Origin of the sequence: Georgenia sp. Z1491 (assembly GCF_049856175.1) — a bacterium.
Classification (GTDB): Bacteria; Actinomycetota; Actinomycetes; order Actinomycetales; family Actinomycetaceae; genus JB111.
This window is the reverse complement of the sequence record NZ_JBNDNA010000007.1, coordinates 57,672-114,490: the sequence shown is the minus strand read 5'-3', so window position 1 is coordinate 114,490 and position 56,819 is coordinate 57,672. Positions and strand designations below refer to the sequence as shown.

At 74.4% G+C, this 56,819-nt stretch carries 50 protein-coding genes (2 of these 50 cut by a window edge); 24 read left to right on the top strand and 26 right to left on the bottom strand.

Features of this window, described 5'->3' with window-relative positions:
* Both ACPYO4_RS08985 and trpD read left to right on the top strand, forming a co-directional pair.
* Positions 1-43: the 3' portion of a hypothetical protein gene (locus tag ACPYO4_RS08985; protein WP_425708887.1), read on the top strand. It extends 398 nt beyond the left edge of the window; the window shows 43 of its 441 coding nt (coding positions 399-441); the start codon falls outside the window, past its left edge; its stop codon occupies positions 41-43.
* The gene (trpD, locus tag ACPYO4_RS08980; RefSeq protein WP_425708886.1) at positions 40-1,107 is read left to right on the top strand and encodes an anthranilate phosphoribosyltransferase; all 1,068 of its coding nucleotides are present in this window, start codon (positions 40-42) and stop codon (positions 1,105-1,107) included. Before ACPYO4_RS08985 ends, trpD begins: the two co-directional genes overlap by 4 nt.
* 81 nt (positions 1,108-1,188) lie before the next feature.
* Here the strand turns inward: trpD and ACPYO4_RS08975 are convergent, their stop codons facing one another.
* The 4 genes from ACPYO4_RS08975 to ACPYO4_RS08960 form a co-directional block, all read right to left on the bottom strand.
* Complete coding sequence (locus tag ACPYO4_RS08975; RefSeq protein ID WP_425708885.1) at positions 1,189-1,467, bottom strand: Lrp/AsnC family transcriptional regulator; 279 nt, start codon at positions 1,465-1,467, stop codon at positions 1,189-1,191.
* A 52-nt stretch (positions 1,468-1,519) separates the two neighbouring features.
* Positions 1,520-3,382, bottom strand: coding sequence for a DEDD exonuclease domain-containing protein (locus ACPYO4_RS08970; protein WP_425708884.1), 1,863 nt, complete (start codon positions 3,380-3,382; stop codon positions 1,520-1,522).
* 104 nt (positions 3,383-3,486) lie between these two features.
* Positions 3,487-5,343: an AMP-dependent synthetase/ligase gene (locus ACPYO4_RS08965; protein WP_425708883.1), complete on the bottom strand. Its 1,857-nt coding sequence runs from the start codon at positions 5,341-5,343 to the stop codon at positions 3,487-3,489.
* A 91-nt stretch (positions 5,344-5,434) separates the two neighbouring features.
* On the bottom strand, positions 5,435-5,998 hold the full coding sequence (locus ACPYO4_RS08960) for a hypothetical protein (RefSeq protein ID WP_425708882.1): 564 nt from the start codon (positions 5,996-5,998) through the stop codon (positions 5,435-5,437).
* 104 nt (positions 5,999-6,102) lie between these two features.
* On the opposite strand from ACPYO4_RS08960, the gene ACPYO4_RS08955 reads away from it, so the two are divergent.
* Both ACPYO4_RS08955 and ACPYO4_RS08950 read left to right on the top strand, forming a co-directional pair.
* Positions 6,103-7,329, top strand: a complete 1,227-nt coding sequence (locus tag ACPYO4_RS08955) for a pyrophosphate--fructose-6-phosphate 1-phosphotransferase (RefSeq protein WP_425708881.1) — start codon at positions 6,103-6,105, stop codon at positions 7,327-7,329.
* A gap of 91 nt (positions 7,330-7,420) precedes the next feature.
* Positions 7,421-8,770 carry a class II 3-deoxy-7-phosphoheptulonate synthase gene (locus tag ACPYO4_RS08950; RefSeq protein ID WP_425708880.1) on the top strand — a complete coding sequence of 450 codons (1,350 nt, stop codon included), beginning with the start codon at positions 7,421-7,423 and terminating at the stop codon, positions 8,768-8,770.
* A 70-nt stretch (positions 8,771-8,840) separates the two neighbouring features.
* Here ACPYO4_RS08950 and ACPYO4_RS08945 read toward each other — a convergent pair whose 3' ends face one another.
* Together ACPYO4_RS08945 and ACPYO4_RS08940 are read right to left on the bottom strand one after the other, a co-directional pair.
* Positions 8,841-11,081, bottom strand: coding sequence for a PASTA domain-containing protein (locus tag ACPYO4_RS08945; protein ID WP_425708879.1), 2,241 nt, complete (start codon positions 11,079-11,081; stop codon positions 8,841-8,843).
* A 110-nt stretch (positions 11,082-11,191) separates the two neighbouring features.
* Entirely contained in the window at positions 11,192-12,508 is a 1,317-nt protein-coding gene (locus tag ACPYO4_RS08940) for a LysM peptidoglycan-binding domain-containing protein (RefSeq protein WP_425708878.1), read from the bottom strand.
* 244 nt (positions 12,509-12,752) lie between these two features.
* Here ACPYO4_RS08940 and ACPYO4_RS08935 point away from each other — a divergent pair, with 244 nt between their 5' ends.
* Entirely contained in the window at positions 12,753-13,100 is a 348-nt protein-coding gene (locus tag ACPYO4_RS08935) for an Rv2175c family DNA-binding protein (protein ID WP_425708877.1), read from the top strand.
* 43 nt (positions 13,101-13,143) lie between these two features.
* Here ACPYO4_RS08935 and ACPYO4_RS08930 read toward each other — a convergent pair whose 3' ends face one another.
* On the bottom strand, positions 13,144-14,250 hold the full coding sequence (locus tag ACPYO4_RS08930) for a polyprenyl synthetase family protein (protein WP_425708876.1): 1,107 nt from the start codon (positions 14,248-14,250) through the stop codon (positions 13,144-13,146).
* A 120-nt stretch (positions 14,251-14,370) separates the two neighbouring features.
* Here ACPYO4_RS08930 and ACPYO4_RS08925 point away from each other — a divergent pair, with 120 nt between their 5' ends.
* The 6 genes from ACPYO4_RS08925 to ACPYO4_RS08900 all read left to right on the top strand — a co-directional run bounded on the left by ACPYO4_RS08925 (position 14,371) and on the right by ACPYO4_RS08900 (position 22,374).
* Positions 14,371-15,633 carry a DUF4192 family protein gene (locus ACPYO4_RS08925; RefSeq protein ID WP_425708875.1) on the top strand — a complete coding sequence of 421 codons (1,263 nt, stop codon included), beginning with the start codon at positions 14,371-14,373 and terminating at the stop codon, positions 15,631-15,633.
* 131 nt (positions 15,634-15,764) lie between these two features.
* Positions 15,765-16,151, top strand: coding sequence for a universal stress protein (locus tag ACPYO4_RS08920; protein WP_425708874.1), 387 nt, complete (start codon positions 15,765-15,767; stop codon positions 16,149-16,151).
* A 91-nt stretch (positions 16,152-16,242) separates the two neighbouring features.
* On the top strand, positions 16,243-17,349 hold the full coding sequence (gcvT, locus tag ACPYO4_RS08915) for a glycine cleavage system aminomethyltransferase GcvT (protein ID WP_425708873.1): 1,107 nt from the start codon (positions 16,243-16,245) through the stop codon (positions 17,347-17,349).
* Positions 17,350-17,420: 71 nt separating this feature from the next.
* Positions 17,421-17,807 carry a glycine cleavage system protein GcvH gene (gene gcvH, locus ACPYO4_RS08910; protein WP_425708872.1) on the top strand — a complete coding sequence of 129 codons (387 nt, stop codon included), beginning with the start codon at positions 17,421-17,423 and terminating at the stop codon, positions 17,805-17,807.
* On the top strand, positions 17,804-20,734 hold the full coding sequence (gene gcvP / locus ACPYO4_RS08905) for an aminomethyl-transferring glycine dehydrogenase (RefSeq protein WP_425708871.1): 2,931 nt from the start codon (positions 17,804-17,806) through the stop codon (positions 20,732-20,734). Before gcvH ends, gcvP begins: the two co-directional genes overlap by 4 nt.
* 167 nt (positions 20,735-20,901) lie before the next feature.
* Positions 20,902-22,374: an RNA polymerase sigma factor gene (locus ACPYO4_RS08900; protein ID WP_425708870.1), complete on the top strand. Its 1,473-nt coding sequence runs from the start codon at positions 20,902-20,904 to the stop codon at positions 22,372-22,374.
* 58 nt (positions 22,375-22,432) lie between these two features.
* Here ACPYO4_RS08900 and ACPYO4_RS08895 read toward each other — a convergent pair whose 3' ends face one another.
* From ACPYO4_RS08895 to ACPYO4_RS08880, 4 genes are all read right to left on the bottom strand, one after another.
* Positions 22,433-22,909, bottom strand: a complete 477-nt coding sequence (locus tag ACPYO4_RS08895; protein ID WP_425708869.1) for a DUF2510 domain-containing protein — start codon at positions 22,907-22,909, stop codon at positions 22,433-22,435.
* 150 nt (positions 22,910-23,059) lie between these two features.
* Complete coding sequence (locus ACPYO4_RS08890) at positions 23,060-24,310, bottom strand: DUF3152 domain-containing protein (RefSeq protein ID WP_425708868.1); 1,251 nt, start codon at positions 24,308-24,310, stop codon at positions 23,060-23,062.
* A gap of 79 nt (positions 24,311-24,389) precedes the next feature.
* A complete protein-coding gene (locus tag ACPYO4_RS08885) occupies positions 24,390-25,220 on the bottom strand; it encodes a DUF1206 domain-containing protein (RefSeq protein WP_425708867.1) in 831 nt (276 codons plus the stop codon).
* An 88-nt stretch (positions 25,221-25,308) separates the two neighbouring features.
* On the bottom strand, positions 25,309-25,512 hold the full coding sequence (locus ACPYO4_RS08880; protein ID WP_425708866.1) for a DUF7455 domain-containing protein: 204 nt from the start codon (positions 25,510-25,512) through the stop codon (positions 25,309-25,311).
* Positions 25,513-25,649: 137 nt separating this feature from the next.
* Between ACPYO4_RS08880 and ACPYO4_RS08875 the strand changes: the two genes are divergently transcribed.
* The 3 genes from ACPYO4_RS08875 to ACPYO4_RS08865 are packed head-to-tail and all read left to right on the top strand — an operon-like array spanning position 25,650 to position 29,504.
* Positions 25,650-27,767: a DNA gyrase/topoisomerase IV subunit B gene (locus ACPYO4_RS08875; RefSeq protein ID WP_425708865.1), complete on the top strand. Its 2,118-nt coding sequence runs from the start codon at positions 25,650-25,652 to the stop codon at positions 27,765-27,767.
* Positions 27,768-27,816: 49 nt separating this feature from the next.
* Positions 27,817-28,368 (top strand): hypothetical protein, encoded by a 552-nt coding sequence (locus tag ACPYO4_RS08870; protein ID WP_425708864.1) that lies wholly within the window; start codon positions 27,817-27,819, stop codon positions 28,366-28,368.
* Positions 28,365-29,504: a GNAT family N-acetyltransferase gene (locus ACPYO4_RS08865; RefSeq protein WP_425708863.1), complete on the top strand. Its 1,140-nt coding sequence runs from the start codon at positions 28,365-28,367 to the stop codon at positions 29,502-29,504. The genes ACPYO4_RS08870 and ACPYO4_RS08865 overlap by 4 nt, the downstream gene beginning before the upstream one ends.
* On the opposite strand, the gene ACPYO4_RS08860 is transcribed toward ACPYO4_RS08865, so the two are convergent.
* From ACPYO4_RS08860 to ACPYO4_RS08810, 11 genes are all read right to left on the bottom strand, one after another.
* Positions 29,501-30,394, bottom strand: a complete 894-nt coding sequence (locus tag ACPYO4_RS08860; RefSeq protein ID WP_425708862.1) for a sugar phosphate isomerase/epimerase family protein — start codon at positions 30,392-30,394, stop codon at positions 29,501-29,503. The two genes, ACPYO4_RS08865 and ACPYO4_RS08860, sit on opposite strands and share 4 nt — an antisense overlap.
* Complete coding sequence (locus ACPYO4_RS08855; RefSeq protein ID WP_425708861.1) at positions 30,391-31,605, bottom strand: dihydrodipicolinate synthase family protein; 1,215 nt, start codon at positions 31,603-31,605, stop codon at positions 30,391-30,393. The genes ACPYO4_RS08860 and ACPYO4_RS08855 overlap by 4 nt, the downstream gene beginning before the upstream one ends.
* A complete protein-coding gene (locus tag ACPYO4_RS08850) occupies positions 31,602-32,792 on the bottom strand; it encodes a Gfo/Idh/MocA family protein (protein WP_425708860.1) in 1,191 nt (396 codons plus the stop codon). The genes ACPYO4_RS08855 and ACPYO4_RS08850 overlap by 4 nt, the downstream gene beginning before the upstream one ends.
* Positions 32,793-32,972: 180 nt before the next feature.
* A complete protein-coding gene (locus tag ACPYO4_RS08845; RefSeq protein ID WP_425708859.1) occupies positions 32,973-34,037 on the bottom strand; it encodes a LacI family DNA-binding transcriptional regulator in 1,065 nt (354 codons plus the stop codon).
* A gap of 156 nt (positions 34,038-34,193) precedes the next feature.
* Positions 34,194-34,931, bottom strand: a complete 738-nt coding sequence (locus ACPYO4_RS08840; RefSeq protein WP_425708858.1) for an ABC transporter ATP-binding protein — start codon at positions 34,929-34,931, stop codon at positions 34,194-34,196.
* Positions 34,924-35,694: an ABC transporter ATP-binding protein gene (locus ACPYO4_RS08835; protein WP_425708857.1), complete on the bottom strand. Its 771-nt coding sequence runs from the start codon at positions 35,692-35,694 to the stop codon at positions 34,924-34,926. Before ACPYO4_RS08835 ends, ACPYO4_RS08840 begins: the two co-directional genes overlap by 8 nt.
* The gene (locus ACPYO4_RS08830) at positions 35,691-36,869 is read right to left on the bottom strand and encodes a branched-chain amino acid ABC transporter permease (RefSeq protein ID WP_425708856.1); all 1,179 of its coding nucleotides are present in this window, start codon (positions 36,867-36,869) and stop codon (positions 35,691-35,693) included. The genes ACPYO4_RS08835 and ACPYO4_RS08830 overlap by 4 nt, the downstream gene beginning before the upstream one ends.
* Positions 36,853-37,740 (bottom strand): branched-chain amino acid ABC transporter permease, encoded by an 888-nt coding sequence (locus ACPYO4_RS08825; protein ID WP_425708855.1) that lies wholly within the window; start codon positions 37,738-37,740, stop codon positions 36,853-36,855. The genes ACPYO4_RS08830 and ACPYO4_RS08825 overlap by 17 nt, the downstream gene beginning before the upstream one ends.
* A 4-nt stretch (positions 37,741-37,744) precedes the next feature.
* Positions 37,745-38,965 (bottom strand): amino acid ABC transporter substrate-binding protein, encoded by a 1,221-nt coding sequence (locus ACPYO4_RS08820; protein ID WP_425708854.1) that lies wholly within the window; start codon positions 38,963-38,965, stop codon positions 37,745-37,747.
* A 368-nt stretch (positions 38,966-39,333) separates the two neighbouring features.
* On the bottom strand, positions 39,334-40,107 hold the full coding sequence (locus ACPYO4_RS08815) for an SDR family oxidoreductase (protein ID WP_425708853.1): 774 nt from the start codon (positions 40,105-40,107) through the stop codon (positions 39,334-39,336).
* 171 nt (positions 40,108-40,278) lie between these two features.
* Positions 40,279-42,753 carry a DNA gyrase/topoisomerase IV subunit A gene (locus tag ACPYO4_RS08810; RefSeq protein WP_425708852.1) on the bottom strand — a complete coding sequence of 825 codons (2,475 nt, stop codon included), beginning with the start codon at positions 42,751-42,753 and terminating at the stop codon, positions 40,279-40,281.
* 113 nt (positions 42,754-42,866) lie between these two features.
* On the opposite strand from ACPYO4_RS08810, the gene ACPYO4_RS08805 reads away from it, so the two are divergent.
* The 4 genes from ACPYO4_RS08805 to ACPYO4_RS08790 all read left to right on the top strand — a co-directional run bounded on the left by ACPYO4_RS08805 (position 42,867) and on the right by ACPYO4_RS08790 (position 48,113).
* Positions 42,867-45,650: a GNAT family N-acetyltransferase gene (locus ACPYO4_RS08805; RefSeq protein ID WP_425708851.1), complete on the top strand. Its 2,784-nt coding sequence runs from the start codon at positions 42,867-42,869 to the stop codon at positions 45,648-45,650.
* 71 nt (positions 45,651-45,721) lie between these two features.
* Positions 45,722-46,276: a DUF5998 family protein gene (locus tag ACPYO4_RS08800; protein WP_425708850.1), complete on the top strand. Its 555-nt coding sequence runs from the start codon at positions 45,722-45,724 to the stop codon at positions 46,274-46,276.
* Positions 46,277-46,287: 11 nt separating this feature from the next.
* A complete protein-coding gene (locus ACPYO4_RS08795) occupies positions 46,288-47,451 on the top strand; it encodes an alkaline phosphatase family protein (RefSeq protein WP_425708849.1) in 1,164 nt (387 codons plus the stop codon).
* Complete coding sequence (locus ACPYO4_RS08790; protein ID WP_425708848.1) at positions 47,451-48,113, top strand: thymidine kinase; 663 nt, start codon at positions 47,451-47,453, stop codon at positions 48,111-48,113. Before ACPYO4_RS08795 ends, ACPYO4_RS08790 begins: the two co-directional genes overlap by 1 nt.
* A 75-nt stretch (positions 48,114-48,188) precedes the next feature.
* Here ACPYO4_RS08790 and sepH read toward each other — a convergent pair whose 3' ends face one another.
* Entirely contained in the window at positions 48,189-49,613 is a 1,425-nt protein-coding gene (gene sepH, locus ACPYO4_RS08785; protein WP_425708847.1) for a septation protein SepH, read from the bottom strand.
* 365 nt (positions 49,614-49,978) lie between these two features.
* Between sepH and ACPYO4_RS08780 the strand changes: the two genes are divergently transcribed.
* The gene (locus ACPYO4_RS08780; RefSeq protein WP_425708846.1) at positions 49,979-50,278 is read left to right on the top strand and encodes a DUF4193 domain-containing protein; all 300 of its coding nucleotides are present in this window, start codon (positions 49,979-49,981) and stop codon (positions 50,276-50,278) included.
* Here the strand turns inward: ACPYO4_RS08780 and ACPYO4_RS08775 are convergent.
* On the bottom strand, positions 50,248-50,763 hold the full coding sequence (locus tag ACPYO4_RS08775) for a DUF3093 domain-containing protein (protein ID WP_425708845.1): 516 nt from the start codon (positions 50,761-50,763) through the stop codon (positions 50,248-50,250). The genes ACPYO4_RS08780 and ACPYO4_RS08775 overlap by 31 nt on opposite strands.
* A 153-nt stretch (positions 50,764-50,916) precedes the next feature.
* Here ACPYO4_RS08775 and ACPYO4_RS08770 point away from each other — a divergent pair, with 153 nt between their 5' ends.
* The 3 genes from ACPYO4_RS08770 to ACPYO4_RS08760 are packed head-to-tail and all read left to right on the top strand — an operon-like array spanning position 50,917 to position 52,771.
* Positions 50,917-51,645, top strand: coding sequence for a DUF3710 domain-containing protein (locus tag ACPYO4_RS08770; protein ID WP_425708844.1), 729 nt, complete (start codon positions 50,917-50,919; stop codon positions 51,643-51,645).
* Entirely contained in the window at positions 51,642-52,031 is a 390-nt protein-coding gene (locus ACPYO4_RS08765) for an OB-fold nucleic acid binding domain-containing protein (RefSeq protein WP_425708843.1), read from the top strand. Before ACPYO4_RS08770 ends, ACPYO4_RS08765 begins: the two co-directional genes overlap by 4 nt.
* Positions 52,028-52,771 (top strand): DUF3159 domain-containing protein, encoded by a 744-nt coding sequence (locus tag ACPYO4_RS08760; RefSeq protein WP_425708842.1) that lies wholly within the window; start codon positions 52,028-52,030, stop codon positions 52,769-52,771. The genes ACPYO4_RS08765 and ACPYO4_RS08760 overlap by 4 nt, the downstream gene beginning before the upstream one ends.
* Here ACPYO4_RS08760 and ACPYO4_RS08755 read toward each other — a convergent pair.
* A complete protein-coding gene (locus ACPYO4_RS08755) occupies positions 52,762-53,439 on the bottom strand; it encodes a potassium channel family protein (RefSeq protein WP_425708841.1) in 678 nt (225 codons plus the stop codon). The genes ACPYO4_RS08760 and ACPYO4_RS08755 overlap by 10 nt on opposite strands.
* A complete protein-coding gene (locus tag ACPYO4_RS08750; protein WP_425708840.1) occupies positions 53,436-54,101 on the bottom strand; it encodes a potassium channel family protein in 666 nt (221 codons plus the stop codon). The genes ACPYO4_RS08755 and ACPYO4_RS08750 overlap by 4 nt, the downstream gene beginning before the upstream one ends.
* 33 nt (positions 54,102-54,134) lie before the next feature.
* On the opposite strand from ACPYO4_RS08750, the gene ACPYO4_RS08745 reads away from it, so the two are divergent.
* Entirely contained in the window at positions 54,135-56,117 is a 1,983-nt protein-coding gene (locus ACPYO4_RS08745; protein ID WP_425708839.1) for an APC family permease, read from the top strand.
* Between the two features lie 184 nt (positions 56,118-56,301).
* A protein-coding gene (locus ACPYO4_RS08740) for a class I SAM-dependent RNA methyltransferase (protein ID WP_425708838.1) crosses the window boundary here: on the top strand, positions 56,302-56,819 show its start. 898 nt of this gene lie beyond the right edge of the window; the window shows 518 of its 1,416 coding nt (coding positions 1-518); its start codon is at positions 56,302-56,304; its stop codon lies off the right edge, out of view.

Sequence of the window (56,819 nt, the reverse complement as noted above, 5' to 3'; positions counted from 1 at the left end):
CCAGGAGGCGCTCTCGGGCCTGCTGCGCGAGCGGCTCTCGTGAGGTCGGGCCGCGCGGTCCGCTGGCCCGACCTGCTCGCACGGGTCGTCGCGGGCGAGGACCTGTCCGCGCCGGAGACCGCGTGGGCGATGAACGAGGTGATGACGGGGGCGACGGACCCGGTGGTCCTCGGCGGCTTCCTCGCGGCGCTGAGCACGAAGGGCGAGTCCGTCGACGAGCTGCGCGGCCTCGCGGACGAGATGCTCGCGCACGCGCTGCCGGTCGACGTCCCCTCCGACGTCGTCGACATCGTCGGCACCGGGGGTGACCGCCTGCGCACGGTCAACATCTCGACGATGGCCTCGCTCGTCATCGCCGGCGCGGGGGTGCGCGTGGTCAAGCACGGGAACCGGGCCTCCTCGTCCGCGTCCGGCTCGGCCGACGTGCTCGAGAGCCTGGGTGTCGACCTCGACCTCGACGTGCCCACCGTGGAGCGGGTCTTCCACGAGAACGGGCTGACCTTCTGCTTCGCGAACATGTTCCACCCCTCGATGCGGCACGCCGCGCCCACCCGGCGCGCGCTCGGCATCGGCACGGCATTCAACCTCCTCGGGCCCCTGACGAACCCGGCGCGGCCCCGCGCGGGGGCGATCGGTGTCTCACCGGTGCGCAGCGCCCCGCTGGTGGCCGGCGTGCTGGCTGCACGCGGGACGTCCGCGCTCGTGTTCCGCGGGCGCGACAACGGACTGGACGAGCTGTCCACCACGACCGTCAACCAGGTGTGGGAGGTCGCGGACGGTGAGGTGGTCGCCCACGAGATCGACGCGGTGACCGAGCTCGGGCTCGCGCCGAGCACGGTCGAGGACCTGCGTGGGCAGGACGCCGCCTACAACGCCGCCGTGGCCACGCGTCTCCTCGCGGGCGAGGCGGGGTCGGTGCGGGAGGCGGTGCTGCTCAACGCGGCGGCCGCGCTCGTCGCGGACGGCACGCTGCCCGGTCTGGACCGTGCGGAGCACCCGGGCCTCGTCGACCGCCTGAGCATCGCGCTGGACCACGCCCGGGAGTCCGTCGACTCCGGCGCGGCGCGCACCCGCCTCGACCGCTGGATCGAGCTGACGGCCGGCTGACGCGCGACGACGCCACCCGGTCATCAAGGAGTGAGCCTGGATACTATCGTATCCAGGCTCACTCCTTGATCTCTGGCGGGCTCAGTCGAGCCCGATGTGGAACGCCTGCTCGAGATCGTTGCGCGAGTACGCCTGGAAGGCGAGGTACGTGGTCGTGCCCGTGACGCCCTCGATCTTGCCGAGACGGTCGGACACGACGTCCGCGAGGTCCTCGTGCTGCTCCACCCGGGCGATGGCGATGAGGTCGAAGTCACCGGTGACGGAGTAGACCTCGGAGATGCCGTCGAGGTCGGCGACGCGCTGGGCGACCTCGGGGATGCGGGCGACGTCGGCCTCGATCATGACGATGGCGGTGAGCATGTCTCCTCCTGGCTGTCGGGCGGCCGATGGGCGGGCCGGGGCTGGGACGGCGTCAGCGGCGCCGACCCCCATCATCCCCGATGAGCGAGTCGGGTCCCGGCGGCAGGGGCAGCGAGCCGGCGCCGCCGACCGGGGAGCCGAGCGGGACGTCCCCCGTGCGGTCGACGATCCGCGTGCCGCCGCGCCACAGCCACTCGGCGAGGATCTCGGTCTCCTCCGCGGACGCGGCTCCCCACGTCGACGTCGGCACGGGGACGTGCTCGGCGGTCGCGACCAGGTCCGCCACGGTGGCCATCGGGTCGACGCCCGGCGCAGAGATCGCGGTGCCGGCGAGCCGGCCGTGCCGCACCACGACGATCTCCCAGCCGCCGGCCGGCCTCGCCCGCGCGGCCACGATCTCGGCGGTGGCGACGAGCGGCCGCAGCAGCTCGGTGCGCCTGGCTGCCACGAGCAGCGCCCGCAGCCGGTCGCGCTCGGTGGCCGCCTCCTCGTAGCGCTGCCGGGCCGCCAGGTCACCGATCCTGCTCAGCAGGGCCGTCCGCACGGCCGTGAGGTCACCGGCGAGCGCGCGGCGCAGGCCGGCGACGGCCTGGTCGTGGTCCACGGGCTCCTCGGTCCCGGTCGCCAGGGTGCGGGGCCGGATCTGCAGCAGCGCGGGCCCTGCCGCGCACGGCGCCGAGCACTGGCCCAGCTCGGCGAGCGCGCACGCACGGGCGTCCGCCCGGGGCACGGCGGGCAGGCGGGCGGTGCAGCGGCGCACCGGCACCACCGACTGCAGCGCCTCGACCGCGAGCCGCGCCGCCCGCTGCGAGCCGAACGGGCCCAGCGCCGTGCCCAGCCTGGCGGCGTCGAGGGAACGCACGATCGTCAGGCGCGGGTGGGGCTCGTCGGTCAGCCGGACCCACGGCAACCTGCTCGGTCGCTTCGAGCGTCGGTTGTAGGGCGGGTCGAGCTCGGCGATGAGGCGCAGCTCGCGCACCCGCGCCTCGAGCACGGTGGCGCACGGGATCTCCTCGACGCTCGCCGCGAGGTCGACCATCTCGCCGATGCGGGCCCGGCGCTCGGCGCTCGTGAAGTACGAGCGCACGCGCTGGCGCAGGTTGGTCGCCCGCCCCACGTACAGGACCTGCCCGCCGGGCCCCACGAACCGGTAGACGCCCGGGCCGCGGGAGAGCCCGTCCGCGATGCTCGCCTTGCGGCGGCGGTGCGCGGGGACCTTCTCGGCGAGAGTGGGCAGGTCCTCGCGATGGGTGATGCCGAGCGGGGTGAGACGCCCGATGAGGGCGTGCAGGACGTCGACGGTGGCCCGGGCGTCGGACAGCGCCCGGTGGTCGGGCGTGGTGGTCGCCCCGAAGTATGCGGCGAGCGTTCCGAGCCTGCGGTTGGGGACCTCGTCGTTGGTCACGACGCGCCGGGCCAGCTGCACGGTGTCGACGACCATCGGCGCGGGCCACTCGCGGCCGTGCCGGCGCATCGCCTCCTTGAGGAACCCGACGTCGAACCGGGCGTTGTGCGCCACGAGCACGGAGCCGCGGTCGAACCCCGCCATCTCCAGGAAGGTCGGGAGCACCTCCTCGATCGGCGGGGCGGGCGCGACCATCGCCGTGGTGATGCCGGTCAGGACGGTGATCTGCGGGGGGACCGGGATGCCGGGGTTGACCAGCGTGCCGAGCTCGGCGAGCACCTCGCCCCCGCGCACCTTGACCGCGCCGATCTCGGTGATCCGGTCCGACCTGGCGGCCCCGCCGGTGGTCTCCAGGTCGACGACGACGAACGTCACCTCGCTCAGTGGCGTGCCGAGCTCGTCGAGCCCCACCTGGTACGGGCGGCCGTGGCCCTGCGCGTCGCTGCCGCCTCGAGCGTCGCCGTCGTCGACCAGCCGGCGGCCGGGAGGCGGGGCGAGCAACGAGGACACGCGGACAGGCTACGGACGGACGCCGACACCGTGGTCGGCGACCACGGTGTCGGCGCGGCGCACCGGGGACGAGGTGCCGTGGACGCCGGGCCGCCCGGGGCCGGTCAGGCGTCCGCGCCGGTGGCCGCCGCCCGGCGGGCCCGGGCGTCGGAGTACAGCGAGTCGACGAGCTCGGCGTGGTCGGCGAGGACGGCCGCGCGCTTCACCTTGAGCGACGGCGTGAGGTACCCGTTCTCCACCGTGAGGTCCTCGGGCAGGATGACGAACTCCTTGATCTGCTCGGCGCGCGAGAACTTGGTATTGATCCGGTCGATCGCCTGCTGGAGCCGCTCGCGCACGAACGGGTCGGTGCGGGCCTGGTCGGCGGTCATCGGCTCGCGACCGTGGTTGTCGAGCCAGCCCGGCAGCATCTCCTCGTCGAGCGTGATCAGCGCCGCGATGAACGGCTGCTGGTCCCCGACCGCGAGGCACTGGGAGATGAGCGGGTGACCGCGCAGCGGGTCCTCGAGCAGGGCGGGGGCGACGTTCTTGCCGGCCGCCGTCACGATGATCTCCTTCTTGCGCCCGGTGATGCGCAGGTGCCCGTCGTCGAGCGAGCCGAGGTCCCCGGTGCGGAAGAACCCGTCCTCGGTCATGGCGTCCGCGCCCACCCCGCCGCGGTAGCCGCGGAAGACGGGCAGGCCGCGCACCTCGATCTCGGAGTCCTCGGCGATGCGTATCTCGGTGCCCGGCATCGGCAGCCCCACCGTGCCGATCCGCAGGGAGTCCGGGCGTCCCACGGCGATCGGCGCCGTCGTCTCGGTGAGCCCGTAGCCCTCGAGCACGACCAGGCCCACGCCCCGGTAGAAGTGGCCTAGCCGTTCGCCCAGCGGCGCGCCGCCCGAGACGGCGTACCGCAGGCGTCCGCCCATGACCGCGCGGAGCTTGGCGAGCACGAGGCGGTCGAGGACGCGGTAGCGGGCCTTGAGGAGCGCCGACGGGCCGCTCGAGGTGTCGAGGGCGCGGGAGTAGTCCTCGGCGGCCTTCGCCGCCGCCCGGAAGAGGCGGAGCTTGATGCCGCTGCCCGCCTTCTGCTCGGCGGAGTTGAACACCTTCTCCCAGATGCGCGGCACCGACAGCAGGAGGGTGGGCCGGAAGACGGCGAGGTCGGCCACGGCCTCCTTCGGTTCGGGGGAGTGCCCGAGCGGGACGCCGGCGGCGAGGATGAGCACCTCGACGAAGCGGGCGAACACGTGCGCCAGGGGGATGAACAGCAGCGTGCACGAGCCCGGCTGGGAGACGACCTCGCGCAGGGTGTGGACGGCCTCGACGGCGAGGACGGCAAAGTTCTCGTGCGTGAGCTCGGCGCCCTTGGGCCGGCCGGTCGTGCCCGACGTGTAGATGATGGTCGCGAGGTCGTCGAGGTGGACGGCCCGCTGGCGCTCACGCACCTCGTCGTCGGAGACCTCGGCGCCGCGCTCCGCGAGCGTCTCCAGCGCGCCGGAGTCGATGACGAGGACCTCGCGCAGGGTCGGGGTGCCACCCTCGAGACCGCCCGCCTCGCGCAGGACCTCGGCGTTGGCCTCGGTCTCCGCGAAGGCCACCGTGACCTCGGCGTCGCTGACGATCCACTGGGCCTGGTCGGCGGCGGACGACTCGTAGATCGGTACGGGCACGGCCCCGACGTACCAGGCGGCGAGGTCGAGCAGGGTCCACTCCAGGCGCGTGCGGCACATGATGGCCACCGAGTCGCCCGCGGCGACCCCGGAAGCCATGAGGCCCTTGGCGAGCGCCTCGACGCGCGCGAGGCTCCAGGCCGCGTCGCGGTCGACCCACTCGCCGGCGACCTTCTCCCGGAAGAGCACCCGGCCGGGCGCCTCACGGGCGTGGTCGACGAGGAGGGTGGTGATCGAGGAGTCGGCGGGCACCTCGACCGCGCGGGGGAACGAGGCGGTCGGGCGGGGGGTGGTCTCGCTGGACATGGGGGCCTCCGTCGGCGCTGGTCCTGGCGGGCGACCATGACCGCGGCCGCCCTGCCGTACTGGTGGGACAAGAGTAGGCGCCGGGGTGGCCTCAGACGACCGCACCGTCCGAGCCGTGTCCCCGCTCCCCGGGCAGCCGGCGCACGAGCAGCACGATGCCTGCGACCGTCACGGCCAGACCGAGCAGCATGAGGGCGACCGACGGGGGACGGCCGAGCACCCCCAGGACGATGCCGAGGACGATCGGCGCGATCGCGCACGTCCAGCCCAGGATCGCGCCCGGGTCGGACAGGTCGGGCCCCGGCGGGTCCGGCTCGACGAAGCCGTCGATGCCCCACTCGGGGTCCTCGGGGTGCTCCTCGACCACGTGGTCGCGCGGTCCCAGCCCGCGGCCCACGGCCGGCCGGGCGCCGAGACGGTCGGTGCCGACGGGTGCGTCGCCGTCGGCCCCGGGGTCGGTGGGGCCGGTGGTGCGCCCGGCACCTGCCGGACCGGCGTCGTCGGGTCCGGCGTCGCCCGGGCCGACGCCGAGCTGGTCGAGGATCGAGGCGAAGCGCCGGTCGACCTCGGCGTCGTCGAGCGGCCGGCGCGACCGACCCGGGTCGTGCGACGGCGTCGGGTCGTCGTCACCGGGGTCCGGAGGGCGGATGGTCACGCCTCCACGGTAGACCCGGACCCGCCCACCGGGGCCACGGGGCCACCGGCGGCGCTCCTAGGATGGGGGAGTTACGTGTGGTCCGCGCCGTCGAAAGGTCACTCATGTCAGTCCGCCGCGTCGCCCTGCTCACCGCGGGCGGCTTCGCCCCGTGCCTGTCCTCCGCCGTCGGCGGTCTCATCGAGCGGTACACGGAGATCGCCCCCGAGGTCGAGATCATCGCCTACCAGCACGGGTACCACGGGCTGCTCACCGGCACGTCGGTGACGATCACGCCCGAGGCCCGGTCGCAGGCTCCGATCCTGCACCGCTTCGGCGGCAGCCCGATCGGCAACTCCCGCGTCAAGCTGACGAACGTGGCGAACCTCGTCGAGCGCGGGCTCGCGCCCGAGGGGGCGGACCCGCTCAAGGTCGCCGCCGACCAGCTGGTCGCGGACGGCGTCGACGTGCTCCACACGATCGGCGGCGACGACACGAACACGACCGCTGCCGACCTCGCCGCCTACCTCGAGGCGAACGGCCACCACATGACGGTGGTCGGCCTGCCGAAGACGATCGACAACGACATCGTGCCCGTGCGGCAGTCCCTCGGGGCCTGGACTGCGGCGGGCGAGGCGGCGCGGTTCGCATCGAACATCATCGGTGAGCACCGCTCGAACCCGCGGATGCTCATCGTCCACGAGGTCATGGGCCGGCACTGCGGCTACCTCACGGCGGCGGCGGCGCGCCGCTACCGGACGTGGCTCGACACGCAGGAGTGGGCGCCCGCGCTCGGGCTCACCCGCGAGCGGTGGGACGTCCACGCCGTCTTCCTGCCCGAGGTGCACCTCGACATCGACGCCGAGGCCGACCGCCTGCGAGCGATCATGGACGATCAGGGCAACGTCAACATCTTCCTCTCCGAGGGCGCCGGCGTGCCGGAGATCGTGGCGGAGCTCGAGGCCCGTGGCGAGGAGGTCGAGCGCGACCCGTTCGGCCACGTCAAGCTCGACACGATCAACCCGGGCGACTGGTTCGCGAAGCAGTTCGCCGAGAAGCTCGGCGCCGAGAAGGTCATGGTCCAGAAGTCGGGCTACTTCTCGCGGTCCGCCGCGGCCGACCCCGACGACCTGCGCCTCATCAAGTCGATGACCGACCTCGCCGTCCAGGTGGCGCTCGAGGGCGGCTCCGGACTCATCGGCCACGACGAGGAGCGCGACGGGCTCCTGCGCGCGATCGAGCACGACCGGGTCGGCGGCGGCAAGGCGTTCGACATCGCCCAGGAGTGGTTCACCGACCTCATGGCCGGCATCGGTCAGCCGGTCCGTCCCGCCGCCCCCGCGGAGCACTGACACCGGCCCGGCCGCCGTGGCGCGGCACACGTCACGTCCGTGTGCCGGCCACGGCGTCCTGGGCCGGCGGCCCGCCGCCTACGATGGCGCGGTGAACGTCGAGCCCACCGCGGAGACCCTGGCCGGACTGCAGCAGTGGCGGAGCGTGCCCGCCGCCCAGCAGCCGAGCTATCCCGACCCCGCCGCGCTCGAGACCGTCGTGGCCGAGCTGGAGGCCAGCCCGCCGCTCATCTTCGCGGGCGAGGCCGACCGGCTGACCGGTCTCATGGCGGCGGCCGGCCGCGGCGAGGCGTTCCTCCTGCAGGGCGGCGACTGCGCCGAGACGTTCGCGGAGTCCACGGCGGACCGGATTCGCAACAAGATCCGCACGGTCCTGCAGATGGCCGTCGTCCTCACCTACGGCGCCAGCCTGCCCATCGTCAAGATGGGCCGCATGGCCGGCCAGTACGCCAAGCCGCGCTCGAGCGACCTCGAGACCCGCGACGGCGTGACCCTGCCGTCCTACCGGGGCGACGCCGTCAACGCGCACGGCTTCACCGAGGCCGACCGCGTGCCGGACCCGCAGCGGCTGCTGGGGATGTACCACCGCTCCGCGACGACCCTCAACCTCATCCGAGCCTTCACCGGAGGCGGCTTCGCGGACCTCAGGCTCGTCCACGAGTGGAACCGCGGGTTCATCGAGAACCCCGCCCACGGCCGCTACGAGTCGCTCGCCGGCGAGATCGGGCGGGCGCTGCGGTTCATGGCGGCCGCCGGCGTGGACTTCGACGCCCTGCGAACAGTCGACATGTACTCCTCGCACGAGGCGCTGCTGCTCGACTACGAGGCCGCCCTCACCCGCATCGACCACCGCACCGGGCAGCCGTACGACACCTCCGCGCACTTCCTCTGGATCGGGGAGCGGACCCGGCAGCCGGACGGCGCGCACGTCGACCTGCTCTCCCGGGTGCGGAACCCGATCGGCGTCAAGCTGGGCCCGTCGGTCACCGCCGACGAGGTCCGGGCGCTCATCGACCGGCTCAACCCCGACGGTCTCGCCGGGCGGCTGACCTTCATCTCCAGGATGGGTGCGGGCAACGTCAGGGACGCCCTGCCGGGCATCGTGGAGACGGTCGTGGCCGACGGCCGCCCCGTGACCTGGGTGTGCGACCCGATGCACGGCAACACGATCACCTCGCCGTCGGGCTACAAGACGCGCGAGATGCACACGATCCTCGACGAGGTGCGTGGCTTCTTCGAGGTGCACCAGCAGCTGGGCACGGTGCCGGGCGGTCTCCACGTCGAGCTCACGGGCGACGACGTCACGGAGATCATGGGCGGTGCCGACCCCATCGACGACGCCGGGCTCGCCCGGCGCTACGAGACCCTCGTGGACCCGCGGCTCAACCATCAGCAGTCCCTGCAGATGGCGTTCGAGGTCGCGGAGATGCTCCGGAGCTGACGCACCGGGGCGCGCGGGCGCCCGGGTCGACCCGTAGGTCCATGCGCCGGGTGACGGCGGTGGCGGCCGGTCAGACCACGCGCAGCGTGACGGTCGTGCCGCGCTCGACCATCGAGCCGGCCTCGGGAGTCTGGTCGCGCACGGTCCCGTAGAAGGCGCCGAGCACGTCCTCCCGCTCCGCGACGAGGTCGAGCGCCTCGAGCTCGTCGACGGCGTCCTCCACCTGCATGTTGAGCAGGTCGGGGACCTCGACGAGCTCGGGTCCCAGCGAGACGACGAGCTCGACGTCGTCGCCGACGAACGCGTCGCCCTCGGCGGGGTCCTGCGAGATGACCGAGCCCTCGTCGACGGTGTCGGAGTACTCCTCGAGCACGTCGGCGCCGAGCCCCGCCTCCTCGAGCTCGTCGACCGCCGACGCCCGGCCCAGGCCCGTGACGTCGGGGACGGTGGTCGGCTCGCGGCCGTCGGAGACGACGAGCGCCACCGGTTCGTCGTGGGGGACGACCTCGCCCGCCTCGGGGTCGGTGGCGATCACCTCGCCGGCGGGGACCGAGTCGTCGTACTCGCGGGTGACCTCGCCGACCGTCAGCCGCGCGGTGGACAGGACCGACTCCGCCTCCTCCTGCGTCTGGCCGACGACGTCGGGGACGGCGAGGGTCTCCACGCCGATCGAGACCACGACCGTGACGGCGTCGTCCCGCGTCCTCTCCCCGCCGTCGGGCGACGTGGAGACGACGTTGCCCTCGGCGACGTCGTCGGAGTAGGCCTCCTCGAGCACCGGGTCCAGGCCGGCCTCCTCGAGCGCGGCGACGGCCGCCGTGCTCGGCCTGCCGGTGACGTCGGGGACCGGGGTGCCGGCGAGCGGCCCCGCGGTGAGGAGCCACCACGCGCCGGCCAGGGTCGCCGCCAGGACCACGAGCAGGAGTGCGACGAGGCCGGTGCGCCGTCGTCGACCCCGCTGTGCGCGTGACTGGGCGGAGCCTGGCCGTGACCGGCCGTCGTCCCCGTCGCGGCGCACGGGGATGGGCCGGGTGTCGCTGGTGTCGGCCGTGGTGGCCCGCTCCGGGCGGGTGACCGGATGGACGGGGGTGTCGTCCCGGACGGGGACGCCCCCCGCGGCCTGCGACGGCGGAGCTGCAGGCTCCGCCGGTGCGGCGGCGGACGCGGACGCCGCGGACAGGGGGGCCGCGGAGCTCGCCGACCGGGGCGCTGCGGGCCGGGAACCGGCCGCCGGCGCCTTGCTGCGGCGTGGCGCGGGACGGCCGTCGGGTCGGATCGCCCCGATCGGGATGGCCACGGACCGACCGGCGGGATCGGCCTCGTCGCGCGTGGCCGGCGGGGTGGGCGCGGACGGTGGTGCGGGCGGTGCCGAGCTAGAGCCGGGGCCGGTGGTGTCGTGGTCGCCCTGGTCGTCGAAGGTGGCCGGCGGGCGCGGCTCGACGTCGGAACGCCGGTCGAGGACCTCGGCCGGCAGCACGGTGCGGGTGCGGCGCAGCAGGGCGAGCGCCTCGCCGGCGTCGGCGGGCCGGTCGTCCGGGTCCTGCGCGGTGAGGGCGGCGACGAGGTCGTCGACCTCGCGCGGGATCCAGGTCAGCTCGGCGCCCGGGCCGGGGACCGTGCTGTTGACGTGCTGGAACGCGACCTGGGCCGGGGTGGAGCCGGAGAAGGGCTGGGCACCGGTGAGGAGCTCGTAGGCGACGACGCCGACGCCGTAGACGTCCGCCGGCGGGTCGGCGACCCCGTCGAGCACCGTCTCGGGCGCGATGTAGGCCACCGTCCCGAGCACGGTCCCGGACGTGGCGGCGGTCGTCTCGCTGATCGCCCGGGCGAGCCCGAAGTCGGCGACCTTCACGCGGCCGTCCGCGGTGACGAGGATGTTCTCGGGCTTGATGTCCCGGTGGACGAGGCCGGCGCGGTGGGCCGCGGCGAGGGCGTCGAGCACCTGGTCGAGCACGTCGAGCGTCTGCCCGAGCGTGAGCGATCCGCGGGCCCGGAGCTCGTCGCGCAGGTTGGGGCCGTCGACGAGCTCCATCGCGAGGTAGGAGGACTCGCCGGCGACGCCCTGGTCGTGGACGGCGACGACGCCGGGGTGGGACAGCCGAGCGGCCGCCCGGGCCTCCCGCCGGAAGCGACGGACGAAGTCGGGGGACTCCGCGAGGTGCGGGTGCATGATCTTCACGGCGACGACCCGCTCGAGCCGCAGGTCCTGCGCACGGTAGACGCTGGCCATGCCACCCCGGGCGATGCGCTCGATGATCCGGTAGCGCTCGTCGACGAGGTGGCCGGCCAGCGGGTCGGCGCGGGTGTCCACGGGCGGATGCTATCCGGGCCGGGTGATCCCGGGGTGGACCCGCGCCGGGCCGGACATCCCGCCGACGAGGGCGGGGCGCCGGCCCGGCGCGGAACGGATGTGGTGCCTGGTCAGAACCGGTTCATCGCGGCGCGCACCGTCTCGACGTAGCGCTCGGTGTCCGGGTACATGCCGTGGGCCCGGACGCCGCCCAGGCCCTGGTAGTACGCGGCGATGCCCTGGTCGGAGTCCTCGGCGGAGGACTGGAGCGCGCGGATGATCGCGACGCCGGCCACCACGTTGTCCTGCGGGCTCATGATGTTGAGCGGGCGACCGACGAGCTGGGAGGCCCACTCGCCGGAGGACGGGATCACCTGCATGGTGCCGACCGCGTTCGCGGGGGAGACCGACGCGTGGTTGAAGCCGGACTCGACGAACGCGTGCGCGAGCGCCAGGCGTGGGTCGACGCCCATCGAGACCGCCGTGCTGCGGACGAGCTCCTGCATCGACGCCCGGGACGGGACCCCGGCCTCGAGGAGCGCGGTGCGGTTCGCGTTGGCCGCACCCACGACGGCCTCGGGGTACGTGCGTCCGGCGAACGTCGACCCGATGCCGGCCGAGTCGTTGCCGGGGTCGGACGTGGCCGGGCCGGAGGCCGCGGCCGCACCCGGGAGGGTGAGCCGCTGACCCACGTAGATCCGACCGTCGGAGCCGATCGAGTTCGACTCGGCGATCTCGCGGACCGACGTGTCGTTGGCCCGGGCGATGCGCGTGAGCGTGTCGCCCGGGCGCACCGTGTAGCTGCCGCCCGTGGACGACGACTCGGACGCCGCGTTCTCGGAGGACGCCGACGCGCCCGCACCGGGGAGGGTGAGAGTCTGTCCCGTCCGGATGACGGTGCCCGTCAGGCCGTTGGCCTGCTGGAGCTCGCGCACGGTGGTGCCGTGGGCGCGGGCGATGCCGATGAGGGTGTCGCCCGCCACGACCTGGTGCGAGCCGGACGAGGCCGAGGGCTCCGTCCGCGCCGCAGCCGCGGCGCCGGGGACGGTGAGGACCTGTCCGTCGATGATGAGCGAGCCCGTGAGCGAGTTGGCCTGCTGCAGGGCACGGACGGTCGTCCCGAGCTGCCGGGAGATGCCGATGAGGGTGTCTCCCCGGCGCACCGTGTAGCTCGACTCCTCGGGCGAGAGGCGCACCGGCGTGAGGGTGGCGGCCCGGGTCGGCGTGGTCGCGGCGGCCGGGGCGGTGCGCACGGTCTGGACCGCGGCTGCCTCTGAGCGGACGGACGCCGCGTACGGCATCGCCGTCTGCGGGGCCATCGGGGCCGGTGCGTCGGCCACGGCCGGGACGGCCAGGAGCGTCGGCACGCCCATCGCCGTCGTGGCGAGGGTGGCAAGGGTGAGCGGACGTCGGGTGCTGCGGCGGTGCGCATGTGCGACGGCGGGCATGTGTCCTCCGGGAAGTGGTACGCGACCGACCCCTGCGAGATGCCCCCCCAGGTGACGGGTGTGAACAGATGGACCTGTGTTACTCGTGTAACGATTGGGACACTAGTGGTTGATGGGGCTCACGTCTAACCCGGGGTCCGTCGTTCCGGCCCGCTCGAGCGGTGAACTGCGAACCGCGGGCGGTGAGCCGTGAGCGGCGGACGGCGTCCGTGGCCGTCGACCGCGCGCGACTACGCTGACCGGCATGCCCGGACCGACCTGGATCTCCGTCCCCGACGCCGCCGACGCGCTCGGGGTCCGCGACCGAGACGTGCGCCAGCTCGTCCGGGACGGACGGCTCGTCACCGTCCGCTCCAGCACCGGCGCTGCCGGCGTGGCACGCGAGATGCTCGACCTGGCGGCCGACCCGCCCGCCGTGGTCGACGGTCTGCCCGGCACCCTCACGCTGCTCTCCGACGGCGGGATGTCGGAGGCCGGGGTCGTCGCGTGGCTCTTCGAGCACGACGACGAGCTCGGCGAGGCGCCCATCGACGCCCTGCGGGCCGGCCACGTGCACGCGGTGCGCCGGGTGGCCCTCGCCCAGGCCTTCTGAGCGGTAGCGCTACGCGGCGCGCGCCGAGCGGTCGCGCTACGCCTTACGCCGCGCGCGTGACCAGCGCGTCGGCGAGCGCGTCGAGCAGGCGGCGCGGCTCGTCGTCGAGCTGGAGCCGGCCGAGAGCGGCCCGCGTGGCCCGCTCCCGCTCGTCGATGAGGCGCTCGTGGGCGTCGCGCGCCCCCGTGGCGGTGATGATCTCCCTGAGCCGGTCGACCCCCGCGGCATCGAGCGCCGGGTCCCCGACGAGTTCCTCGAGGACGGCCTGGTCGGTGGGCCCGGCGGCGCTCCACGTCAGCGCCAGCAGGGCCGTGCGCTTGCCCTCGCGCAGGTCGTCGCCCGCGGGCTTGCCGGTGACCAGCGGGTCGCCGAAGACCCCGAGCTCGTCGTCCCGGAGCTGGAACGCCTCGCCGAGCGGCTCCCCGACGGCGCGCAGGCCCGCGACCGTCTCGCTCCCGGCGCCCGCGAGCGACGCGCCCACCACGAGTGGGTGCTCGACCGAGTAGCGGGCGGACTTGTGCCGCAGCACCGTGAGCGAGCGGTCCAGGGCCCCGTCCGGGTCCGTGCGCAGCGGTGTCGCGGCCGCCCGCACGTCCAGGTACTGGCCGGCGGCGACCTCCGCGCACATGTGGTCGTACACGTGCCTCGCGGCCGCGCCGGCATCGGTCGCCACCGACGCGCGCGCGCCGTCCATCACTTTCGACGAGGCGGCGAGCAGGAGGTCGCCGAGGAGGATGGCGCCGGCCACGCCGAACGACTCCGGGTCGCCGTCGAGCCCCTGGGCTCGGTGGGTGGCCCTGATGGCCACGTGCGCGGCGGGCCGGCCACGGCGCACGTCGGCGTCGTCCATCACGTCGTCGTGGACGAGGGCCGCCAGCTGGAACAGCTCGAGCGCCGCGCCCGCCTGCACGATCGGGTCCGGGGCGGCGACGTCGCGCGCACCCCCGGCGGCGCGGTGCCCTGCGTAGGCGAGCAGCGCCCGCGACCGCTTGCCGCCGGCGAGCAGTGCGCGCCCGGGGGAGGCGAGGTCGTCCAGCCGATCGGCGAGGCCGTCCAGCTGCTCGATCGCGGACTCGAACCCCGTCCGGGTCGCGTCGTCGACGGCGGCGCGCACGTCCTCGAGGGGCTCGGGAAGAGGGGCTGGGGCCATGGCACGAGGGTACGTGGGCGGGCGGGCGGTACCGACCGCCGCGGGTCCACAGGCGGGTCGACCCGGTGTCCGTGCACAGGTGCCGGACGCGGCGTGGGCCCCGGCTGCCAGCGTGGCCGCATGACACCCATGACGCTCAGACTCTCCTGCGACGCCGACCTCGTCGGCGCCGTCCCGCACCTCCTGGGGTTCCGGCCCGAGGACTCGCTCACGCTACTGACGACCCCCAAGGTGGCCGGTGGCCGCGCCGTCGGACCGGCCGCCCGCCTCGACCTCGCCGACGCGGGAGCGACGGACGGCGAGCCCTTCGTCGCCGGGGTCGTTCGCCGGCTCGCCCGTGAGCGACTCGGCATCTACGCGGCGGTCGTGCACACCGACGCACCGCTCCGGGACGCCCGGGAGTCCCCGACCGTCCTCACCGCAGTGCGGCGGGTCCGGGCGCTCGACGACGACCGCGTGGGCGCGTGGGTCGTCGCCGCCGACGGGTGGCAGCGCCTGCCGGGGCACGCGCCGTTCGACGACCGGCCCGGTCGACGGTCCCTGGACGACCTCGTCGAGGCGCGCGCCGTGGCCGAGCTCGTCCTCACCGGGTCCGCACCGCTCGGCGTCCGGGCCGACCTCGGGGTCGTGCGGGAGCCGGGCTCGCCGAACGGACGCCTGCTCCTGGACGCCGTCGCCGCCAGGATGCGACGCAGGGCCCCGGGCATCGGCCTCTCCGTCCGGGCGTACGACGAGCTGCTCGCGCGGCGCCGCACGACCGCGAGCGGAGCGCTCCCGATGAAGGAACGTGAGCTGCTCGCCCGCCTACTCGTCGGGCTCGAGCGCCTCGAGGTGCGCGACGCCGTGCTCACCCGGGTGCTCGTGGGAGAAGGTCTGCCCACCGAGCTCCTGGCCGAGCCGGAGATCGTCGGCCCGCTGTGGATGGGCGGACCGATCGAGACCGCCGACCGGCGGCTGCCCCTGGAGGTCCTCGCCCGGTACGCCCCGGACGGTGCCGCCGCCCCGGCGCTCGCCATGCTCGCCATGCTCGCCTGGCGACGCGGGGAGGGCCCCCGGGCGGCGGTGCTCGCCGACCTCGCGCTCGCCGATCGCCCGGGCTACTCCCTGGCACGTCTCGTGGCGGACCTCCAGGCGTCCGGCACGGTGCCCCCGCGGGACGTCGACGAGTGGCTCTGCGACGACGGGCCCGAGGACGGCCTGGGCTGGTCCGACCTCACCGCCTTCGACGACGACCTCCCGGGCGAGCGGTTCCTCGACGGCGACCTGATCGACGAGGACCTGCTGGACGAGCGGCTGCTCGGCGACGACCTGCTCGACGAGGACCTGCTGGACGAGCCGCTGCTCGACGAGGCGGAGCTGCCCCGCGAGGACGGACGCGGCTGACCGGGAAAGTACGCGGCTGAGCGGGGGCGGGCGACGGTGGGCGGGCGGCCCTGCTCCCGGGCACCGCACGGGCGGTCCGGGTAGCGTCGCCCGTGCGCGCGTCGCACCGGCGGCGCACCGAGGAGGACCCGATGCACGTCGTCGTCGCGTACCTGGCCACGCCCGAGGGCGAGGCCGCACTCACCCACGCCCTGTCCGCGGTGACCGAGACCGACGAACGCGTGGTCGTCGTCCTCACCCGCACGAGGACCGAGGACGACAACCAGACCGTCGTCGAGGTCGACGCCGACACGGCACGCGACCGGCTCGACGACGCGGACGTCGCGTACGAGATGCGATACGTCGGTCTCGGTCAGGACGCCGGCCACGAGATCGTCCGGGCCGCCCAGGAGACCGGTGCGCGCCTCGTGGTCCTCGGGCTCGCGCGGCGGCCGGCGACCGGCACCCTCAGCGTGGGCTCCGGCGCCCAGCACGTCCTGCTCGAGTCGCCCTGCCCCGTCCTCGTCGTCCATCCCTGAACCCCTCCTCGTCCATCCCTGAACCCGCTCCGGGACGCCGTCACCGCCGTAGGCTGGCAGCAGCACCCGCACCGTCCGACGGAGGATCGCCGTGACCGAGCAGGACGTCCTGCACACCCCGCTGCACGCCGCGCACGTGCGCGCCGGAGCGTCGATGACCCCCTTCGCGGGCTGGGACATGCCCCTGCGCTACACCGCCGAGCTCGAGGAGCACCGCGCCGTCCGCAGCGCGGCCGGCCTGTTCGACCTGTCCCACATGGCCCAGGTCGTGGTCTCCGGGCCGGGCGCGCCCGAGGCGCTGGACCGCGCGCTCGTCACCAGGCCCTCGACCGCGGAGGTGGGGCGCGCCCGCTACTCGGTGCTGCTGGCGCCCGACGGAGGCATCGTCGACGACCTGGTCGTCTACCGGACCGCCGGACACGAGTACCTCGTCGTGGCCAACGCAGCGAACCGCCTGGTCGTCGTCGACGAGCTCACACGCCGCGCCGAAGGCCTCGACGGCGTCTCGGTCGACGACCGCACCACGGCGCGCGCGCTCGTGGCCGTCCAGGGACCCGCAGCGCCGGAGGTGCTCGCCGCGCTCACGAACGACGACCTCACGACGCTCCGGTACTTCCGCGCACGTCCGGCCACGGTCGCCGGGGTGGAGCTCCTGCTCGCCCGCACCGGGTACACCGGCGAGACCGGCTACGAGCTCATGCTCGGTGCCGCGCACGCGCCCAGGCTGTGGGAGGCCCTGCTCGAGGCGGGGGCGGCCCACGGACTGGTTCAGGCGGGCCTCGCCGCGCGCGACTCGCTGCGCCTCGAGGCGGGTATGCCGCTGTACGGCAACGAGCTCACGCGCAGGACAGGACCGGACGAGGTCGGCCTCGCCCGCCTCGTCGACCTCGCCGACGGTCATGCGTTCGTCGGACGGGCCGCGGTGGAGGCCGCGCGCCAGCGGCCCACGGGCCGGGCGCTCGTGGCCCTGACCGGCGAGGGACGCCGTGCCGCCCGCGCGGGGTCCTCGGTGCTGCTCGGCGAGGACCGGATCGGCGAGGTGACCTCCGGGGCGCTCTCGCCGACGCTCGGCCACCCGATCGCGCTCGCCCTCGTCGACCGGGCGCTCGAGCCCGGCACCACAGTCGAGGCCGACGTCCGTGGGAGGCGCCAACCCATGACCGTCGTCGAGAGCCCCTTCTACCGACGAGCCGGCTGATCTGCCGGACCGTCGCACCGCCACAGCACGTCCTACCGCGTCGCACCGTCACACCGCGAGGAGAGAGAGTCGTGAGCACCTATCCCGAGGACCGGAAGTACACCGACGAGCACGAGTGGATCTCGGTCGAGGGCCCCACCGGACGGGTCGGCCTGACCCGCTACGCGGCCGACGCGCTCGGCGAGGCCGTCTACGTCGACCTGCCCGCGGTCGGGGACTCCGTCGTGGCCGGCCAGGCCTGCGGGGAGATCGAGTCGACGAAGTCGGTCTCCGACCTCATCGCCCCGGTCTCCGGCGAGGTGACGGCCGTCAACGAGGCCGCGGACGCCGACCCGGCGATCGTCACCGGCGACCCGCACGGCGAGGGATGGCTCTACGAGGTCGCCGTCTCGGACGTCCCCGCGAACCTGCTCGACGCCCCGGCGTACGCCGCGCTCGCCGACGGGGCCGGCGCGTGACCCGGTTCGTCGACCGCCACCTCGGCGTCAGCGCGGACGCGCGCGAGGTGATGCTCTCCGCCGTCGGGGCACGCTCGACCCGCGAGCTGATGTCGAGGGCGCTGCCGCCGAGCATCCGGGAGGACGCGGACGCGCTGGTCGCCGAGCTGTCGGTCCCGACGGCGGCGAGCGAGCCCGAGGTCCAGGCCGAGCTGCGGGAGCTGGCCGCCGCCAACGTCGTGCGGCGGTCCATGATCGGCCAGGGCTACTACGGGACCCACACCCCGGCAGTCGTCCGGCGCACCGTCCTGGAGAACCCGTCCTGGTACACGGCCTACACGCCCTACCAGCCGGAGATCTCCCAGGGCCGGCTCGAGGCGCTCCTCAACTTCCAGACCCTCGTCTCGGACCTCACCGGGCTCGCGGTCTCCGGCTCGTCCATGCTCGACGAGGCGACCGCCGTGGCCGAGGGCATGCTCCTGGCGCGTCGCGCCGCCAAGGGCGCGGGGCCCAGGGTCGTCGTCGACACCGACCTGTTCACCCAGACCGCAGCCGTGCTCGAGACCCGCGCGGAGCCGGTCGGGATCGAGCTCGTCCCCGCGGACCTGCTCGGTGGTGAGCTACCGGACCTCGACGGGGTCGCCGGTGTGATCGTCCAGGTGCCGGGCGCCTCGGGACGCATCCCGGAGGCCGACGTGCTGCGCGGCGTCGTCGACGCCGCCCATGCCGCCGGAGCGCTCGCCGTCGCCGCGACCGACCTGCTCGCCTGCACGCTGATGACCGCGCCCGGCGACCTCGGGTTCGACGTCGCGGTGGGCTCCTCCCAGCGGCTCGGCGTGCCGATGGGCCTCGGCGGGCCGCACGCCGGCTTCCTCGCCGTCCGGGCGGGCCTGGAGCGTCAGCTGCCCGGACGTCTCGTGGGCGTCTCGGTCGACGCCGACGGCCGGCAGGCCTACCGGCTCGCGCTCCAGACGCGCGAGCAGCACATCCGGCGGCAGAAGGCGACGAGCAACATCTGCACCGCCCAGGTGCTCCTGGCGGTCATGGCCTCGTCCTTCGCCGTGTACCACGGGCCGGACGGCCTGACGGCGATCGCCACGCACGCGGCGCGCACGGCGGACGACCTCGCGCGCCGGCTGCGCTCCGTCGGCGGCGAGGTCACCACCGCGGGACGGTTCGACACCGTCGAGGTCCGCCTGCCCGGGCGCGCGGCGACGGTGGCCGCGGCCGCACGCGACCTCGGTGTGCTGCTGTGGGAGCAGGACGCGGACACGCTGCGGATCTCCACCGACGAGACGACGACGCCGGCCGACCTCGCCGCGGTGGTGCGCGCCGTCGCGGGCCGGGACGGGAACGACCCGAGTGCCGCCGACGCGACCGACTCCGCCGACGCGGCCGACGCCGGCGGTGCGGACCGCGCCGCGGTCCGCGCGGAGGACGCACCCGAGGACGCCACCGGCATCCCGGCGTCGATGCGTCGCACCACGGACTTCCTCACTCACCCGGTGTTCGCGACCCACCGCTCCGAGACCCAGATGCTGCGCTACCTCAAGCGGCTGGCGGACAAGGACTACGCGCTCGACCGCGGGATGATCCCGCTGGGCTCGTGCACGATGAAGCTCAACGCGGCGATCGAGATGGAGTCGATCAGCTGGCCGGGCTTCGCGGCGATCCACCCGTTCGCCCCGGCCGAGGACGTGACCGGGTACCTGCGGCTGGTGGCGGACCTCGAGGGCTGGCTCGCCGAGCTCACGGGCTACGCGGCCGTGTCGCTGCAACCGAACGCGGGCTCCCAGGGCGAGCTCGCCGGACTTCTCGCGATCCGCGGATACCACCGCTCGCGGGGCGACGACGGGCGCACCGTGTGCCTCGTGCCCGCCTCCGCGCACGGCACCAACGCCGCGTCCGCGGTCCTCGCCGGCATGTCGGTCGTCGTCGTCCCGTCGGCGGACGACGGCTCGATCGACCTCGACGCGCTCACGACGCTCGCTCAGGAGCACGCTGCCGACCTCGCAGCGATCATGCTCACCTACCCGTCCACGCACGGCGTGTACGAGGAGCACGTGCGCCAGGTCTGCGACGTGGTGCACGAGCACGGCGGTCAGGTCTACCTCGACGGTGCGAACCTCAACGCCCTGCTGGGGCACGCCCGGCCGGGTGAGCTCGGCGGCGACGTCAGCCACCTCAACCTGCACAAGACGTTCTGCATCCCGCACGGCGGGGGAGGTCCGGGGGTGGGGCCGGTGGCCGCGAAGGCGCACCTGGCCCCGTTCCTGCCGGGCCACCCGCTCGCGCAGGGCGAGATGCGCTCCGACGGGGCCGTCTCCGCCGCGCCGTACGGGTCGCCGTCGATCCTGCCGATCACCTGGGCCTACATCCGGCTCATGGGCGCCGACGGGCTGCGCCGCGCGACGGAGGACGCCGTCCTCGCCGCCAACTACGTCGCCGCACGGCTCGGCGACACGTTCCCGGTGCTCTACCGCGGGCCCGGCGACGCGGTCGCGCACGAGTGCATCCTCGACCTGCGGCCCATGCGCGCGGCCACCGGGATCACGGTCGACGACGTCGCCAAGCGGCTCATCGACCACGGGTTCCACGCGCCGACCATGAGCTTCCCCGTGCCCGGCACGTTCATGGTCGAGCCGACCGAGTCCGAGGACCTCGGCGAGATCGACCGCTTCGTCGACGCCATGCTCGCGATCCACGCCGAGGCCACCGCGGTGGCCGAGGGCCGGTGGCCGGCCGACGACAACCCGCTCGTTGGCGCCCCGCACCCGGCCGCACGCCTGGCGGGGGAGTGGCACCACCCCTACACCCGGGCCGAGGCCGCGTTCCCGGCCGGCGAGGAGGGCAAGTACTGGCCGCCCGTGGCCCGGATCGACGGCGCCTACGGGGACCGGAACCTCGTGTGCTCGTGCCCTCCGCCGGAGGCGTTCGCGCAGGGGTAGGCGGTCGGGGGTGACGTCGCACGCGTGATGGTGTAATGTCCGTGTCGGCTATAATTGTAGGGACGGCGCGCGCCGCCCCGGCCCGGTCCCGCGGGTCGGTAGGAACACCCGGCGCGACCGGCGCGTTGACACCTCGACGCCCCGAACCCCGGCGAAAGGCCCCCTGCATGAGCACCCCCACGACGACGCCCGCGACGGACACCGCCGCCGACGCCACGACCGAGACGGCAGCACCCGCGACCACCGCCGCACGGAAGCCTGCTGCCAAGAAGCCCGCTGCCAAGAAGCCCGCTGCCAAGAAGCCCGCTGCCAAGAAGGCGGCCACGAAGAAGCCTGCTGCGAAGAGGACGACCGCGAACCCGGCGAAGGGCCGGGCGAAGGCGTCCACCGCGACGCCCCCCGTCGAGGTGGACGAGGACGAGGAGACGACGGCCACCCCCGAGGACGTCGACGACGCAGCCCTGGAGACGGACGACCAGGCCGACGACGCGATCGAGGCGGCGGACAGCGCCGACGAGGTCGACGAGCCCGAGGACGAGGACGACGAGAAGGACGCGGCGCCCGTCCAGGCCTCCGGACGCGCCTCCCGCCGCGCCAAGCTGGCGGTCGTCCCGGACGCGGTACCGAGCGGGGAGACCGGCGGCCGCAAGGAGGAGACGACCTCGAGCGGGTTCGTGGTCTCGGACTCCGACGACGACGACCAGCCCGTCCAGCAGGTCGTCACCGCCGGTGCGACCGCGGACCCGGTCAAGGACTACCTCAAGCAGATCGGCAAGGTGGCGCTGCTCAACGCCGAGCAGGAGGTCGAGCTCGCCAAGCGCATCGAGGCCGGTCTGTTCGCCGAGGAGCGCCTGGCCCAGGACCCGGACATGGAGCGCAAGCTCTCCCGGGAGCTGCAGTGGATCGCGAACGACGGCCGCCTGGCGAAGAACCACCTCCTGGAGGCCAACCTGCGCCTCGTGGTCTCCCTCGCCAAGCGCTACACGGGCCGCGGGATGCTCTTCCTCGACCTCATCCAGGAGGGCAACCTCGGGCTCATCCGCGCGGTGGAGAAGTTCGACTACACCAAGGGCTACAAGTTCTCCACGTACGCGACCTGGTGGATCCGTCAGGCCATCACGCGCGCCATGGCCGACCAGGCCCGGACCATCCGGATCCCGGTGCACATGGTCGAGGTCATCAACAAGCTCGCCCGCGTCCAGCGGCAGATGCTCCAGGACCTGGGCCGCGAGCCCACGCCCGAGGAGCTCGCCAAGGAGCTCGACATGACACCGGAGAAGGTCGTCGAGGTCCAGAAGTACGGCCGCGAGCCCATCTCCCTGCACACCCCGCTCGGCGAGGACGGCGACTCCGAGTTCGGTGATCTCATCGAGGACTCCGAGGCGGTCGTGCCGGCCGAGGCGGTGAGCTTCACCCTGCTGCAGGAGCAGCTCAACGCGGTCCTCGACACGCTCTCCGAGCGGGAGGCCGGCGTGGTCTCCATGCGGTTCGGCCTGCAGGACGGTCAGCCCAAGACGCTCGACGAGATCGGCAAGGTCTACGGGGTCACGCGCGAGCGCATCAGGCAGATAGAGAGCAAGACGATGTCGAAGCTCCGCCACCCGAGCCGCTCGCAGGTGCTTCGCGACTACCTGGACTGATCGGTCGCGACGATCGGCCGGCCCGCGGTGCCGTAGCCGGGCCGGACGATCGCCCTGCTCAGATGATCAGCCAGATGATGAGCAGGACGCCGAAGGCGATGGCGATGCCCCACAGCGCGCGGATGAGCAGCGCCGTGGTCCGGCGCGACCGTGGGTCGTCGTCGTAGCGTCCCCAGGGCATGCCCGCGAACGTGGGATCCCCCGGTGCGCGCCCCTCGTGGGCTGCCGCGGCGCGCTCCGCGTCGCTGATGCGCGACGGTCGGGGCTCGGCCTGCTCGTCCGGCGACCCGGAGGGTGCGGACGCGCCGCCGGGATCGGTGGCGCCGTACACGTCGGACGCACCGTAGGGGTCGGTCGCGGGCCGGTCGGCGGCCGGCACCGGGGTGGCCGACGCCCCGTACGCACCGGGCGAGCCGCTCTCCTCGGGCCCAGCGCCCGGGTCGCGGACGTCCGCGGTCCACCGCTGTCCGTCCCAACGCCTCTCGAGGCCCTCCTGCCAGGGGTCCGCGTGCCAGCCTGGTTCGCGCTGTTCCATCTCGGGCTCCTCGTCTCGCGTCGTCGTGCGTGCCTCAGCGTGGCACAGACGGCCGCTCGGCACCGGTCCGGGCAGCATCGGCGCGGACGTCGCCGGCAGCACCGGCGCCCCGGGGCGCCCGGCACCCGGCCGGCCGCGCGCCGACCGGGCTCAGGGGTAGGGCCACCCGTTGGGCACGCAACCCTGCATGCCGAGAGTCTGCTGCTGCATCACCGGGGCGAGCCGGCCCGGAGCGGGGCAGCCGACGTGCCCGTGCCCGAGGAAGTGCCCGACCTCGTGGTTGACCACGTAGTCGCGGTAGGACGTCAGCGAGCCGCCCGCGTTCGTGAACGGCGCCGCGCCGTAGGCCCACCGGTGGGCGTTGATGACCACGGTGGAGCCGACCCGGCACGAGGTGTATCCGTTGGTGTTGAGCGGGTGGCAGAGCCGGTCGACGGTCGCAGGGGTGGTCAGCCGGAGCACGACGTCGGCGGGTCCGTCCGTCCGCGCGAAGGTCACCGCACCGTGGCGGCCCCAGCCTCGGGAGGCGTTGAGGGTGGTCATCACGAGGCCGCCGAACTCCGGGCGGTCCACCGAGATGCCGCGCTCGGTCTCCACGCGCACGCGCACGGTCCGGGCGGCGTCGCCGGGCGCGGGCACATGGCCGGGGACGACCGCGAAGGTCCCCGAGCCGGACCACGGCGGGGCACCGACCAGACCGCCGTTCGTCGGCGGCTCGGGCGGCGGCGTCGGCGCGGCGGGCGGACGGCGCAGACCGAACGTGTCCGCGCCGTCGCCGTCCCAGTCGCCCGCGAACGCGGCGTCCGTCGTGCGGCCGAACGACACCGACGTCTCGGCGTCGCCGCCGGCCAGGGTGTTGCTCACGTGCAGCACGGTGCCGCGGCGCACGGCGAGGGTGTCGGTCCCGTCGCCGTCCCAGTCGCCCACGAGGACGGTGTCGCCGGCGCGGCCGTAGTCGAGCTCGATCTCCGCGTCGCCCGAGGTGAGCGAGTTGGACAGGAAGTACCGGTTGCCGCGGCGCACGGCGAGGGTGTCGGTCCCGTCCCCGTCCCAGTCGCCCACGTGCACGACGTCGGTCGCGCGCCCGTAGGCGACCTGCCGGTCCGCCGGGCCCGAGGTCAGCGAGTTGCGCAGGTGATAGACCTGCCCGCGCCGGACGGCCAGGGTGTCGGTGCGGTTCCCGTCCCAGTCGCCGACCAGGACGTCGTCGTCCGTACGGCCGTACACCAGGTGCCGGTCCGCGACCCCGTCCAGCTCGTCGTCGAGGAAGAACTCCGTGCCGGATCCACCGACCTCGCCCGAGGCCGCGGCCTCGGGCGGTGAGGTGGCGAGGCCGGCGAGGAGCGCGAGGGCGGGCAGAGAGGCGAGCGCGCCGAGGAGGCGTCGCCGGGGTCGGTTCACGTGCCCAGCGTAGGGCGCCGGTGGCCCGCCCGAAGCGCCCTCGAACCAGGCGCCGGCGACGTGCCCCGAGGGCCCCGGGTCAGTCCTTGACGACGTGCCGGGCGGCGAGCACCTGGAAGACGCCGAAGAGCATGAGCCCCACCGCCACGGCACCGACGAGGACGGTCCCGCCCGGCCAGCCCAGGATCGTGGCGAGCGCGGTGTCCGTGCCGCCCGCCTGGTCGGGGTCGGCGCGCAGGGCCGCCAGGGCGACGAGCACCCCGAGGACCATGAACGCGGCGCCGCGGGACGCGTGGCCGATCCGGCCCGCGTTGATCACCGCCCGGGACACGCCGGGGGAGAGCTTGCTCGCGAACCGCGCCGTCATCCCGCTCCACACCCACCACGCGCCGAGCACGACGACACCGACCCCGACGGCACCCAGCAGCACCTGGCCGCCGGGCTGGGACATGAGCGTGCTCGCCCCCTCCTCCTCGGTGCGGCCCGAGCCCGAGCTGCCGCGCAGGAGCACGACGACGCCGGTGACCGCGAGCGCGAGGGCGACGACCGCCTTGGCGGCCGAGCCGATCCGGCGCGCGACGCCCTTGAGGCCCTTCTCGCCCGGGTGGCCGCCGACGGCGAGCACGCCCTGCCAGGCGACGTAGCACAGCAGGCCGAGGACCATGACGACGAGGAGGGCCAGCCCGAGCGGCGTGCTGCCGATCTCCTCGATCGCCCCGGAGGTCGTGGCCTCCTCGGACGAGCCGGAGCCGCGCGCGAGACGCATCGCCATCCAGCCGACGGCGAGCCACACCACGCCCTGGGCCGCGAAGCCCACCTGCCCCAGACGGTGGAGCCGTCCACCGCGGGCGGAGGCCTGGGCGTCCCGCGCGACCCCGTCCACCCGAGCCCTGGTCGATCCGTTGCTCATGGGGTCATCGAAGCATCCGGCACCGGGGGCCGCACGGCGAACGGCCGCCGCCCCGCGAGGGGACGACGGCCGTGCGGCGTCGGGGGGATCAGGCGTTCGCGTCGTGCAGGCGGTCGCTCTCGTCGTGGATCTCGGTCGCGACCTCGCCGAGCTTCTCGGCGTGGCGGCGCGCGTGGTGCGCGCAGAAGAGCAGCGAGCCGGAGCGCAGGGTCACGCGGACGTAGGCCTGTGCGCCGCAGGCGTCGCAGCGGTCGGCGGCGGTGAGCTGGGGTGCGGTGGCTGTAGTGGTCACGCCAGCATGTAACCATCCACGTGGGCGATCCGTGCCCAGGTGGCGGGGGAGTTCGCCCCCGGCGTACCCGCGTGTCGCCCGGGTCACCACGGCCACGCCTCCGGGCCTGCCGGCCGGGCCGGCCGTACGATCCTTCGGTGAACCCCACCTCAGCCGCCGAGTACTCGGCACGGCACCTCTCGGTCCTCGAGGGCCTCGCCGCCGTGCGCAAGCGCCCCGGGATGTACATCGGGTCCACCGACGGGCGCGGCCTCATGCACTGCCTGTGGGAGATCGTCGACAACTCGGTCGACGAGGGGCTCGGCGGCCACGCGGGCCGCATCGAGATCGTCCTGCACCCGGACGGTTCGGTCGAGGTGCGCGACGACGGGCGCGGCATCCCGGTCGACGAGGTCCCCGGCGTCGGGCTGTCCGGCGTCGAGGTCGTCTACACCAAGCTGCACGCGGGCGGGAAGTTCGACTCCGGCTCCTACGCCGCCTCGGGGGGTCTGCACGGCGTCGGGGCCTCCGTGGTCAACGCACTGTCGGCCCGCCTGGACGTCGAGGTGGACCGGGGCGGGAAGACGCACCGCATGACCTTCCGACGCGGTGAGCCCGGCACCTTCGACGACCCGCACGGCGGGCCCGCGGCCGACTCCCCGTTCCAGCCGTTCGACAAGGGCTCGACGCTCGAGGTCGTCGGCAAGGTCCGGCGCGGCGTCACCGGCACCCGGGTGCGCTACTGGGCGGACCCGCAGATCTTCCCGGCCACCGCGGAGTTCAGCCTCGAGGAGGTGCTCGGCCGCGCGCGGCAGACGTCGTTCCTCGTCCCGGGCCTGACGATCGTCGTCTCGGACCATCGCGCCGCCGACCCGGCCGAGCACACGAGCGAGGAGTTCCGGCACGACGGCGGGACGTCGGACTTCGTCGAGCACCTCGGCCCGGACCCGGCGGTCACCCAGGTCTGGCGGCTCACGGGGCAGGGCACGTTCACAGAGTCGGTCCAGCAGCTCGACCGCCAGGGGCACCTGCGCCCCGTCGACGTCGAGCGCACGTGCCTCGTCGACGTCGCGGTGCGGTGGGGCACGGGCTTCGAGACGACGGCGCGCAGCTTCGTCAACATCATCGCCACCCCCAAGGGCGGCACCCACATGGCCGGCTTCGAGCAGGCCGTGCTGAAGGTCGCGCGCAAGCAGATCGAGGCGAACGCGAGGCGCCTGAAGGTCACGGCCAAGGATCCGCGCATCGAGAAGGACGACGTCCTGGCGGGCCTCACCGCGGTGGTGTCCGTGCGGCTGCCCGAGCCGCAGTTCGAGGGGCAGACGAAGGAGGTCCTCGGCACCGCCCAGGTCCGCCAGGTCGTCGCCAAGGTCGTCGAGTCCGAGCTGACCGACATCCTCACGTCGAGCAGGGCGGCGGTCCGGTCGCAGTCGAACGCGCTGCTGGAGAAGATGGTCGGCGAGATGCGCGCCCGGGTGGCCGCCCGCACCCAGAAGGACATCTCGCGGCGCAAGAACGCGCTGGAGAACTCCTCGCTGCCGACCAAGCTCGTCGACTGCCGGACGAAGGACGTCGAGCGCTCCGAGCTGTTCATCGTCGAGGGCGACTCGGCCCTGGGCACGGCCCGGCGCGCGCGCAGCTCGGAGTTCCAGGCGCTGCTGCCGATCCGCGGCAAGATCCTCAACGTCCAGAAGGCCTCGACCGCCGACATCCTCAACAACGTCGAGGTGGCGACGATCTTCCAGGTGCTCGGCGCCGGGTCGGGGCGCACGTTCGACCTGGACCTCGCGCGCTACGGAAAGGTCGTGCTCATGACGGACGCCGACGTCGACGGCGCGCACATCCGCACCCTCCTGCTCACGCTGTTCTTCCGGTACTGCCGGCCGCTGGTGGAGGCCGGCCGCGTCTTCGCGGCGGTGCCGCCGCTGCACCGCGTGGAGGTCGCCGGGTCCGGAGGGAAGAAGGGGGAGGTGCACTACACCTACTCCGACGCCGAGCTCGCCGCGCTCGTGCGGAAGCTCGAGCGCGCCGGGAAGCGCCTCAAGGACACGCCCCAGCGCTACAAGGGGCTCGGTGAGATGGACGCTGACCAGCTGGCGGAGACGACGATGGATCCCGCCCGGCGCACCCTGCGGCGGATCACCGGGGCCGACGAGGCGGCCGTCGCGCGCGCCGAGTCCGTGTTCGAGCTGCTCATGGGCAGCGAGGTGGCGCCCCGCCGGGACTTCATCGTCGCCGGCGCGGCCGAGGTCGACCGCGAGCGGATCGACGCCTGAGGGTCGCGGCCGGGCCGCCTCCGCGGTGCGCCGACGTAGACTCGGAGCCATGATCGTGTCCTCGGCGAGGCCCGGCGCGCACTCCGCGCGCCGCTTCGACGCACCGGCCTCCGCAGCCCTGCCGGGCCCGCACCTGGGCCTGACCTGGCGCACCCTGGACCCGGGCGACGGCGCGGACGTCCATGCTCTGTGGGACCGCTCGGACGCGGTCGACGTCCACGGTGACAGCACGACGCGCGGGGAGCTGGACGAGACCCTGCGCGCCGCCGCGCGCTCCGGCGACACGCTCGGCGGTTTCGACCCCGAGGGCATCCTGCGGGCTGCTGCCGCGCTCGTGCTCACCAGCCGGGCGGACACCGCCGAGGTGCGACTGCGTGCCACCGTCGACCCGGGTACCCGCGGACGAGGGATCGGCAAGGCACTCCTGGGGTGGCAGGACGACCGCGCCCGGCAGCTGCTCGCCGCGAGCGCCCCGGCGGGACCGGCACGCATCGTCATCGACGTCGGGCTGCACCAGGGTGACCGTCGTCGGCTCTACGCCGCCGCCGGTTTCGCCCCGGAGCCCTCGGGACCCGGCACGACGTTCGCGGTGACGCTGTGAACCAGCCTGCGGGACGCGGTCTGCGTGCCGCCCTCACCGGCCTGCGCACCTCCACCCGGCACCCCACGGGCGACACCCGGGCGATGCCCCTGCTCGGCGACGAGGGCGATGTCAGCTCCTTCGACGACCACCTCCTGCCGCGGCAGGTCGAGGGCCTGGTGTGGTCCGTGCTCGACGCCCCCCGAGCCGCGGAGCTCGCCGCGCTCGTCTCACGCATCGAGACCGCCGACGGTACACCGGTGCGTACCTCCGCCGAGGAGGTGGAGAGCTACTTCGCCGAGCGGGAGGGCTTCCGTGCCGTCGCCGGTGACGACGGCGACGGCGTCATGCGAGCGTTCGGACTGGTCCGCCCGAAGGGCCAGGTCGAGGGCATGCAGTCGTTCACGTGCTCGGGCGGTGTCGACGACGCCCTGCGCCTCAAGGGCGCCGGCTTCGCGCTGGTCGACTGGCAGGTGTCGACCTCCCGTGCGTTGCTGGCGTCCTCGGGAGCGGAGCAGGGCGTCGTCGTCGTGCACGTCGACGAGACCGAGACCGACCTCAGGGCGCTCCTCGAGGAGCACGGCTTCCGGCCGCGCCGCTGGTACGTCCAGATGCGCCGGAGCCTCGCCCTGGACATCCCGGGCATCGCGCTGCCGCAGTACGTCTCGGTCGAGCCGTGGACGGCCGACCTGGCCGAGCAGGTGCGCCGCGCGCACGGCCGCGCCTTCGCGGACCAGCCCGAGGGAGCCATGGAGCGCGGGTCGGACCTGTGGGGACCGGAGGCGACCGCGTTCGAGCCACGCTGGAGCTTCGTCGCGCTCGACCGCTCCTCGGACCGGGCGAAGATCGCGGGCTACATCGTCTCCAGCCGGTACGAGCAGGACTGGGAGGCGCTCGGCTGGACCGAGGGCTACACCGAGGTCCTGGGCGTGCTGTCCGAGTGGCGCGGCAAGCACGTGGGCAGCGCCCTGCTCAGCGCCGCCATGCGCGCGTACGCCGCGGACGGCATGGAGTACGCCGGCCTCGACGTCGACGTGGACTTCGCCCTCGACGTCGACCACCCCGAGCCGCACTCGATGATGGCGCTGTACACGAGCCTGGACTACGTGCCCACGAGCCGGTCGGCGCTGCACGTCCTCGAGCTCGGGGCCCCCTAGGAACCTCCGGCGCGCAGGTACGGCTCGACGAGCTCGGCGTACCGCGCGCTCGCGGTGGCGAGCGTGACCTCTCCCGGGGCGTCCCAGATCTGCTGGTTGAAGATCTCGACCTCGACGTCACCGCTGTAGCCGGCCTCGGCGACCCAGGTCGAGACGGACCGGAAGTCGACGAAGCCGTCGCCGGGGAAGCCTCGGGAGAGCAGCGGGTCGGCGGCGATCGGCTGGTTCCAGTCGCACACCTGGTAGGCCGCGAGGCGGCCCTCGGCGCCGGCACGCGCGATCTGCTCGCGCAGGTCGGGGTCCCACCACACGTGGTAGGTGTCCACGACGACGCCGACGGTGCTTGCCGGGAACGGCGCCGCGAGGTCGAGGCACTGGCGCAGCGTGGACAGCACCGCCCGGTCCCCGGCGAAGATCGGGTGCAGCGGTTCGAGGACGAGGCGGACGTCGTGCTCGGCGGCCACGTCCACGAGCTCCGCGATCCGGTCGGCCACGCGAGCGCGGGCGGCGACGAGGTCCCGGTCGCCGCCCGGGGCGGGTGGCCGGTTGGGCCCGGTGGCCGCGGGCAGCCCGCCGGCGACGATGATGAGCTCGTGCGTCCCCAGGGTGGCGGCCTCGACGATCGCGGCCGCGTTGTCGGCCAGCGCGGCGCGCCGCCCGTCCTCGTCCGGGGCCGTGAGGAACCCGCCGCGGCACAGGGAGGAGACCCGCAGCCCGGCCTCGCGCACGAGCCGCGCGGCGTCCTCGAGCCCGACCTCGGCCACGCGGTCCCGCCACAGGCCGAGGGCGGGGATCCCGGCGGCGAGGGCTCCCTCGACGGCCTGCTCGAGCGTCCATGCCTTCGTGGTGGCGGTGTTGAGCGAGAACCGGCTGAGGTCCGGCGCGCTCATCGTGCACCCGCCGGGGTGAGGCCGGTGACCTCGAGGAACCGGCCCATGCGGTGGGCGGCGAGGTCCGGGTCGGTGAGCAGGCCGGCGGTGTCGGCGAGCCGGAAGAGCTCGACGAGGTGGGGTGCGGAACGTCCCGACTGCAGCCCGCCGACCATCTGGAAACCGGGCTGGTGCCCGCCGAGCCACGCGAGGAACGCGACGCCGGTCTTGTAGTAGTAGGTCGGTGCGGCGAAGAGGTGCCGGCCCAGCGCCTGCGTGGCGGCCAGCGTCTCGTGCGCGCGGGAGGGGTCGCCGGCGTCGAGCGCGGACAGTGCGTGGGACGCCGCCGGCGCGATGGCGGCGAACACGCCGAGCAGGGCGTCGGAGTGTCCCCGCTCGTCGCCGACCACGAGGTCGGGGTAGTTGTAGTCGTCGCCGGTGTACATGCGCACGCCCGCGGGCAGGCGCTCCCGGACCCGGACCTCCAGATCGGCGTCGAGCAGGGAGATCTTGATGCCGTCGACCCGAGAGGCGTGCTCGGCGACGAGGGTGAGCACGACCTCGGCGGCGGCGTACGGGTCGTCGTGGCCCCAGTAGCCGGCGAGCTGCGGGTCGAAGGCCTCGCCGAGCCAGTGGAGGATCACCGGGGTCGAGCTCTCCGTGAGCAGCGTCGAGTACACCGAGCGGTAGTCGTCGGCGTCGCGGGCGGTGGCGGCGAGCGCGCGCGAGGCCATGAGGATGGGGCGGGCCCCGGCCTCGCCGACGACGGCGAGCTGGCCGCGGTAGGCGTCGGTCACGGTGCGCAGCGCCGAGTCGTGGTCGGCGTCGGCGAGGCTCGCGGGAGAGACCTCGTCGGTGCCCGCGCCGCAGGCGATGACGGCCCCCACCGAGCGCGCCTCGGCGGTCGAGCGGCGGATGAGCTCCGCGGCGGCGGGCCAGTCCAGGCCCATGCCGCGCTGGGCGGTGTCCATGGCCTCGGCGACCCCCAGCCCGTGCGACCACAGGTGGTGGCGGAACCCCAGCGTGGCGTCCCAGTCCAGGACGGCGGGCGATCCGGGGGTGCTGTCGGCGCCCACGGCGGGCACGACGTGGGCCGCCGCGTAGGCGACCCGGGACGTGAACGGCGCCGAGGGGCGGCCCCAGTCGCGCGCCGCGGCGAGGCGGTGCTCGGTGACGGTCCCGTCGGCCGCAGGCAGCGCGACGGCGGGCGTGGAGGAGGGGGCCGCGCTCATCGGGGCGCTCCCACGGCGGTGTCGTCGAGCGAGACGACGGGGACCTCGAGGCGGCGCCCCTCGGCCGACGACCGCAGGCCGAGCTCGGCGAGCTGCACGCCGCGCGCGGCGGAGAGCAGGTCGTAGCGATGGGGGCGGCCCGCCACGACGTCGGCGAGGAACTCCTCCCACTGCGCCTTGAACCCGTTGTCCAGCTCGGCGTTCGCGGGCACGTCGAGCCACTGGTCGCGGTAGGACTCGGTCACCGGCAGGTCGGGGTTCCACACCGCGGCCGGGGTGTGTGCTCGCTGCTGCGCCACGCAGGAGTGCAGGCCCGCGACGGCGGACCCGTGGGTGCCGTCGACCTGGAACTCCACGAGCTCGTCGCGATGCACCCGGGTGGCCCACGAGGAGTTGATCTGCACCACCACGGGGTCTCCGCCCGGTGTGGTGACGTCGAAGATCCCGTAGGCCGCGTCGTCGGCGGTGGCCGGGTACCGCGCGCCCAGCTCGTCGACCCGGGCGGGAATGTGCGTGACGGTCCGGGCCGTCACGGTGTCGACGGTCCCGACGATGCCCTCGAGCACGTAGTTCCAGTGGCAGAACATGTCGGTCGTGATACCGCCGCCGTCCTCGCTGCGGTAGTTCCACGACGGGCGCTGACCGGGCTGCACGTCGCCCTCGAACACCCAGTAGCCGAACTCGCCGCGCATCGACAGGATGCGGCCGAAGAATCCCTCGTCGACGAGGCGGCGCAACTTGACCAGGCCCGGCAGGTAGAGCTTGTCGTGGACGACCCCGACGGTCACGCCGGCGTCGGCGCCCCGGCGCGCGAGCTCGACGGCCTCGGTCAGCGTCTCCGCGGTCGGCTTCTCCGTGTAGACGTGCTTGCCGTGGGCGAGCGCGGTCGTGATCGCCGGTACCCGCCGCGACGTGACCTGCGCGTCGAAGTAGACGTCGACCGTGGGGTCCACCAGGACGGCCTCGACGTCGGTGGACCACTGCTCGACCCCGTGCCGACGCGCGAGCTCGGCCACCTTCTCGGCGTTGCGGCCCAGGAGTATCGGCTCGACCTGGACGCGGTCGCCGCCCGGGAGCACCACGCCCCCGGCGTCCCGCAGCGGAAGGATCGAGCGCACGAGGTGCTGGCGGTAGCCCATGCGACCGGTGATGCCGTTCATGGCGATGCGGAGCGTGCGAGTGGTCATGGTCTCTCCATCGAGTACGAGGCGGAATGCGCTTTCCAGATTATGTCCAGGCTACCCGGGTGTCAACGCGGGGCCGACGCGTGTCCGGGGCGTGGCTGAGAACGCGTGCCGGGCTCGGGCACTGCGCGCCGGGCTCGGGCGACCCGTGTCCGGGCTCGCCCGGCACGCCGACGCGTCGGGTCAGCGCAGGTCCGGCGTGGACTCGCGCAGGACGACGTCCGCGCCGACGAGGATCTCGCGCGGGCCGTCGTCGGGCTCGAGCGCGAGCGGGACGGCCAGCCGACCCATGCGCTCCATCGGCAGGGCGACGGTCGTGAGGCCGGGGGCGACGTCGCGCAGCGTGGTGATGTCGTCGAACCCGGCGATCGCGACGTCGTCGGGGACGTCGAGGCCGGCCTCGCGCGCGGCCGACATCGCGCCGACGGCCATGACGTCGTTGACGGCGAACACCAGGCGCGGCCTGCTGCTCCCGGCGAGCAGGGTCGTCATCGCGGCGTGTCCGCCGTCGCGGGTGAAGTCGCCGGGCACGACCCAGGTCGCGGGGATCTCGACCCCGAGCTCCCCGAGCGCACTCCGGAAGGCGGCCACGCGGTCGCGGGCCGTCACGTGCCAGGTGGGTCCGGCGAGGATGCCGATCTCCCGGTAGCCGATCGCGTGCAGGGCCCGGGCGAGGTCCGTGCTGCCCGCGACGTTGTCGGGCACGACCGTGCTCAGCCCGGGCAGCGGCTGCCCCACGAGAGCGACCCCGGCCCCGCGGTCCTGGTAGGCGTGCAGGACGCGGTGCAGGCGCTCGTTGACGTCCGCGTCGTCGATGCGACCGCCGGCGATGACGATCGCCCGCGCGCGCTGGTTCTGCAGCGTGGCGATGAAGTCGAGCTCTCGGGCGGGGTCGCGGTGGGTGGTGGCGAGCGTGACGACGCAGCCCGCCGTGTCCGCGGCGGCGATGACGCCGGCGGCGATGGCCGAGAAGTAGGGGTCGGCGATGTCCTGGACGATGAGCCCGACCGTGTCGGTGCGGCCGCGCGCCATCGCCTGGGCGTTGGCGTCGGGGGAGTAGTCCAGGCGCGCCGCCGCGGCCAGCACACGCTCCCGGAGCTCGGCGCGCACGGTGCGCTCCGAGCTGCCGTTGATGGCGCGCGAGGCGGTCGCGAGGGACACGCCCGCCGCCTCGGCGACCTGGGAGAGCGTGACCCGGCCGTGCCCCGCGCGCGCCGACGTCGGACGCGGGGGTTCCTCCTCGCTCATCGAGCCTCCTCGAACTCGGACGCGGCACCTGCCGAGCCGGCGGGCACCGGTCGGCGTGACGCTAGCCCACTCGGCCCGACCGCGCCCGCGGGGCTCACGACGGCTCCCGGGGCGGCCGCCCGCGTCCCCGCGGCTCACGACCGCCCCGCGTCGGGATCAGGCGGCCGGCCGGCCCCCGAGGTAGAGCTCGCTGAGCTTCGGGTCGGCCAGCAGCTCGGGCGCGGGTCCCGTGGTGAAGATCGTCCCCAGGTCCAGGACGCACCCGATGTCGGCCATCTCGAGCGCTCGCCGCGCGTTCTGCTCCACGAGGAGCACGGCGACCCCCGCGTCCCGCATGCGGGCGACCTCCTCGAAGACGACGGTCGTGCGCTTGGGGTCCAGGCCCATGGACGGCTCGTCGAGGAGCACGACGTCGGGCCGCACCATGAGCGCGCGCGCGAACTCGACCTGCTTCTGCTGGCCGCCCGAGAGGAGCCCGGCCGCCGCCCCCCACTTCTCGGCCACGATCGGGAACACTCCGCGGACGAACTCCACCCGGTCGGCGAGCGAGGACTGGTCCTTGACCGAGTAGCCGCCGAGCATGACGTTCTCCTCCACCGTCATCTCCTTGAAGACGGAGTGGCCCTGGAGGACATGGCTGAGCCCGCGGCGCAGCAGCGGCTGCGGTCCCTTGCCCGTGACGTCCTCGCCGTTGAGCGTGATCGACCCGGACCGAGGGCGCAGCAGACCGCTGGCCACCTTGAGCACGGTCGACTTGCCCGCGCCGTTGGGTCCCACGAGGCACACCACGGTGCCGCGGCGGACGGTGATCGACAGCCCGCGCAGCACGAGCGCGGCCCTGCCGTAGCCGGCCTCGATGCGGTCGAGGTCGAGGATGACGTCGGACTCAGACACCAAGGTAGGCCTCCAGCACTCGCGGGTCGGACTGGACGACGGACGGCGGTCCCTCGGCGATCGGGGCACCCCGGTCGAACACGACGATGTGGTCGCACAGCCGCATGATGAGGTCCATGTTGTGCTCGACGACGAGGAAGGTCGTGCCCTCGTCGTTCAGCTCGCGCACGAGCACGGCGATGCGCTCGATCAGCGAGGGGTTCACCCCTCCTGCCGGCTCGTCGAGCATGACGAACGGCGGGTCGGACATGAGGGTCGACCCCAGCTCGAGGAGCTTCTGCTGGCCGTAGGAGATGTCCCTGGCCTCGGAGCGCTCGAGGTGGTCGATCCCGACCCGGGCGAGCATGGCGCGCGCCCGCTCGACCGTGGCGGGCGACGTGCTGCCGCTCAGGTACTGGCCGAGCGAGCGGGGCTGGACGGCGACGAGCATGTTCTCCAGCACGGTCATGCGCGGGAAGACCCGGCACAGCTGGAAGCTGCGCCCGAGGCCGGCGCGGGCGATCCTGTGCGGCGCCCAGCCGGTGATGTCCTGCTCGCGCATGGTCACGCGGCCCGAGTCGGGTCGGATCATGCCGGTCACGCAGTTGAAGAACGTGGTCTTTCCTGATCCGTTGGGGCCGATGAGCCCGTTGATCTTCCCGTCGAGGAACGTCACCGACGCCTCGGCCACGGCGTGCACGCCGCCGAAGGACTTCGACAGGTTCTCGGTGCGCAGGACCGCCGCGCCGGTGGTCGTGCGTTCCTCGGTCCTCGTCGCGGTCATCGCCCGCTCCCTTCGTCGGCGCTGTCGTCCGTCGCGTCGTCGGGCCCCGCCTCGGGTGCGGGTGACGCACCCGTCGTCGTGCCCGTGGTCGGGGTCTGCGCGTCGCGCAGCTCCTCGGCGGTCATCTCGCGGATCGACGTCTCGCCGGTGTGGCGGACCCGGCGCCACAGGCTCTGCAGCTCGGTGAGCACGCCGTCGGGCACGAAGAGGACGACGATCGCGAGCAGGAGGCCGGTGGCGACGAGGTGGAACTGGCTCTGCCCGAACTCGAGCACGAGGTACTCCAGCGCGGAGCCGACGACGATCGCGCCGATCAGCGGGCCGAAGAGGAACCGGGTCCCGCCCAGGAGCGCCATGAGCACCACCTGGGAGCTGAGCACGACGTCGAACTGGAAGATCGGGTCGAGGTCGCCGAACCACAGTCCGTACAGGCCGCCGGCGAGCCCGACGACGAACGCGGAGATCGTGAACGCCACGAGCTTGAGTCCCGCGGTGGGGACGCCGAGCGACTCGGCCTTGTCCTCGTCCTCGCGGACCGCCTTGAGCCCGGAGCCGAACTGCGAGAGGTCGATCAGCGCCCAGACCACCAGAGCGAGCGCGAGCAGACCGAGGAAGAGGAAGTAGAACGTCTGGTGCATCTCGGGCCGCAGCATGCCCTCGAACGGCCGGGGCACGGGCAGGCCCTCGGAGCCGCCGGTGAAGGAGCGCCAGGACTGGAACACGAGCTGCAGCACGAGGACGAGCGCGATCGTCACGATGACGAAGGACGCCCCGCGCACCCGCAGCGCGGCGTAGCCGACCGGGATCGAGACGAGCAGGACGATGACGGCGGCCACGCCCATGGCGACGAAGCTGTCCATCCCGGTGTCGCGCACGAGCAGCGCGGTCCCGTAGGCGCCGAGGCCGAAGAACGCGATGTGCCCGAGCGAGATGTACCCGGTGAACCCGCCCATGATGTTCCAGCCGGTGGCGAGCACCGCGTAGTTGAGCACGATGACGCCGGCGGAGAGCATGTAGGCGTTGGGCGCCAGGAGCGGCCAGAGCGCGAGCAGGGCGACGACGACGGCGATCGCACCGAGGCTGCGCGCCCGCCGGACCCCGGAGGAGCGCTCGTTCGGGCGCGTGGCGCGACGCACGGTGGCGGGCGCCGTGATGGTCTCAGAATCGCTGGGCAAGACGGCCTCCGAACAGTCCCTGCGGACGGAACATCAGGGTGAGGAAGAGCGCGAGGTAGAAGATCGTCTGGGCCCACGTGGAGCCGACGGGGATCTCGAGCATGAGCCGCATGACGCCGAGGACGAGGGCGGCGACGGCCGCCCCGGGGATCGACCCGAGCCCGCCGACGACGATGATCGCCATGAGCGGTCCCACCCAGTGCCAGTGCAGCGACGGAAAGATGGTCGCCTGGAGCGAGAGCGCGGCACCGCCGACGGCCGCGGTGGCCAGTCCGAGCCCGAAGCCCAGGCCGGCGACCCGGTCGGTGTCGATGCCGACGAGCTTGGCCGCCTGGGGGTGCTGGATCGTGGCCCGCAGCGCCCGACCCGTGCGGGTCCTCTGCAGGATGAACCACAGGACGAGCAGGGCGACGACGGCCAGCCCGAACGAGATGATCTGGACGACCGGGATCCGGGCGCCGAGGAGCTCGAGGCTCTCCGACCCGTAGGAGAGGTTGATGCGGCGCTGCGTGCCGGTGTAGGCCATGCCGAGCCCGCCCTCGATCGCCAGGGCGATCGCGAAGGTGAGCAGCACCGACATCATCGTCATCGTCGCCGGACGGAGCCGACTGAGCAGGAACCGCTGGATGACGAACCCGAGGAGGAAGAACAGCGGGATCGTCACGACCAGCGAGAGCAGCGGGTCCCAGCCGGTGACGATGTGCCAGCGCCAGGCGATGTAGGCGGAGAGCACGATGAACGCGGCGTGCGCGAGCATGACCACGCGCATGATGCCGAAGTACAGCGTGAGCCCGGCGGCGAGCAGGGCGTAGAGGCCGCCGAGGAGGATCCCCAGGATCAGGGACTGGAACAGCAGCGTTCCGGAGACCATCCGCTCACCACTCCGGCTTGGGGTAGACGAGCTCGGTCGTGGCGGTCTCGTCGGGCAGGACGATGGCGATCTCACCGTCGACGTACTGCTGGATCAGGTGGGCACCGTCGGGGCGGCCGGCCTCGTCCCAGGACAGGGTGCCGACGATCGTGTCGACCGAGTTCTCATGGAGCCAGTCGATGAGGTCCTGCTGGCAGTCACCCTGCTCGGCGCAGCCGACGGCCTCGACGGCGGCGGCGACGACCTGACCGGTGGTGTAGGCGTTGGCCTCGTCCTCGCCGGGCGCGTGCCCGTGGATCTCGGTGTAGGCCTCGACGAACTCGGCATTGGTGGGGAACTCGGCCTCGGGGGTGTATCCGGTCGGGGCGATGATGCCCTCGACGTTGCCGCCGATCGCCTCGACGAACTCGGGGTTCGTCGGCGCGGTGGAGAAGGCCGCCAGCCGTGGCTGGTAGTTGAGCTGCTGCAGGGCCAGGATGAGGTTGACCGCGTCCTGGTACTGCGTGCCGCCGATGACGACGTCGGGGTCGGCCGAGGCGATCTGGGCCGCGATGCCCGAGAAGTCGGTGGCGTTGGGCGGGTAGACCTCGTCGACGACGATCTCGAGCCCGAGCTCCTCGAGACCGTCCCGCAGGCCGTACGCGGTGCCCTGGGCGAACGGGTCGTCCATCGCGGCGACGGCGACGGTCTCCGGCCGCTCGTCCTCCGGCATCTGGCCGATGTACTCGACCAGGTTGTTGTAGTGGTCGGGGGCGATGGCGGGCGCCGCGTAGAAGATGTTCTCGAAGCCCTGTTCGAAGACCTCGGCGGCCGCGGCGGCCGGCTCGACGAACAGCATCCCGTACTCGGAGGCGACGCGCGAGGCGGGCACCACGAGGCGGGTGGAGAAGGGGCCGAAGACGAGGTCGACCTCGTCCTGCGCGATGAGCGACTCGTAGTCCGACACCACGCGGGCCGCGTCCGAGGCGTCGTCGAGGATCCGCAGCTCCACCTGACGCCCCAGCAGGCCGCCGTTGTCGTTGACGACCTCGGCCCACACCTCGTAGCCGCGCTGGACGCCGAGACCCGGCTCGGCGAAGTCGCCGGTCAGGGGGAGCGAGACGCCGATGACAATGGGGTCGTCGGTGTCCTCGCCGCCTCCCTCGTCGTCCGATCCGCCGCACGCGGCGAGCACGAGGGCTGCGCCGGCGGTCACCGCGGCGAGCCTGAAGATCTTCGTCGACATCCGAGCCTCCTTGTTCGGAACGTGCATGCGCGAAAGCGCTTTCCGCAGAGTAGGTGCGCAGCGGTGACGACACAACCCCCGGCGTGTCGCGCGGGTCGTTCGCCACGGTCGCCTGCCCACTCGGTGGCGAGTGAGGGGAGTTGTGCTCGGTGGGTGAGGGCGGTTCTTCCCGGCGAGTGAGCGGCAGTCTGCCGGACGAGTGAGCGCGGCTCTGCTCCACGAGCGAGAGGGATCTCAGAGTGTCGGGGCCGCACTCTCCTCGGGATCGGGGTGCTGGTTCGACGGCTGCGCGCGATGCGAGGCGGCCCCGCTCCCGGAGGGGGGCGGAGCCGCGCGGGTGGGTCGAAGCCGAGGCCCGGAGGTGGGGATCAGACGAGCGTGTACCCGCCGTCGACGACGACGTCGGTACCCGTCGTGTAGCTCGCCGCGTCGCTCGCGAGGTAGACGGCGATGCCCTTGAGCTCTTCCGGGGTGCCGACGCGGCGCTGCGGCGTCAGGCTCGCCCACTCCTCGAGGAGAGGCTTGAGCGCGGGAGCCTGCAGAAGCTCGGTCCCGATGTACCCGGGGCTGATCGTGTTGACCCGTACGCCCCGCTGGGCCCACTCGGTCGCCGCCGACCTCGACAGGTGGATGACGCCCGCCTTGGACGTGTTGTAGTGGGCCTGCGGCTGGGGGACGTTGACGATGTGGCCGGACATCGACGCGGTGTTGACGATCGCGCCCCCGCCGTTGGCCAGCATGTGCCGGCCGGCCGCCTGGGTGCCGTAGAAGACGGCGTTGAGGTTGAGGTTCATCATCCGCTGCCAGTCCTCGACCGTCAGCTCCTCGACCGGCTCGTTGTGCGCCATCCCCGCGTTGTGGAAGGCGATGTCGAGCGAGCCGAGGTCCGCCACGACGGAGTCGACAAGCACCTGTGCCTGTGCGGGGTCGGTGACGTCGATGCGGTAGGCCGCCGTTCGCCGGCCCGTCGCCTCCGCCAGCCGGTCCGCGGTCGCGCGGGCCGCGTCCTCGTCGATGTCGACGATCGCGACGTCTGCACCCGCCTCGGCCAGCGCCTCCGCGAGGGCTGCCCCGATGCCCCGTGCGGCGCCGGTGACGTAGGCGACCTTCCCGTCGAGGCTGAACATGTCGATGACTGACATCTGGTCCTCCCTGGTTGTTCGAGCGCGGCACCTGTCCGGTCCGCGTGGGACCAGCACAGCACGGCACGGGCCGCGAGTCACGGGACCAACGGCCTGCTGAGCAGGGACGACGTGGGTGGGCGGCCCGCGTACGAGCCGTCCCCGTTCCCCGGCCGGCGGGCCTCCCGGCCGTCAGCCGATCGCAGCGACCGGCACCGACAGCGCGTGGCCGGACCCGTCGCGGCGCTCGTCGACCTCGGGAAGGTCGACGGCCTGCCCGCCGGCCCCGACGGCGCGCACCGGCATCGGACCGACCCAGGCGAGCTGGAGCTCGTCCTCGCCGCGCAGGAACCGGTGCGCCCGCACGCCGCCGGTGGCGCGGCCCTTGGCGGGGTAGCGGTCCAGCGGGGTGACCTTGGCGCTCCCGGGCGTGGTCCCGGGCAGCGCGCCCCCGGGCCCCGCGATCGTCACCACGGCCCGTGAGCCGAGGTCCGACGTCGGGGCGACGCCCATGTGGACGAGCCGTGCGCCCGCGGCGAGACGGATCCCCGCCACGCCCTTGCCCGAGCGTCCGGTGGGCCGCACGAGCGAGGCGTCGAACCGGAGCAGCTGGGCGTCGGAGGACACGAGCACGAGCTGGTCGTCGTCGCCGGCGTGGCGGGCGGCGACCAGGGAGTCGCCGTCCGCGAGGGCGATGACGTCCCAGGACTCACGGCTGGCCGGGCGGTCGGCGGGGGAGACCCGTTTGACCACGCCGGACGCGGTCGCGAGGGCCACGGTCGGCGCGTCGTCGCCGAGGCCGACGAGCCCCACGACCGTCTCCTCCCGCTCCAGCGCGACGAGCTCCTCGACGGCGGTCCCGCCGGACAACCCGGGCGCGGTGGTGGTCCCGGGCAGGGCGGGGGCGTGGAGCGCCTCGAGCCGGACGACCCGGCCCGCGGAGGTGACGATCCCGACGTCGGAGCGTGCGGTCGTCGCGACCGCGTGGGTGACGGCGTCGTGCGCGACCCGGTCGCCCGTGCGCGGCGGGGCGTCCTCGCCCGGCGTCCGGGCGATCCGCCCGGTGCCCCCGAGCAGGACCCAGCACGGGTCGTCGGGCTCCTCCAGGGGCGCCGCGGTGGCCCCCCTCCGGCCGCGGGCGGGCACCGCGGCCGCCTCGGCGCCGGACCTCGGCGCGCCCCCGGCGGACTCGAGCAGCACGGTGCGCCGCGGTGTCCCGTGGGCCTTGGCCACCTCGGCGAGCTCCGCGGAGACGAGCGAGCGCAGCGCCTGGTCCGAGCCGAGGATCTCCTCGAGCTCGGCGGCACGGCGCAGCAGCTCCTCGTGCTCGCCCTCGATCTCCAGGACCGAGTAGCGCGTGAGCCGGCGCAGCTGGAGGTCGAGGATGTACGTCGCCTGCTCGGCGGTGAGGTCGAAGACGGTCATGAGTCCGGTCCGGGCCGCCTCGGCGCTCTCGGCCGACCGGATGAGCTGGACGACCTCGTCGATGTTGAGCACCGCGGCGAGCAGGCCCTCGAGCAGGTGGGAGCGCTCGCGAGCCCTGCGCAGGCGATGCTCGGAACGACGCCGCGTGACGGTGAGCCGGTGGTCGACGTAGACCTCGAGCATCTCCTTCAGCCCGAGGGTCCGTGGCCGACCCTCGACGAGGGCCACGTTGTTGATGCTGAAGGACTCCTCGAGCGGGGTGTACCGGTAGAGCTGCTCGAGGACGGCGTCCGGGTTGAACCCGGTCTTGAGCTCGATGACGAGCCGCAGCCCCTGGTGCCGGTCGGTGAGGTCGACGACGCCGGTGATGCCCTCGATCCGCCGCGCGTCGACCCCGTCCTTGATCTTCCCGATCACGCGCTCGGTCCCCACCATGTAGGGCAGCTCGGTGACGACGATGCCCTTCTTGCGTGGTGTGACCTGCTCGACCCGGACGGTCGCCCGGGTGCGGAACGACCCGCGGCCACCGGCCTGCGCCTCGCGCACGCCCTCGAGGCCGACGATCCGTCCGCCGCCGGGCAGGTCGGGGCCGGGGACGAACCGCTGCAGGGCCTCCAGGCTCGCGTCCGGGTGGGCCACGAGGTGCCGCGCCGCGGCGACCACCTCGACGAGGTTGTGGGGCGCCATGTTGGTCGCCATCCCGACGGCGATCCCCGAGGCGCCGTTGACGAGCAGGTTCGGCCACGCCGCCGGCAGCACCTCGGGCTGCGTCGTCGAGCCGTCGTAGTTCGGCACGAGGTCCACGACGTCCTCGCCGAGGTCGGCGACCATCGCGACGGCGGCGGGCGCCTGGCGCACCTCCGTGTACCGGGGGGCGGCGGGGCCGTCGTCGAGCGAGCCGAAGTTGCCGTGCCCGTCCACGACGGGCAGCCGCATGGCGAAGTCCTGGGCGAGCCGCACCATGGCGTCGTAGATCGCCGTGTCGCCGTGCGGGTGGAGCTTGCCCATGACGTCACCGACCACCCGGGAGGACTTCACGTGCGCCCGGTCGGGCCGGAGCCCCATCTGGTCCATCTGGTAAAGGATCCGGCGCTGGACGGGCTTGAGCCCGTCGCGGGCGTCGGGGAGGGCACGGGCGTAGATCACCGAGTAGGCGTACTCGAGGAACGAGCCCTCCATCTCGGCGGCGACGTCGATGTCGACGATGTGCTCGTCCACGACGGGCGGTGCGGTGCGCGGCATGCCGACGATCGTCGCACCACGGCGGGCGGTGGGCGGCGTACGGCACGCCGCCGGACGCGCCCCCGGCCCTGCCGCCGCGTGGGGCGCGTCACGTCGCGCACTAGGTTGGACCCATGGGAACGCCTGAGGCCACCGAGGACCGGGACGCCGGGACCGACCGGGGGGCGCCCGCGGGCTGGGAGGCGGACGTGGTCCTGCGCGACGGGGCCACGATGCACATCCGGCCGATCTCGCCGGCGGACGCCGACGCGCTGTCCGACTTCCACGCCGCGCAGTCCGAGCGCTCGCAGTACTTCCGCTTCTTCGCCCCCATGCCGCGGCTCTCGCCCCAGGACGCCCACCGGTTCACCAACGTCGACCATGTCGGGCGGGTCGCGCTCGTCCTCACCGAGGGGCCGGTGATCCGGGGCGTGGGTCGGTACGACGTCGTCGAGCCCGGCACGGCCGAGGTGGCGTTCGCCGTCTCCGACGCAGAGCAGGGCCGCGGACTGGGCTCGATCCTTCTCGAGCACGTCGTGGCGGCGGCGCGGGAGCGTGGCGTCCACACGTTCGTCGCCGACGTCCTGCCGGAGAACACCCAGATGATCCGGGTCTTCTCCGACGCCGGCTACGAGGTCCGCTCCCGCTACGACGACGGGGTGGTCAGCCTCGAGATCCCGCTGCGCAGCACGGGCCGCTCCTGGGAGGTCCTCGCCGAGCGGGAGCGGCGCGCGGAGGCGCTGTCCATGCACACCCTGACCGCCGCGCGGGGCGCCGTCGTCGTCGCCCTCGACGAGGCGGGCCGGCCGATGGCCTCGAGGATCCTCGCGCGGGCGCGTGCCGCGGCCGGGGCGCAGGGGACGATCCCGCTCGTGGCCGTCGGCCCCCTGGACCCGGGCGGCGCGGAGCACGTGAGCGACCTCGACGCCCTTTCCTCTGGAGAGGTCGACCTGCCCGAGCACCTCGACCTCGCCGTCGTCGCCGGCGAGCCGGCCCGGGTCGTCGCCTGCGTCCCCGGGCTGCGCGCCCTCGGCGTGCGCTCGCTCGTGGTGCTCACGGGCGGGTTCGCTCTCGGTCCGGGCCGGGAGCACCAGCTCGACCTGCTGCGCGCGACGCGCCTCGCCGGACTGCGCGTGCTCGGTCCCGCCTCCTACGGGGTCCTGGGCAGGGGCGACGCGGGCGCCTACGACCTCACCCTCGCCGACCCGGGCCTCGGCCTGGGCCCCGACGGGCCCGCTCCGGAGGTCGGTGGCCGGGGCCTCGGGATCTTCGCCCAGACCCGGGAGGCGGCCCTCGCGCTCCGGCAGGGCGCCGCCAACCGCCGGCTGCCCGAGGTCGCGGTCGTGGCCGCCGGCAACCGCATCGACGTCTCCGGCAACGACACGATGCAGGGCTGGTCCGCGGACGACCGGGTCGGGGTCGGCATCGTCCACCTGCAGACGCTCGGCAACGCCCGGAAGTTCACGCGCGTCGCCAGGCGGTTGTCCGCCGAGCGCGCCCTGGTCGTGCTCACGTCCGCGACCACGGCGGTCGCCACGCTGCCCGGGCACGCGGTCGCCACCTCCGCGCTCCCGCCGTCCGTCATCGACTCCGTGCTGGCCCAGGCCGGCGCCCTGCCCGCCCGCTCCGTGCGCGAGGCGCTGGACCTGGCCGCCGTGGCCCTCACCCAGCCGGCACCCGCGGGCGTGCGGGTCGCGCTGGCGGCCACGTCCCACTCGCTCGCGGCCACCCTGTCGGCGACCGCCCGGGCGGCCGGACTCTCGCCCGTCGGCCCGGTCGCCGTCCTCGACGCCGGCCCGGTCGCCGCCCGCGAGCGGCTGCAGGGGGTCGTCCTCGACGAGGACGTCGACGCCGTCGTCGTCGCCGTCGCGGACGTGCTCGGCGGGGTCGACGACGAGCTGCTCGCCGTCGTCGCAGCGGCCGCAGCCGCCGACGCGGACCGCCCCTGGGTCGCCTGGGTCTCCGGGCTGCACGGACTCGACGAGCGGCTCCGCTCCGGCGAGCACGCGCTGCCCGCCGTCGGCTCGCTCGAGGTGGCCGCCCGGTCCGTCGCGCTGCGCGCCGCCGCCCAGGCGCGGCGCGACGCGGACGTCGGGGCCCTGCTCGAGCCGGACGGCACCGACCCGCTCGCCGCGCGCGCCGCGGTCCTCGACGTGCTGCCCACCGCGACCAGCGGCGAGACGGTCGTCCTGACGCCCGACCGCGTCGCGGCGCTCCTGGGCACCTACGGCATCGACCTTCTGCTCGCTCACCCGGTCGGGTCCGGGCCGGCCACGACCGACGACGACATCGCCGCCGACGCGGTGACGGTCGCCCGGGAGGTGGGGTACCCGGTGGCGGTCAAGGCGTTCGACGACGTGCTGCGGCACCGCACGGACCTGGGCGGCGTCCGCCTGGACCTGCTCGACGACGACGACGTGCGCGCCGCAGTCCGCCAGATACGTTCGCGCTCGCGCGACGTGCTGGGCCGGGAGTCCGCCCTGGAGGTGCAGGCGATGGCCGCCCCGGGCGTCGCCGTCGTCGTCCGCGGCGGGGAGGACCCCGTGTACGGTCCGGTGATCTCGCTCGGCGTGGCCGGCGACGCCTCGGAGATCCTCGGGGACGTCACCTACCGGGTCGCGCCGGTCACCGCCAGGGACGTGGCGACGATGATCACCGACCTGCGCGCGGCCGCCCGACTCACCGGCGACCGAGGCCTGCACGCGGTGGACACCCGCGCGCTGGCCGACGTCCTCGGTCGCGTCGCCGCCCTCGTCGACGACCTGCCCTCGATCGCGGAGATCGAGCTCAACCCGGTCATCGTCGGGCGCCGTTCCCTGTCCGTGGCGGGTGCGCGGGTGGCGCTGCGGGCGCCCAGCCGGATGGACGCCGGCCGACGGGCGCTGCCCCGGCCGTCCACGCCGGACGACGAGGGGTGAGGATCCGACGCGAGGAGCGCCGGGGGCCACGCCCGCCCATGCGGGTCCGGCCGGGGTGGCAGGATGAGACGGTGCCTCGGACCAGCTCACTGCGCCAAGACCTCGACGACGCGGGCTTCTACCCGCAGCTCGTCGCGGACGTGCTCGACGTCGCGCTCGCCGGGGAGGCCGTCACGGCGCACCTCGTGCACCCCGAGACGACCTTCGACCACGAGCTGCGCCGCCACCTCACGGTGCTCGCGCTGACCCGCAGCAGGTTCGTCGTCGTCCACGTCGACGACGTCGCGGACGAGGAGTCCGGCCCGGGCGCGCTCGCCACGTCCGAGACCGTCGCCCTGCACGAGATCCGCACCGTCGCACTCACGCACGGCGTCCTCGACCCCGCCGGCCGCGGGAGCACGTCCGAGCTCACCCTGTCGGTCGGCTGGGGGGCGATCCACCGGGTCGACCTCGAGCGGCAGTCGTGCGGCGACCCGGACTGCGAGGCGGACCACGGGATGACCGGCACGCTCTCGCCCGAGGACGTCGTCATCCGGGTCGCGGCGCAGGCCGACGGGCAGGACGCGCTCGACCGCGCGCTGCGGTTCGCCCGCGAGCTGTCCGGCGCGACCGCCGGCCAGTCCTGAGGCCGGACCGGATGCGGGCACGGGCACCCGGCGCACCCGACCTCGGCCGCCACCTGCGGGCGGTCCTGCCGGCGGCGTTCGACTCCGTCGGTGTGGCCACCGCCTCGGCCGGCCGGGACTCCGCGCTCGACCGCGCCGACCTGGGGCTGCCGACGGCGACCAAGGTGTGCGTCGTCCTCGTGGACGGTCTCGGCCTCGCCCAGCTGACCGAGCGCGGGGGGCACGCGCCGTTCCTGCGCTCGCTGCTGCCCGACGCCGTCACGCTGGACACGTGCCTGCCCTCGACCACGGCCGCCGCGCTGACGACCTTCGGCACCGGCGAGCTCCCGGGCCTGACGGGCATGCTCGGCTACACGCTGCGTCATCCGCCCAGCGGCGAGCTCGTCAACCTCGTCACCTGGCAGGACGCGCCGATGACCGCCGAGCGGTGGCAGCGCGTCCCGACCCTGTTCGAGCAGGCGGCGGCCCGCACCGGCGACGCGCGCGGCGCCGTGACGATCGGGCCGGCACGGTTCGTCGGCTCGGGCCTCACGCGGTCGGCCCTGCGCGGCGGCCGCGGCGTCACGGGGGAGTCCCTCGCCGACCGGGTCGACGTCGCGGTCGGCGCACTGCGGGGCGACGCGAACCTGGCCTACCTCTACTGGGGGGAGGTCGACCACGTCGGTCACGTGCACGGCTGGGGGTCGTGGGAGTGGGGCGAGGAGCTCATGGCGGCCGACGCCGAGCTGCGCCGGCTCACCCGGGAGCTGCCCCGCGGCACGCTCGTCGTCGTCACGGCCGACCACGGCATGGTCGACGTCGCCGAGCGCATCGACCTCGCGGCGCACCCGGAGCTGTGCCGAGGAGTCGCCCAGGTGGCCGGCGAGCCGCGGGCGTGCCACCTGTTCCTCACCGACGACGCCCACCCCGACGACGTCGCACGGCGCTGGCGGGACGTGCTCGGGCCCGACTCCGCGGTTCTCACCCGCGAGGAGCTGCTCGCCTCCGGGGCGCTGGGCGTCGACGTGCCCGAGGACCGGCGCGGGGCCGTCGGCGAGGTCGTCGCGCTCCTCGGCGGTGCCACCGTGGTCCTCGAGGAGGGCTCCGCATCGATCGGGTCCACCGCCCTGATCGGCGTGCACGGTTCGTCGACGCCGGACGAGCAGCAGGTACCGCTCCTGGTGGCCGACGCCTGATGGGTCGGCTCGTCTTCTTCTCCGGGACCATGGACTCCGGGAAGTCCACGCTCGCGCTCCAGGTCGACCACAACCACGCCGCGCGCGGTCTGGACGGGCTGCGCTTCAGCCGTAGCGACCGGGGCGGCACGGGCGTCCTCTCCTCCCGGCTGGGGCTGCGAGCGCCGGCCGTCGAGGTCAGCGACGAGACCGACTTCTGGGCGGAGGTCGTCCGGCGCCGCACCGCGGGTGGACGGGTCGACTACCTCGTCTGCGACGAGGCGCAGTTCTACACGCCCGGGCAGGTCGAGCAGCTCGCCCGGGTGGCCGACGAGATGGACGTCGATGTCTTCGCGTTCGGCATCACGACGGACTTCCGCACGCGGCTGTTCCCCGGGGCGGCCAGGCTCGTCGAGCTCGCCGACCGGGTCGAGCGCCTCCAGGTCGAGGCGCTGTGCTGGTGCGGTGCCCGGGCGACGCACAACGCGCGCACGGTCGGCGGCGTCATGGTCACCGAGGGCGAGCAGGTCGTCGTCGGCGACACCGCCGACCTGACGGGAGCCCCCGCGGCGGAGGTCGCGTACGAGGTGCTGTGCCGCAGCCACCACATGCGCGGGCTGACGGCCGCGCGCGCCCGGGTGGGCGAGCTGAGCCCACCGACGCTGGACCTCGCGGGCGACTGACGCGCCGGAGCGGCGGGGCGTCGTCGGTCGGCCGCGCCCTGGTGCGGTGGGTCGCCGCCCTGACGCGGTGGGTCGTCAGTCGGTGGGATCCGAGCGCGACCCGAACACGATCTCGTCCCACGACGGCACCGACCGCCGCTGCTTGCGCCCGGACGAACGTGGGGATCGTGCCGTCCTCGCCGGGGCGGGAGCGTCCTCCTCCGTGGCGGAGCCGTCGGCGTCGGGGGAGGCCGCGGCGGGTGAGTCGTGCTCGGGGTCACCGTCCCCGTGGTCGGTCGGCGGGTCCGCGTCGGGGTCCGACGCGTGCGTGTCGGGTGCGTCCGTCGCCTCGCCCGCGGCCGGACCACCGGTGCGGGTGCCCTCCCCACGGGCGTCCGCCGTGCGGGCCGTCGTCGTCGCGCGCGCGTCCTCGTCCGCGCTCGGGGCCGGCCTGCCCCGCCCCGAGGGGTGTGTGCCGCGCGGGTCGAGCGCGACCTCGTCGGGGTCCGGCCCGATGCCGGGCCGCGCGCGCCGATGGGCGTCAAGCGACAGCACCTGGGCGTCGCGCGCCTGGTCGGGCCGGGAGGCCGGGGGGTGCGCGGCCGGGATCTCGTCCGCGTCGTCGTCCTCGTCGAGCGAGTCCAGGTCCAGCTCGTCCTGCAGGTCGTCGATGTCCTGCCGGGTCCCGCGGTGGGCGGCCAGGTCGTCCAGCAGCGCCTCCGTGGCGTCGTCGTCCGGCAGGTCGGCGGGCGAGGTCACGGGGTCCTCCGTCGCGCCGCCCACCGCGGACCGAGGGGTGCCGCCCGCGGCGGACGCGTCCACGCCGGAGCCGTCGCGGTCGGTGACGGCCCGTTCCGCGGCGCCGGCAGGTCGGTCCTCGCGGGCCCACGGCGGCTCGGCACCCGGTCGGGAGCGGACCTCGCCGAGCGGGCCGTCGCTGCGCGCGGGACGCCGGCCCGCGCTGACGTCGGTCTCCGAGAGCCACCTGGCCTCGTCGTCGACGGCGACCAGGGTCCGCGCCTGCAGGTCGATCGTCCACATCGCGGTCCGCTCCTTGCGGGCCGCGACGAAGGTGACGCCGACCTGCCACGACTCGCCCGCGCGCCGCCGGGCGTCCCACGCCAGGTGCTCGACCTCGACACCGCGGGCCGCCAGCCGGTCGACGACGAGGTCGCCGAGCGTGGGGGAGTCGGAGTCGTGCCCGACCCGCTGCTTGCGGGCCTGCTCCGTGACGAAGGCGCGCTCGGCCGTCACCGGGGGCTCGAACGGCGCGACCCGTTCCCGGGGCAGCCCGTGCTCCTCGGCGATCTCGTCGACGTCCTGGCCGGCGCGCAGGAGCGTCTGGATGTCCCGGGGCGAGAGGTGCCTCGGCTCGGCGGTGCGCCGGCTGGTGGCCGATGCGCGGCGCAGCGCGGTGCGGAGGTCCTCGTCGATCCGCAGGCGGTACTCGGCGCCGTCCGGTCCGCCGACGAGCAGGTGCTCGCCGGACTCGGACGTTCCGGTGACGGTCAGATCGACCATGGGGTCCTCCTCGGCGACAACCCGTGGGCCCGGGCGCCAACAGGATAGGTGCCAGCGAGCCGGGGGCGCGGGAGGTCGCGGCGGCCCCGGGGCCGGCACCGGCGCCGGTGGCAGTGGAACGCCTCACAGTGCGCCGCGTGCGGCCGCGGGTGCGGGGCGGCGCACCGGCGGAGACGGGCGCGAGGATCCGCGGCCGGCCGCGCCCCGGGCGCCGACCCGTGGATCCGGGTGGCCGCCGGAGGATTTGTGGTGCACAATCCGTCCGACCAAGGTCGGGAACAATCTCCGCAGGTATGCGTTGACCGCGATCCAGGGGCGTATCCCACCCCGCGAACCACGAGTAGAACCCGGAGCGTGACGCCAGCATGGCGACTGACTACGACGCACCCCGCAAGAACGAAGAGGAGCTGGGCGAGGACTCGATCGAGGAGCTCAAGGCGCGTCGCGCCGAGCAGTCGTCGAGCTCGGTGGACGAGGACGAGACCGAGGCGGCCGAGGGCTTCGAGCTCCCCGGCGCCGACCTGTCCGGCGAGGAGCTGAGCGTCCGCGTGCTCCCGCGCCAGGCGGACGAGTTCACGTGCTCGCGCTGCTTCCTCGTCCACCACCGCAGCCAGCTCGCGTACGAGGAGAACGGTCAGCTCGTCTGCACCGAGTGCGCGGCCTGACCTGATCTCAGCGCGGCGGCCAGCTCGTCCGGCCGCCGCGTCGAGACGACCCACATCGGGGTCGGGTCCCGATCGTCCTCGACGACGACCGCGACGCCGCGACGGACCCACGAACGATGGACGAGAAACGACCGCGCATCGGCGCGCGGCCCCATGATCGCCCGCATCCCCTCGCGGTCGAGCGGGTGGGCGTCCCCGAGCCTGGCGAGAGCGATCGCGGCGCCTCCGGCCCGCAGCGTCGGTCCCTCCTCGCCGACGTCGCCCTGCTCACCGGGCCCCTCCGCCACGACCTCGACGACCGGGGACGTGAGCACGAGCCCGGCCCCCGCCGCCACGGCCGAGACGACGCCGACCACGACCGCCGGGACGACGCCGAACGGCATCGCCGCCAGCGCGAGCGACAGGCCCAGGAAGGCCGCCAGGACCATCGGCACGAGGCCGGGGACGAGCCGCTCGCGGAAGAGCGGGGACGAGGTGGTGGTCACGGCCCCAGCCTGCCACCGCGGGCGGGCTCCGACCACCGCCGGACGACCGTGACGCACCACCGGCCGCAGCGGGCCGGGCCTCGCGGGTAGGCTCGCACGCGGTGTCCGCCGGGCGCGCCGCGGCCGCGGCGACGGCGGGCAGGAGAGGAACGCATGGGACTGTTTTCACGCGGCCGGCACAAGGCGGCCGAGACGCCGGAGCCGGAGCAGGACGACGCCACCACCGGTACCGACGACGCGGAGAGCGCCGACGAGGCGGCCGGCCCGTTCGACGTGGCCGACCGGCCCGACCTCGACGGTCGCCTCGACCTCGGCGCGCTGCGCATCCCCCGGGCGTCGGGGATGAAGGTGCGGCTCGAGCTGGAGAAGAAGCGCCGCACGGTCATCGGCACGTCGGTCGCGCTCGAGGGCTCCGCCCTGCAGATGCAGCTGTTCGCCGCCCCACGCTCGGCCGGCCTGTGGGACGAGGTCCGCGCGGAGCTCGCCGCCTCGGTCGAGAAGCAGAAGGGCATGGTCGAGGAGACGACCGGACGCTGGGGCGACGAGCTCGTCGTCCACCTCCCGGTCACGCGCTCGGACGGTACGAGCGCGATGAACGTGCTGCGGTTCATCGGTGTCGACGGGCCACGCTGGTTCCTGCGCGGCATGCTCTCCGGCCTCGCGGCCACGGACGACGCCGCGGCCGAGCCGCTGCGGGACGTGCTCGCGGACGTCGTCGTCGACCGGGGTCCGGAGGCCCGCGCCCCGCGCGAGGTCGTCACGCTCACCGCGCCCGGCACGGCCGAGGCCGGGTCGGAGGTCGACACGGGCGGTGCGCCGGAACGCCGCACGCTCACGCTCCGCGACCTGCAGCGCGGCCCCGAGACCACGGAGACCCGGTGACGTCACGGCGCGGGCTCCTCCCGAGCGTCGCCGAGCTCGACGCCCGCGACGAGCGCGAGTCCTCCCGGGTGGACGGCTGCCGTCCGATCGGGTCCGTCCGGCCCCGCGAGCGGGTCCGCGTCACGGGTGTCCTGCGGTCGGTCACCTACCCGCCGGTCGATGCGGCCCCGGACCTGCGGGCGCACCTGTTCGACGGCACCGGCGAGCTCGCGCTCGTGCTGCGCGGGCGGCGCCGGGTGCCCGGCGTGGTCCCGGGCCGACGCCTGGTCGCCGAGGGCGTCGTGCTCGACGACGACGGCCCCACCCTCGTCGATCCCGCCTACGAGCTGCGGCCCTCCCTGGCCGAGCTCGAGGAGATCGACGCCGCCGACGGCAGGCACCGATGAGCGCGCCGGACGCGCCGGCCGAGGAGGGCCGCGGCGACGCTAAGGACCATGACGCCGCTGGTGACCCGGCCGCTGCGGCCGGCGCCGCGCTCGCCGGTCGCCGGTCCGGCCTGGGGCAGGTCGCCGCCGAGGACTTCTCCCTGGCCGACTCGATCGGCGGCGTGCGCGGGGTCATCGAGGCGGTCGCGCCCGGCGCGGTCTTCGTCGTCGCGTTCGTCATCTGGCGGGAGCTGACGATCCCGCTCGTGGCCTCCCTCGCCGTCGCGGTCGTGCTGTGCGCGATCCGGCTCGTGCAGCGCACCCCGCTCACGCAGGCGCTGTCCGGGCTCCTGGGTGTGGGCATCGGCGTGGTGTGGGCGTGGCGCTCGGGCCAGGCGGAGGACTTCTTCGCCTGGGGCCTGTACGTCAACGCCGCCTACGCCCTCGGTCTGGTGATCGCGATCCTGGTGCGCTGGGCGCCGATCGGGGTGCTCGTCGAGCTGCTCAAGGGGCGCGGGATGCAGTGGCGGACCGATCCCGAGGCGGCCCCGCTGCGTCGACGCTACGTCGCGGCCTCCTGGCTGTGGGTCGGTGTCTTCGCCGCCCGGCTCGCGGTCCAGGTGCCGCTCTACCTCGCGGGCGAGGTCGCGGCGCTCGGCGTGGCGCGACTCGTCATGGGTATCCCGCTGTTCGCGCTGGCCGCCTGGTTCACGTGGGCGCTCGTCCGCGAGCGGCCGGGGACGGCGCCCGCTCAGTCCTGAGCACGGGGCGCGAGCTGCTCCTGGAGCTGATCGAGGTCGTCCTGGCCCTGCGCCGAGAGCACGAGCAGCAGCTCGTCGCCGGCCTCGAGGGTGAGGTCCGGCTCGACCCCGTACGCGGTGCCCGAGCGCATGACGGCGGCGAGCACCGCGTGCGGCCCGAGGTCGACGGTCCCCACCCGGTGCCCGACGACGGGCGAGCCGTCCGGCAGCGTGAGCTCGTGGATCGAGGCGCCCGAGCGGTGGAAGCGGAACAGCGGCACGAGGTCGCCGACCGAGACCGCCTCCTCCACGAGCGAGGTCATGATGCGCGGCGTGGAGACGGGCACGTCCACCCCCCACGTCTCGGTGAACATCCACTCGTTCCTCGGGTTGTTGATGCGCGCGACCACCCGGGGCACCGCGAACTCGGACTTGGCGAGCAGGGAGACGACGAGGTTCGCCTTGTCGTCGCCCGTGGCCGCCACGACGACGTCGCTCTCGCCCGCCCCGGCCTCGGTGAGCGCCCGCGGGGAGCACGCGTCGGCGAGCAGCCACTCCGCCTGCGCGACCGACGCCACGCGCATGGCCCCGGGCTCGTGGTCGACGAGGGTGACCGTGTGACCGTGCGCGAGGAGCTCGAGCGCGATGGACCGCCCGACCGATCCCGCGCCGGCGATGAGCACCCTCATCGCCGGCGCTCCGGCGGGTCGTGGAGCGCGCGGCGCACCGCGCCCACCCGGTCGGTCGTCACCGCGGCGTGGACGAGGTCCCCCTGCTGGAGCACCGACGTCGCGTGCGGGACGGTGCCCGCGCCCCTGCGGGTGAGGAACGCGACCCGCGCGCCGGTGGCGTCCTGGACGTCGACGACCGTGCGGCCCGCCCAGGCCTCGTTCGGCTCGACCCGGACGATCGAGACGAGGCCGGAGGCGTCGACGAGCTCGGCGGGGGTGGGCGAGGGCAGGACGTGGGCGAGGACCTGCTCCGCGGTCCACCGCACCGTGGCCACCGTGGGGATCCCGAGCCGCTGGTAGACCTCGGCCCGCTGGGGGTCGTAGATGCGGGCGACGACGCGGGACACGGCGAACGTCTCCCGGGCGACCCGCGCGGCGATGATGTTGGAGTTGTCGCCCGAGGAGACCGCGGCGAACGCGTAGGCGTCCTCGATCCCGGCCTGCTGCAGGGTGTCGCGGTCGAACCCGACGCCCTTGACCTGACGGCCGGAGAAGTCGTCCCCGAGCCGGCGGAACGCGTCGGGGTCCTGGTCGACGACCGCGACGGAGTGCCCGGCGGAGTCGAGCTGCTCGGCGAGCGAGGCCCCGACCCGGCCGCAGCCCATGATCACCACGTGCACGCGGTGACGGTACCGCGGTCTAGCATCGACCGCGTGCCCGACCTCGCCTCGGCGCTCAAGCGGCTGGTCGTGGGTCGCCCGGTGCGCACCGAACGCCTCGGCGGCACCCTGCTGCCCAAGCGTCTCGCGCTACCGGTGTTCGCCTCCGACGCTCTGTCCTCCGTCGCGTACGCGCCCGACGAGATCCTCCTGACCCTCGCGCTCGCGGGCGTCGCGGCCACCGCGCTGTCGCCCGCCGTCGGGCTCGCCGTGGTCGTCGTCATGGTGGTCGTCGTCCTGTCCTACCGGCAGACGGTGCGCGCCTACCCCTCCGGCGGCGGCGGGTACGAGGTCGTGACGACGAACCTCGGCCGCCGCGCGGGCCGAGGGGTCGGGTCCGCCCTCCTCGTGGACTACCTGCTCACCGTCGCCGTGTCGGTCTCCTCCGGGGTCCAGTACCTCGCCTCGGCGGTGCCGCCCCTCCAGCCCTACCGCGTCCCGATCGCCGCCCTGCTCGTCGCCGCCCTGGCCCTGCTCAACCTGCGCGGCACGCGGGAGTCGGGCCGGGTGATCGGCGTGCCGTTCTACCTGTTCATGGCCTCGGTGGGCGTGCTCGCGCTCGTCGGGGCCGGGCGCGAGCTGCTGGGCGGCGGACTGCCCGACGCGGCGACGGCGAGCCTGACCGTGGTGCCCGACCCGGCGCACGACCAGGCCCTGACCACCCTCGGCGGGGCGTTCCTCGTCCTGCGGGCCTTCACCTCCGGGTGCGCCGCCCTCACCGGCGTCGAGGCCGTGGCCAACGGCGTGCCGACCTTCCGCAGGCCCAGGTCCGGGAACGCCGCGACGACGCTGCTGCTCCTCGGCGGCATCTCCGCGGCCATGCTCATGTCGGTGATCTGGCTCGCCACGGCCATCGACGTCCGCGTGGTCGAACGTCCCGCCGAGCAGCTCCTGCGCGACGGCGTCCCGGTCGGCGCGGGCTACCACCAGGACCCCGCCATCGTGCAGATCGCGGACTCCGTCCTGTGGGGGTGGGCACCGGTCGTCGCGCTCGTCGCCGTCGTCGCCGGCGCGATCCTCCTCCTCGCCGCGAACACGGCGTTCACCGGCTTCCCGGTCCTCGCGTCGGTCCTCGCCCGCGACGGGCTGCTGCCGCGCCGCCTGCACACGCGCGGCGACCGGCTCACGTACTCCAACGGGATCCTCGCCCTCGCCGCGGGGGCCGCCGTCCTCGTCGTCGTCCTCCAGGCCGACGTCACCCGGCTCATCCAGCTCTACATCGTCGGCGTGTTCGTCTCCTTCACGCTGACGCAGACCGGGATGGTGCGGCACTGGCGCGGCGTCCTGCGCAGGGAGCACGACCCGGCGCTGCGGTCGGCCGCCCGCAGGTCCCGCGCGATCAACCTGGTCGGCGCGGTGCTCACGGCCGTGGTGCTCGTGGTCGTGCTGGTCACCAAGCTCACCCGCGGTGCCTGGATCACGGTGCTGCTCGTCGCCGTGGTGTTCCTCCTCATGGGGGCGGTGCGCAGGCACTACGACGACGTGGCCCGCCGGACGGCCGTGCCCGCCGACGCGGAGGCGCGGTCCCTGCCTGCGCGGGTGCACGCGATCGTCCTGGTCTCCACGCTCAACCAGCCCACCGCCCGCGCCCTCGCCTACGCCCGCGCCACGCGCCCGTCGAGCCTCGAGGCCGTGACGGTCCTCCTCGACGAGGACTCCACCGACGAGCTCCGACGCCGGTGGGACGAGGTGCGCGTACCCGTCCCGCTCACCGTCCTCGACGCACCGTTCCGGGACGTCACCGAGCCGGTCCTCGAGCACGTCCGCGCGGTGCGTCGGGCCTCGCCGCGGGAGATCGTCGTCGTCTACATCCCCGAGTACGTGGCGGCCCGCGTGTGGTACCGCTTGCTGCACAACGGTTCCGCCCGGCGGCTGCTGGACCGCCTACGGCTCGTGCCCGGCGTCGTCGTCGCCACCGTCCCCTTCCAGCTCGCTCGCGCCGACGAGGTCGGCGGTCAGGAGGTCGCACGTGACTGACGAGGACGACGCGGGCCCCGGAGCCCGGCGGACCGGGGGCCCAGGGCCCGACCGGCGCCGCGGGCGCACGCGCGGACGCGCCGGATCCGGTCGGGGGAGCGGGCGCACCGGCCGGGGACGGCGTGGCCGCGGTGGGGCCGCCCGCCGCGGCAGGACCGGGCCGGGGCCCGCCGAGGTCGCCGAGATGCTGGACGACCCGATCGCGGTCGGGTCCCCCGCGCACGGGGGGTTCGTCGTCGGGCGGGCCGGCTCGGTCGTCACCCTCGTCCGGCACGCGATCCCCGGCGAGGTGGTCCGGGTGGCGGTGACCTCCCGCCGGTCGCGCGTGTGGTTCGCGGACGCGGTCGAGGTCGTCGAGCGCTCCCGGGAGCGGGTCGCGCACGTGTGGCCCGAGGCCGGCCCTGGCGGCGTGGGCGGGGGAGAGCTCGGACACGTCTCGCCCGCCGCACAGCTGGAGTGGAAGAGCGCGGTCCTCGCGGACTCCCTGCGCAGGATCGGCGGTGAGCAGGTGGCCGGGGACGTGGCCGCGGCGGGCTCGACGACGGTGCACCCGGTGGCCGACCCGGCCCTGCCCGGCACCCGCACGCGGGTCGAGCTCACCGGCACCGCGGAGGGCCGCCTCGGCATGCACCGCCACCGGGGGCAGGACGTCCTCGCGCTGGAGACGCTCCCGCTCGCCGACCCCCGCCTCGACGTCGGCTC

Excerpts from the sequence above, each read along its gene's own strand:
- ACPYO4_RS08855 (WP_425708861.1), bottom strand. The coding sequence starts at position 31,605 with ATGAGCGCGGCCCCCTCCTCCACGCCCGCCGTCGCGCTGCCTGCGGCC.
- ACPYO4_RS08870 (WP_425708864.1), top strand. The coding sequence starts at position 27,817 with ATGATCGTGTCCTCGGCGAGGCCCGGCGCGCACTCCGCGCGCCGCTTC.
- ACPYO4_RS08885 (WP_425708867.1), bottom strand. The coding sequence starts at position 25,220 with ATGAGCAACGGATCGACCAGGGCTCGGGTGGACGGGGTCGCGCGGGAC.
- ACPYO4_RS08760 (WP_425708842.1), top strand. The coding sequence starts at position 52,028 with ATGAGCGCGCCGGACGCGCCGGCCGAGGAGGGCCGCGGCGACGCTAAG.
- ACPYO4_RS08820 (WP_425708854.1), bottom strand. The coding sequence starts at position 38,965 with ATGTCGACGAAGATCTTCAGGCTCGCCGCGGTGACCGCCGGCGCAGCC.
- ACPYO4_RS08920 (WP_425708874.1), top strand. The coding sequence starts at position 15,765 with ATGCACGTCGTCGTCGCGTACCTGGCCACGCCCGAGGGCGAGGCCGCA.
- ACPYO4_RS08895 (WP_425708869.1), bottom strand. The coding sequence starts at position 22,909 with ATGGAACAGCGCGAACCAGGCTGGCACGCGGACCCCTGGCAGGAGGGC.
- ACPYO4_RS08935 (WP_425708877.1), top strand. The coding sequence starts at position 12,753 with ATGCCCGGACCGACCTGGATCTCCGTCCCCGACGCCGCCGACGCGCTC.
- ACPYO4_RS08810 (WP_425708852.1), bottom strand. The coding sequence starts at position 42,753 with ATGCCGCGCACCGCACCGCCCGTCGTGGACGAGCACATCGTCGACATC.
- ACPYO4_RS08845 (WP_425708859.1), bottom strand. The coding sequence starts at position 34,037 with ATGAGCGAGGAGGAACCCCCGCGTCCGACGTCGGCGCGCGCGGGGCAC.
- ACPYO4_RS08860 (WP_425708862.1), bottom strand. The coding sequence starts at position 30,394 with ATGAGCGCGCCGGACCTCAGCCGGTTCTCGCTCAACACCGCCACCACG.
- sepH (WP_425708847.1), bottom strand. The coding sequence starts at position 49,613 with ATGGTCGATCTGACCGTCACCGGAACGTCCGAGTCCGGCGAGCACCTG.
- ACPYO4_RS08975 (WP_425708885.1), bottom strand. The coding sequence starts at position 1,467 with ATGCTCACCGCCATCGTCATGATCGAGGCCGACGTCGCCCGCATCCCC.
- ACPYO4_RS08815 (WP_425708853.1), bottom strand. The coding sequence starts at position 40,107 with ATGTCAGTCATCGACATGTTCAGCCTCGACGGGAAGGTCGCCTACGTC.
- ACPYO4_RS08825 (WP_425708855.1), bottom strand. The coding sequence starts at position 37,740 with ATGGTCTCCGGAACGCTGCTGTTCCAGTCCCTGATCCTGGGGATCCTC.
- ACPYO4_RS08965 (WP_425708883.1), bottom strand. The coding sequence starts at position 5,343 with ATGTCCAGCGAGACCACCCCCCGCCCGACCGCCTCGTTCCCCCGCGCG.
- ACPYO4_RS08900 (WP_425708870.1), top strand. The coding sequence starts at position 20,902 with ATGAGCACCCCCACGACGACGCCCGCGACGGACACCGCCGCCGACGCC.
- ACPYO4_RS08955 (WP_425708881.1), top strand. The coding sequence starts at position 6,103 with ATGTCAGTCCGCCGCGTCGCCCTGCTCACCGCGGGCGGCTTCGCCCCG.
- ACPYO4_RS08770 (WP_425708844.1), top strand. The coding sequence starts at position 50,917 with ATGGGACTGTTTTCACGCGGCCGGCACAAGGCGGCCGAGACGCCGGAG.
- ACPYO4_RS08930 (WP_425708876.1), bottom strand. The coding sequence starts at position 14,250 with ATGGCCCCAGCCCCTCTTCCCGAGCCCCTCGAGGACGTGCGCGCCGCC.
- ACPYO4_RS08755 (WP_425708841.1), bottom strand. The coding sequence starts at position 53,439 with ATGAGGGTGCTCATCGCCGGCGCGGGATCGGTCGGGCGGTCCATCGCG.
- ACPYO4_RS08780 (WP_425708846.1), top strand. The coding sequence starts at position 49,979 with ATGGCGACTGACTACGACGCACCCCGCAAGAACGAAGAGGAGCTGGGC.
- ACPYO4_RS08925 (WP_425708875.1), top strand. The coding sequence starts at position 14,371 with ATGACACCCATGACGCTCAGACTCTCCTGCGACGCCGACCTCGTCGGC.
- ACPYO4_RS08805 (WP_425708851.1), top strand. The coding sequence starts at position 42,867 with ATGGGAACGCCTGAGGCCACCGAGGACCGGGACGCCGGGACCGACCGG.
- ACPYO4_RS08835 (WP_425708857.1), bottom strand. The coding sequence starts at position 35,694 with ATGACCGCGACGAGGACCGAGGAACGCACGACCACCGGCGCGGCGGTC.
- ACPYO4_RS08850 (WP_425708860.1), bottom strand. The coding sequence starts at position 32,792 with ATGACCACTCGCACGCTCCGCATCGCCATGAACGGCATCACCGGTCGC.
- ACPYO4_RS08940 (WP_425708878.1), bottom strand. The coding sequence starts at position 12,508 with ATGCCCGCCGTCGCACATGCGCACCGCCGCAGCACCCGACGTCCGCTC.
- ACPYO4_RS08790 (WP_425708848.1), top strand. The coding sequence starts at position 47,451 with ATGGGTCGGCTCGTCTTCTTCTCCGGGACCATGGACTCCGGGAAGTCC.
- ACPYO4_RS08795 (WP_425708849.1), top strand. The coding sequence starts at position 46,288 with ATGCGGGCACGGGCACCCGGCGCACCCGACCTCGGCCGCCACCTGCGG.